Raw genomic sequence first — 43,159 nt, 5'->3', positions numbered from 1 at the left:
ATAACACACCGCCTCCCCCGTGGGGTTTTGGTCGTCTTCCCCCTAATTCCCCTTCTAATTTGGGTTGTAAAGGGGGGTGTGGGGGTATTCTCCCGATGTGATTGCCCTTCAACCACCGAGCGGCCAGACATGACCACCATCACAGCAATCACCGCCACCCCGGCACGCGCATACAAACTGGTCGGCGCCGGCCGCCGGCAGTTGATCGGCCTGCTCTATGTCGCGCCGGCCGTTGCCCTGGTCGTGGTCTTCTTCATCGTGCCGCTTTGCATGACCGCCTGGATGTCGCTGCACAACTGGCCATTGATGGGCGCGCACAGCTTTGTCGGGCTCGACAATTACTGGGCGATCCTGCGCGACACCCGCTTCTGGAACGCGCTGCGGTTCACCGGCTACTACACGGTGGTGGTGACGATCGCGATCTTCGCCGTCGCCTTTCCGCTGGCGCTGTTCATCGAAAGGCCGCGGCAGCTGACCGGCTTCTACCGCACGTCCTTCTTCATGCCGGCGGTCATCGGTTTTGCCTCGGCGAGCCTTTTGTGGTCATGGCTGCTCAACGTCGATTCCGGCCTGTTCAGCCCGGCCGCTTTCGAGCTTGGCCTGACCGAAAAGAAATTCAATCTGCTGGCGACCTTCCAGCCGGCCTTCTGGTCGATCATCGCCATGGTGGTGTGGAAGGTGGCGGGCTTCACCATGATCATCCTGATGACCGGCCTGCAGTCGATCCCGCCGGATCTGCAGGAGGCGGCGATGATCGACGGGGCAGGGCCATTCGCGCGGTTTCGCGCCATCACCCTGCCGCTGATGCGCCGCACGCTGGCGCTGGCGCTGATCCTGTCGGTGGCCGGCTCGATCCTTGCCTTCGACCAGTTCTACATCATCCTGCGCGGCGGCCCGCGCAACCAGACGCTGACCGCCGTCTACTGGATCTTCAACCAGTCCTTCGTGTCGTTCAAGCTCGGCTACGGCGCGGCGCTTTCGATGGTCCTGCTGGTCATCCTGGTGGCGCTCAGCCTCATCCAGCTGCGGCTGCTGCGCCAGCCAGAGGGGGTCGACTGATGGCGCAGGCCCGCAGCCGCAAACGCCGGATAGGTATGCAGTTCGCAGAGCATGCGACCGGCATCATCGCATCCATTCTGTTCCTGGCACCGATCGCCTGGACGGTGCTTTCGGCCTTCAAGCCGGCGCAGGAGGCGCGCCAGCCGCCGCTGCCGCCCTGGCCGACGACGGGCTTTTCGCTAGAGAATTACGCCACGCTCAACACCTTCGGCGATGGCCTCTGGCTGCCGGCGCAAAACAGCATCTATGTCTCGGTCATGACGGTGGTGCTGTCGGTGATCGTCAGCGTGCTCGCCGGCTACGGTTTCTCGCGCTTCCGCTTTCCGCTGAAGAACCTGCTCTTCGTCGTCATCCTGTCGACGATCATGATCCCGTTCCAGTCGATCCTGACGCCGATCTTCCTGGTGCTGACAAAAATCGGCCTGCACAACACGCTGACCGGGCTGGTCTGCGTCTACGTCACGCTGCAGCTGCCGTTCTCAATCTTCATGATGCGCAACGCCTTCGACGCGGTGCCGCGCGAGATCGAGGAGGCCGCGCGCATGGACGGCGCCAACAATGTCACCATGCTGCTTAGGGTCATGCTGCCGCTGGTCTGGCCGGGCATCGTCACCATCGCGCTGTTTGCCTTCCTTGGCGCCTGGAACGAGTTTCTGGCGGCCCTCGTGCTGATGACCGACCAGTCCAAATTCACGCTGCCGATCATGATGACCGCACTGCAGTCCGGCCGCTTCGGCGCCATCGACTGGGGCGCCGTGCAGGCCGGCGTCACCGTGATGATGGTGCCGTGCCTGGTGCTCTTCCTGCTGCTGCAGCGCTTCTACATCCGCGGCCTGATGGCAGGGGCCGTCAAGTGACCAATCGAACCGAACCGGAGTAAATTGATGACCGCATCGCCATCCGCCAGTCAGGGCGCCAAGCCAAAACTCGCCTTCCGTCCGCTGCCGGTGCCGCAGGTCGACGTGCGCGGCTTCTGGGGCGACCGCGTCGATGCCGTCGCGAGCAAAACCGCCGGCATCCTCTACGATCGCTGCGTCGAGGCGCGCATGCTCGAGCAGATCGATCCGGACCGGCCGTCGCCCGGCGTCGTCATTCCATTCCATTCACCGTCGCCGGACGAGGCAGCCACCGCCGGCAACGAATTCACCGGATCGACGGTGACGACCCAGATGTTCTGGGACTCCGACTGGGGCAAGACCATCGAGACCGCCGCCTATTCGCTCTACCGCCGCCGCAACGAGGAGCTGGAGAAGAAGATCGACGCCGTCATCGACATGTATGGCAAGCTGCAGCAGCCCGACGGCTATCTGTCGAGCTGGTACCAGCGCATCCAGCCGGGCCTGCGCTGGACCAATCTGCGCGATTGCCACGAGCTCTATTGCGCCGGCCACCTGATCGAAGGCGCGGTCGCCTATTACCAGGCCACAGGCAAACGCAAGCTGCTCGATATCATGTGCCGCTACGCCGACCATATCGCAGAAACATTCGGTCCCGAGCCCGGCAAGAAGAAGGGCTATTGCGGCCACGAGGAGATCGAGCTGGCGCTGGTCAAGCTGGCGCGGGTGACGGGCGAGCGCAAATACATGGAGCTTGCCAAATACTTCATCGATCAGCGCGGCCAGCAGCCGCATTATTTCGACGAGGAGGCGCGCGCCCGCGGCGCCGACCCGAAGGCCTATCACTTCAAGACCTACGAATACAACCAGTCGCACAAGCCCGTTCGCGAGCAGGACAAGGTCGTCGGCCATGCGGTGCGGGCGATGTACCTCTATTCGGGCATGGCCGACATCGCCACCGAATATGGCGACGACACGCTGCGGGTGGCGCTCGACCGGCTGTGGGACGATCTCATGACCAAGAACCTTTACGTGACTGGCGGTCTCGGGCCATCGTCGCACAACGAGGGTTTTACCGCCGATTACGACCTGCCCAACGACACCGCCTATGCCGAGACCTGTGCTTCGGTCGGCCTGGTGTTCTGGGCAAGCCGCATGCTCGGCATGGGCCCAAATGCGCGCTACGCCGACATCATGGAGCGGGCGCTCTACAACGGCTCGATCTCGGGCCTGTCGCTCGACGGCTCGCTGTTCTTCTACGAAAATCCGCTCGAAAGCCGCGGCGCCCACCACCGCTGGAAATGGCACCGCTGCCCGTGCTGCCCGCCCAATGTCGGGCGCATGGTCGCCTCGATCGGCAGCTATTTCTATGGCCTGTCGGACACAGCACTTGCCGTCCACCTCTATGGAAACGGCACGGCTCGTTTCGATATCGCCGGGGCGCAGATAGAGCTCACCCAGACCAGCAATTATCCCTGGGACGGCGCGGTCTCGATCTCCGTCGAACCGGAAGCGCCGACCGAGTTCACCTTGCACCTGCGGCTGCCGGCCTGGTGCCGCAAGGCAACGCTCAAGGTCAACGGCGCCGATATCGATCTGGATGCTGTCACCAGTGACGGCTATGCCGCGATCCGCCGCGAATGGCGCAAGGGCGACCGCGTCGAGCTCGATCTCGAAATGGCCGTCGACCGCCTCTACGCCAACCCGCAGGTGCGGCAGGATATCGGCCGCGTCGCACTGGCGCGCGGACCGCTGATCTATTGCATCGAAGAGACCGACAATTCCAGCCAGCTGCACCGCATCGCTCTACCGCGAACGGCCGACATCGAGACACACAAGCAGCCGAACCTTTTGGGCGGCGTCGTCACGCTTTCCGCGATTGCCAAAAAGGAGACTTTCGAAAACTGGGAAGAGGGGCTCTACCGCACCGAACCGCCGGCGGTCGAGGAAGCGAAAGTCACCGCCGTGCCGTACTTCGCCTGGGACAACCGCGATCCCGGCGAGATGCTGGTCTGGCTCAGGGACGAATAAAGCCCGACGGCGGCGCCCGGCCGATCTCCTCGGCCACAAGTTCCTGCAGCTGCCAGAGATTGCGGTCGCGGATGCCGCAGGCGTCGAGATGGCGAATGGTCTCGAACAGATATTCGGCGCCCGAACCCCAATGGCCGACGGCCGTGGCCAGGGTCGCCGCTATCGCTCGCTTTTCGAGCTTGCCGGCATAGCGCGGATTGGCGGGATCGACAACGAAACCAAGCGCTTGGCCCATGCCGTCGCCCGTCCTGACCTGCAGCCAGCGCGGCACGTTGACGGCCGGCAGGATGGTCATCTCGCGGCGCAGCAGCGCTTCGAGATTGGCCGCCACTGGCTCGGCGATCTCGAACACCATCCCCTGGCATTGGCCGCCGCGGTCGAGCGCCATCATCAGGCCGGGCTGCTCCACCGTGCCCCTGAAGCGCTGCACCGTAAAACAGAACGAACGGTGCCAGCCCGTCGCTACGGCCCGTTCGCCACCCCTGACCTCGCCGGCCGGCTTCCATAGCAGCGAACCATAGGCGAACAGCTTCACCGGCCCGGCCGGCGCGCCGGCCAGCACCTCGTCGCGAATGCGCGCGTAATCGACATCGGTCATGTAGACCATGCCCGGCGTCGGCCCGGCGTCCTCGACCGCCCGCAAGGTGCGGGCGACCAGCGCCTCGGTCAGCGCCATCGGTGACTTGCGCGGCGCCGACTGACGCCGCGATGCGGCGGAAATGACCTTGCTCATCCTCACACTCTCAGCTTTGCCGCCATGTTGCCGAAGGCTGGAGGATTCTCAAGGGCCGAGTACGCGGGCGCGGCATCAGGGTTCAAAACTGTCGTGTACAACAGCTTGACGGAATCGCACAAAATACGCGGCGGACTTTTGCGCGTCGAATTCCAGCCACGGCACCGCATCGCTCTGCCGCGAACGGCTGAGATCGAGGCACACAAGCAGCGAACCGTCTGGGCGGCGGCGTCACGCTTTCGGCGATTGCCAAAAGGAGACTTTCGAAAACTGGAAAGGGGCTCTACCGCACCGAACCGCCGGCGGTCGAGGAAGTGAAAGTCGGCGCCGTGCCGCATTTCGCCTGGCACAACCGCGACCCCGGCGAGATGCTGGTCTGGCTCAGAAGCGCCGGATAGCGGTATCGCCAATTTGAGCCGCGTGAACGCCTTGAATTCGCCGGGGCGCGCGTCATCTAGCTTTGAGTGGCGCCTGCCATTTGAACGGGTGGAGGCAGATTTTGGCGCTCGAAGCTGTCGCGCGTCCGAACGCCGGTGGCCGCTTTGTTGCGGTAGCCGTCGTCGCGGTGCCGTTGGCTTTCGTCGTCAGTGGGCTGGCCATTCGCTATGCCGCATTTGCTTCGGTTTCGGCAGAACCCGGCTTCGCGGCCTATGCCCAGGCGCTCTGCCGCTGGGATTGCGCGTGGTATGTCGGCATTTCCGAACACGGCTATGAGCGCTTTCCCATTCCAGGCCAGAGCAATGTCGGACGCTGGGGCTTTTTCCCGCTCTATCCGATGCTGGTGGCGGCAATCCGGTCTGTTTTCCGCTTTCCGACGATACTCGTCGCGTCGATCACATCGATTGCGTGCAGCTATGCCGCCTGTCTGGTGGCGTGGCCACTGCTCGAGAAGAACATGCGCGCTTATGTTCTGTATTGCGCCTTCCTGCTCAGCGGCCCGTTCTCCTATCACTTCACGACTTTCCTGACCGAACCTCTTTTCGTACTCCTGACTTCGTGCGTTTTTCTGGCGTTCAAACGCTCCAGCTATCTGGCTGCGGGACTGTCATCGGCTCTCCTGTCGGCAACCAGGCTCGTCGGGGTGCTCGTTGTATTCGCGACCGTCATTCAGATGTTCACGGATTACCGCGCAAAGGGCGGATCGACGCTGTCGTTCCCGCGTTGGCTGCTTGGCCGACCGGATCTGCTGGTCGCCATCTTCATCTCGCCAGCCGGCCTATTCGCCTACATCCTGTTTCTCTATCTGACCGTCGGCGACGGCTTTGCCTTCCTGCACGTGCAGCGCGCGTTTGGACGGGTGCCGGGCAATCCGCTCGCCTTTATATGGGACGGGTTTTCGGCCGTTCCGACAACTGGATGGCTGCCCACGGCGCCGCAATGGAGCGCGCTCGCCGCACTCATCGGACTGGCGCTATCGGCGGTTCTGGCGGTTCGCAGGCAATATGGCGCCGCGTTGTTCTGCGCCTGCTGCATCATCCTGCCGCTGATCACGAACCTGGCCTCGATGGTCAGATACGTCGTTGGGCTTGCACCTCTGACAATATTGCTGGCCATGCTGTCGTCGGCGTCGAAGCTGACTTTTCTTGCGGCTCTGGCTCTCTTCCTGGGCGCCTGTTATTTCATGACCGTGGCATGGATCGGAGGCTATCTTGCCCTGGTCTGACATTTCGGGCCGGTATCTGCGCGGGGCCAGGCTTGCCAGCTACGCGCTGGCGGCGGTTCTGGCGGGAACGGAAATCGTCATTCTTGCGCTTGCTCTCAATCCGAATGTCAACGCCGATTATCGCGCCTATTACATTGACCGGACGACGACCTGCCTCAATCGCGATGCGGTCGGCAGCTATACCCTAGGCGAGACGGTGTCGTTCCGGTCCGACGGAGCCAAAAAGGCAGCCGGCATGAGGGTCTGCGGCTGGTCGGGACCCGTTGCCGACGGCACCCATTCCCTAGGCGAGACCTCGCGGCTTCGGCTGAAGATACCGCCGCTCCACGACAGTGTGACGGCCACGCTGCAAATGGCCGCCGCCATTCGCCCGCCGCAGGTCACGCAGCGGATTATTATTTCGGTGAATGGCGTTCGGGTGCATGCGGTGACGCTGTCCGGCAAAGAGCCGCGAACGGTCTCGTTCGTCATTCCAACGGCGGCCCTCGCCGAGGCCAGGATACTCGATGTCGCCTTCGACTACCTCGACGGCATTCCGCCAAGTTCGGCCGCCAGCAACATCTACAAGCGCGCCATCAAATTGTTGTCGTTCCGGCTCGATCCTGTTGAGCCGGGTTAGGGCGGGCGATCACGTTGCTGGCCGGGTCTTCGCTGCGCAAAAACCCACCGGTCGAGCATGAGAAGATTGACCGCTGGAACAAGCAAGCATGTAACCAGAATGGCGATGATCGGCGGCAGGCCGAGTTTGGCCGTCAAAACCGCCGGCGCCGCGTAGGCAACGGCGAAGCCTGTCGCCGTCAGCAAGAAAAAACGCGGAGCTTCCGATCGATGCGATCCGCTCGACGCGAAAGTCACGAACTTATGCGCGAGATAAGAAAACAGGGCGGCTGCGGTGTAAGCCGCGAGCGAGGCACCGACCGGCGAGAGGCCGAACCGTTGCCATTTTACCAAAGCGGTGGCCATCACTGCATAAAGGATCGTTGCGGCGATGCCGACCGACCCGAAGCGCGCCAGCACCCTCAGCCCGGCGTCGCCGGTTGAACGGCGCTCAGACACGCGCACTACACGCATACTGCGCTCCAAGCGGCAAAGGCGCGAATACCCGCTCGACCCTTCTGGCCAAGGGCCTTGCCGATGGCAGCAGCAGGAAATGCTCGGAGCGGATGTCCCGGAAGCCTGTTTCCTGAAAAACGGACCTCGCTTTGGCGGCGTTGAGCAGAACCGCGTCGTGATCGAACGGACACCGGAACACAGCAAGGCGCGTCAGTGGATTGTAAGGATTGTGCTCGATAATGCAGGCGACGCCGCCCGGCCGTACGACGCGCCGCATTTCCAGGAAGAAATCGAGCCAGGAGGAGGGCGGAACGTGATGGACGACGCAACTGGCGAAAGCCAGATCGAACGTGCCGTCCTCGTAAGGCAGCCCTTGAGTGCTGCAGGTCCTGTAGGCCACACGCGGATTGTGTTGGCTGGCGTGCAAAATCGATTCTTGCGAGACATCGCAACCATCGACGCTGTCGAAAGCACCGTCGAGGTAGGGGTGGAGCGAACCGACGCCGCAGCCGACATCCAGCGCCCTTACAGCCGACCCACCCTGCCGAAGCTTTCGCTCGAAGACCAGACGCCGCAGCAGATCCGCCTTGGCGACAAGGAAGAAGTCGTGGCTGAGTCCGGAAAACCGGATGGACCCTTCGACCGCCTCGCCATAGTTGGATTTATAGCTGTCGAAGAGTTCGGCCATTGGCGGGGACTCCACTCCTGGGTTTGTGAAACGATCGGCGGCGCTCACCGGAGGCGGCACGCATCGACTCGTCGAAGCCGGTGAGCCGATCGATGACATAAAGCGGGCGGCGTTTCACCTCGGCGTGGATGCTGCCGACGTAGAGTCCGACCACGCCGGTCATGAAAAGGTTGATCCCGCACAGGAGCGACACGATCACCACCGTGGATGTCCACCCGGCAATGATCCCGGTTTCAAAAAACCAGGCAAAGATGGCGTAGGCGCCAAAGACCCCCGCAAGCGCGGAAATGACCAACCCGCCCCAGAGCGCCAGGCGCAACGGCTTCTCGGAGAAACTGACGATGCCGTGAACCGCAAGGTGCAGCATCTTCCAGAACGGGTATTTGGTCTGGCCCAGGGTTCGTGCGTGGCGCTCAAATGGCACGGCCGTCTGCTTGAACCCCATCCAGCCGAACATGCCCCTGACGAAGCGGTCATGTTCGGGCATACGCTTGAAGGTTTCCAGCGCCTTGCGGCCGACCAGGCGGAAGTCGCCGACGTCGCGCGGAATATCGACCGACGTCATTTTCTCCAGCAGGCGATAGAAAAGACTTGCCGTAAAGCGCTTGAACCAGGATTCGCCCTCGCGCTTGACCCGGCGGGCGTAGACGATCTCGAAACCTTCCTTCCACTTAGCCACCAGATCGAGAACGACTTCCGGCGGATCCTGCAGGTCCGCATCCATGACGATGACGGCATCGCCCGCAGCGGCGTCCATGCCGGCGGTAATCGCCACCTGGTGGCCGAAATTGCGGGACAATTCGATCAGCCGAAAGCGCGGCTCGGCGGCGACCACCTTTTGAAGGTATTCGACGCTTCCATCGCGGCTTCCGTCATCGACGAAGATGGCCTCCGTTTCGCCGTCCAGCCGGCCGATAAGCGAACTGATCCGCTCGATCAGCCGAGGCAGCACCTGTTCTTCATTGTATACGGGCAGGACCAGCGAGTAGCGCGGCGGTGACCTGTTCACCGTTATTCCCGGGCCTTGGACCACAGACTCTCGCATGCGGTTGAAAATGGAACGCAAGCTACAAAGTTCCAAAGGCAATTAAGAAACTGCTAATTTATCTAGTTCTTAAGGGGATACCGGTCCTCGAGGAGGACTGAAGGGTGTCGTGGTGACGTCGGACGTCCGCATCGAAGCGTGAAATTGTCGGTAGGCTGCCGGCGCGATCGGCCTGGCGAGAAGCAGTCGCTGAGGCATAACCCGTTGACCGCATTGCCTGCTCCCGGACTTGCCTGTTGAAGCAGCGCTACGGGTGACCTGAGCGGGCAGGCCGACCGATTCGACGCATGTCAGACATGGCTCATGGAACATGGTCGCCGAGCCCGGCCGAGTATCGCGCTTGTAGGCCGCTGAGCGTCCTGTGCGGCAACCTATCGTACCGGCCGGGCCTTAGCTGGCCCGGCCGGTACGATACAACACTTGCCGGCCTGACGAGGGCCGCCGTCAAGCAGCCGGCCGGATGTTTTGGTTCACCCGGAAGAGGTTGTTCGGGTCGTATTTCTTCTTCAGCGAGGCCAGGCGCTCGTAGTTATCGCCATAAGCCGCCTTGAGCCTTCCCTCACCCTCGTCATCCATCATGAAGTTCAGGTAGGCGCCACCCAGATCGAACGGATGCACGGCCTCCCAGTAGGCCTTGGTCCAGCGCGTCACCGGCCCCGCTTTCTGTGGGTCCGGATCGATCCCGGCGATGACCATCGACCAGGTCGCATCACGGTAATTCCAGGGTGTCTCGTCTTTGCCGACGCGATGGACAGCGCCGTCGATCGGATAGAGGTGCATGAGCGATAGCTCGCTCGGCGTCTTCGCCGCCTGCTCGAGATGGGCGTCGATCGCCTCGTCGGACAGCGTCTTGACGAAATCGCCCCGCCAGTACCACTGCATCCCCTTCGGGTAGAGCCCATCGAACATGCTCTGCACCGCGGGATAGGGCATCATTCCCATCCAGTTGAACCAGGGCGCGGGCAGCGCATCGAGTAGCGGAGCAAGCGCCTCTCTGCCCTTTTCCTCCGGGCCGTTGTAGCAACACATCAGCAGACACATCCGCTTTCCCCAAAACTCTTCCGGGAACGGTGCGCTCGACAGGATCGTCTTGAGCCCGAGGAAGATCCCGAGTTCCTCGGGCGCGCGCGGCAGGAACTCGCGATAATGCTGCATGATGGTGCGGGCCTGGCGCTGATCCCATGCGATCGGCCCCGCAAAGACCATGCTGACCTGGTGGAGCTTGAACACAAAGCTGGTGACGACGCCGAAATTGCCGCCGCCGCCGCGAAGCGCCCAGAACAGGCTAGGGTTCCGCTCCTTGCTGGCGGTGACGAAGCTTCCGTCGGCAAGCACGACATCGGCCTCGACCAGATTGTCGATGGTCAGGCCATATTTGCGCGTCAGATAGCCATGGCCGCCGCTCAGCGTCAGTCCGGCGACCCCGGTGGTCGAGATGATGCCCGCCGGTACGGCCAGGCCAAAGGCATGGGTTGCGTGGTCGAGGTCGCCCTGAGTGCAGCCCGGGCCTACCCGCGCCGTACGGGCGTCCGGATCGACGCGCACGCCGTTCATCGCCGACAGGTCGATCACCAGACCGTCGTCGCAGCTCCCCAATCCTGGTCCGTTATGGCCGCCGCCACGCACTGCAACCAGCAAATTGTTGTCGCGGCCGAAATTCACCGCTGTGATCACGTCGGCCACGTCCACACAGCGGGCGATGATCAGCGGCCGCTTGTCGATCATGCCGTTGTAGAGCTTGCGGGCCTCATCATAGCGGGCGTCGCCGGTCCGGATGACTTCGCCCCGCAGGCTTGCTGCGAATTTGGTGATGTCTTCATCGTGCATGACATTCCTCCCTGTTATTGGACCTGTCGGCCGGTCGATGAAACGCTAATCCCGTCCGCTGTTCCCGCAAATGTCACATCGTCCATTTCTGTTGCCCGATCGTTCAGAGTAGGATTAGACCGGATGGGTAGTTGCTCGGGCGGCTGTATTGCCGGATAGTTCGAGATGCCTGGCCGAAAAACTCGTTGTCAAAGGGAGTAGCCGATCGTTTCCGGAGGTGTAGTGCATGGATGTCCTTTCCGATGTGCTCCGAGCCGTTCGCCTCACCGGTGCGATCTATTTCGACGTCGACGCCAGCTCTCCCTGGGTCGGCGAGTCGCCGGGCACGGCCGACATTGCCGCCGCCATCATGCCGGAGGCAGAGCACATCATTTCTTTTCATGCCGTGATGTCGGGCTCGTGCTGGGCCGCGCTGGCAGACGATTCGGTGCCCCCGGTGCTCGTGAACGCCGGTGATGTGGTTGTCTTCCCCGGTGGTGTTCCGAATGTCTTGAGCTCTTCTCTCGGGGCGCGAGGCGAACCCAATATGGCGATGTATTATCGGCCGATAGACGAGAGCCTGCCGTTCGCGGTGATCCATGGTGGCGGCGGAGACGAGCGGACCCGGTTCATTTGCGGATATCTTGGCTGCGATGCACGTCCCTTTAATCCTCTCCTCGCCGCATTGCCGGCCATCCTGTGTGCCCGCAAGCCCGCCGATGCAAGCAGCTGGGTTATCGACCTGTTTCGACTGGCGCTGGCGGAAGGTGGCAGTGGGCGGGCGGGCGGTGAAACGATCCTCGCCAAGCTGAGCGAGCTGATGTTTGTCGAGATCATCCGCCGCCATCTCGAGACCCTCCCCGGCGATTCGCGCGGCTGGCTGTCAGGCCTGCGGGATCCACATGTCGGCGAGGCGCTCCGGCTCATCCACGCTCGCCCCAGGGAGGAATGGACATTGGACCGGCTCGCCCGCGAAGTAGGGCTCTCGCGCACGGCGTTTGCGAGCCGCTTTACCCACTATGTCGAGGTCTCGCCGATGCACTATCTTGCTCGCTGGCGTCTGCAACTGGCGGGACGTTTGCTCGAACGGCCCGAAATGAGCATCGCGCAAGCGGGTGCCGAGGTCGGCTACGAGTCGGAAGCCGCGTTCAATCGCGCCTTCAAAAAGTTCGTCGGCATTCCACCTGGCACCTGGCGAAAGGGACGGTCGGCGTTGCTCGAGGCCCAGAGATTGCCCGCTGGCGTCGTGCAATAGGAAAGAACTGGCGGAGCGTTGACGCTTCGGTCTGCGTGCCGCGTCCCAATGCTCGAAAGCCCCTGGCGCAAGGCGCTGGACGATGACCGGCCGCCTTGAACTTTCGGCGTGGCGTTTCAGGCTTCGCGCCTCAATCCTTCGCGCGCTCGACATACGCGCCATCCGCCGTCATCACCACCACGCGGGTGCCGGCGCTGATGTGTGGTGGCACCAGGGTACGCACGCCGTTGGACAGCGTTGCCGGCTTGTAGGACGAGGACGCGGTCTGGCCCTTGGTCACCGGCTCGGTCTCGACCACCTCGAAAGTGGCGCGCTGCGGCAGCACCAGCGAGATGGCGATGCTGTTGTATTGCGAGATCTGCACCGGCATGCCTTCCACCAGATAAGGCGCCATGTCGCCGACCACGCTCTCCGGCACCGCCACCTGGTCGTAGCTCTCCGGGTTCATGAAATGAAAGCCTTCGCCGTCCTGGTAGAGGAAAGTGTGCTCGCGCTCCTCGACATAGGCGCGCTCGACCTGCTCGGTGGTGCGGTAACGCTCGGAAACTTTAACCCCGTCGGAGATACGCCGCATGTCGAGCTGGGTGACCGGCGTACCCTTGCCAGGATGAATGTTTTCGGCAAAGAGGATCACATAAAGCTTGCCGTCCTTTTCGACGACGTTGCCTTTGCGTAAGGAGCTGGCGATGACCTTCACGGGTTTCCATCCTGATAAAATTTGTTGGCGCAAATCGGCTGGAGAGGCCGTTGGGTGCGGCCTAGCGCATCTTGGCCGCAATCGCCAGCCCTCTGTGCAATTCGCCTGAAGCCGATGACCGCCGCTTCGCCATGGTGGACGCCGCATGTCCATGCCGACCGCCGGCCGCGGCTGATCCTGCGCAACGCCATTGCCGTCGGCATGCGCGACTGGTTCGCCCGCCGTGACTTCGTGGAGGTGGAGACATCGGCCCTGCAGATCTCGCCCGGCAATGAAGCGCATCTGTCGGCCTTTGCCACCGAGGCGATCGGGCCGGACGGGCAGCGCCAGCCGCTCTACCTCCACACTTCGCCGGAATTCGCCTGCAAGAAGCTGCTTGCCGCCGGCGAGGAGCGCATCTTCAGCCTCGCTGCTGTGTGGCGCAACCGTGAGCGCGGCCCCTTGCACCATCCGGAGTTCACCATGCTCGAATGGTACCGCGTCGGCGAGACCTATGAGAGCCTGATGCGCGATTGCGCCGAGCTCGTCGCGCTGGCGGCCGAACGGGCGGGCGCAAAGCGTTTTAGCTTCCGCGGCCGCGAGGTCGACCCGTTCGCCGAGCCGGAACGGTTGAGCATCGCCGAAGCCTTCATGCGGCATGCCGGCATCGATCTGCTGGCGACGATTGCAGCCGATGGCACCACCGACCGCGCGGGATTGCATGCCGCCCTGGTCCAGGCCGGATTGCGGACCGCGCCCGACGACAATTGGGCCGACCTGTTCAGCCGGGTGATGGTCGAAAAAATCGAACCGGTGCTGGGGCAGGGGCGCGCCACCATTCTTTTCGGATATCCGATCTCGGAGGCGGCATTGGCCAGGCCGAGCGCCGACGATCCGCGCACCGCCGAGCGTTTCGAGCTATATTGCTGCGGCGTCGAGCTCGCCAACGCCTTTGGCGAGTTGACCGATCCGGCCGAGCAGCGCCAGCGCTTTGCCGCCGAAATGGACGAAAAGCAGCGTGTCTATGGCGAACGCTACCCGATCGACGAGGATTTCCTCGCCGCGCTCGCGATCATGCCGCAAGCGAGCGGCGCGGCGCTCGGCTTCGACCGGCTGGTGATGCTCGCCACCGGCGCGCTCAGGATCGACGACGTGATCTGGACGCCGGTGGCCGCTTCCTGAGGGATTGTCGATCTCGCCGTTGCCGCTCACCCGCCTGACACCGCTTTGCGCCTTCTCCCATTGCAGAAGCCGCACCGGGACAATAGATGGTGCAGCAGCGGCTGCCCTTCAGCCGGCCGGAAATAACAGGATTATGCGCATGACCGATACGCTCGACGCAGCGAAACTGACCGATCGCGTCGCGGCCCTGGTCGAGGCTGCCAAACGGGCCGGGGCCGATGCCGCCGATGCGGTTGCCGTGCGCGGCCGCTCGACCGGTGTGTCGGTGCGGCTTGGCAAGGTCGAAGGCACAGAGGCGTCCGAGAGCGAGGACGTCTCGTTGCGCGTCTTCGTCGGCAGACGCGTGGCGAGCGTTTCGGCAACGGCGGCATCCGACCCCAATATGCTGGCTGAGCGCGCCGTCGCCATGGCCAAAGTGTCGCCCGAAGATCCCTATCAGGGTCTCGCCGATCCGGCCTTGCTGGTCAAAAAGCCGCGCGATCTCGATCTGTTCGACGCCACCGAGGTATCGGCGGACCAGTTGAAGGAAGCAGCCCTTGCCGCCGAGGCGGCGGCGCTTGCCGTCAAGGGCGTCACCAATTCGGCCGGCAGCGGCGCCAGCGCCGGGCTCGGCGGCCTTGTGCTCGCCACTTCGCATGGGTTTGTCGGCCATTATGTCGCGTCGCGCTTTTCGCGCTCGACCAGCGTGATCGCCGGCGAGGGCACCGGCATGGAGCGCGATTACGAATTCTCCTCGCGCCAGCATTTTTCCGATCTCGACGCGCCGGAAGACATCGGCCGCAAGGCCGGTGAGCGCGCCGTACGCCGCATTGGCGCGCGCAAGGCGGCGACCGGGCCGGTCGACGTGGTGTTCGATCCGCGCGTCGCGCGCGGCATTGCCGGCCATCTCGCCGGTGCCATCAATGGCGCCGCGGTGGCGCGCAAGACCAGCTTTCTGCGCGACATGATGGGCAAGAAGGTGGCTTCGGCCGCAATCACCGTCACCGACGAGCCGCTCCGGCGCCGCGGCCAGGCCTCGCGCCCCTTCGACGGCGAAGGCGTCGAGGGCGAGAAATTGTTCATGGTCGACAAGGGCGTGCTCAACCACTGGTTCCTGTCGACCTCGGCGGCGCGGGAACTCGGCCTCGTCACCAATGGGCGCGGCTCGCGCAGCGGCTCGTCGGTCACGCCATCGTCGACCAATCTCGCCATCGAGCCGGGGGAAAGCACGCCGGAAGAGCTGATCAAGTCGCTCAAGACCGGCTTCTACGTCACCGAAGTGTTCGGCCAAGGCGTCGACATGGTGACGGGCGAATATAGCCGCGGCGCTTCAGGGTTCTGGATCGAAAACGGTGAACTGGCCTATCCCGTTGCCGAGGTGACCATCGCCTCCAATTTGAAGACGATGTTCCTCAACATGGTTCCGGCGAGCGATCTCGACCGCAATTTCGGCACTGCCGCACCCACGCTTTTGATCGAAGGAATGACCCTTGCCGGAGCTTGACCCGGCCGTCTCGGCCGGCGCTACTGAAGACCTGGAGCTGTTGCGCGACGCTGCCCGCGAGGCGGGGCTCATCGCCATGCAGTACTTCAACAACAATCCGCAGGTGTGGATGAAGGGCGGCACCTCGCCGGTCAGCGAAGCCGATCACGCCGCCGACAAATATCTGCGCGAGACCTTGCTGGCGGCCCGGCCGGACTATGGCTGGTTGTCGGAGGAAACCGTCGACGACCCGGTAAGGCTTGTCGCGCGCCGCACCTTCGTCGTCGATCCGATCGACGGCACGCGCGGCTTCCTCGAAGGCCTGCCCACATGGTGCGTCAGCGTCGCGGTGGTCGAGAACGGCCGCACGCTTGCCGGCGTGCTCGACTGCCCGGCGAAGGGCGAAATCTATTGGGCGCTGCCGGGCGAGGGCGCATTCCTGAATGGCAAGCGCATCGGCGTGCGTCCGCCGTCGGAAACGGCCGAAATCGCCGGACCGAAGGCGATGATCGACCTGATGTCGGCGAAATGGCACAAACGGCTGAAGCGCGTGCCCTATATTCCTTCGCTCGCCTACAGGTTGGCGATGATCGCCGGCGGCCAGCTCGATGCCACCTTCGTCAAGGCCAACGCGCATGACTGGGACATCGCCGCGGCCGACCTCATCCTGCGCGAGGCAGGCGGCGCCGTGCTCGATCGGCACGGCCGCGCGCCGCTCTATGCCGGCGAAGTGATCCGCCACGGCGCGCTTGCCGCCGGCAGCGGCGAACTCCTCGCTGTGCTCGCCGGCGTCATCGCCGGGCTGGACAATTGACCATCATCAATAGTTCCAAAGTCGGCGGCTTTGGTCTAGACCTGTCCCAAACTCACGATATGTGAAGGATCGACATGGCCGCTGAAGACGGAAAGAAACAGCTTTTGCACCTGGTGTTCGGCGGCGAACTCAAGAAGCTGGGCGGCACCGAATTCCGCGACCTCGACGCGCTCGACGTAGTCGGCATCTATCCCGACTATCAATCGGCGCACGCCGTCTGGAAGGCCAAGGCGCAAGCCAGCGTCGACAATGCCCATATGCGTTATTTCGTCGTTCACCTGCACCGCCTGCTCGACCCCGAAAACAAGGCTGCCGGTTGACATCGATGAACCATGAAACGGTCAAGCGATCAGCCCCGCGGTCGGCGGTCAGACGTCGCAAGCCGAAGACGTTCTGGCGCAAGATCCGCGAACCGCTGGCGCAGTCGCGATTCGTCAAGAATGCGCTTGCCGCGCTGTTTGCGTATTTCGTCCGCCTTGTCCGCCTGACCAACCGCATGGTCGACGGATCGGCGAAGTTTTCCGGCGGCGCCTATGCGCAGCTCGAGCCCGGCATCATCGCGCTCTGGCACGGCCAGCATCTGCTGACGCCGGCCTACTATCCCAAGGGACGGCCGCTGGTTGCCATGGTGTCGCGCAGCGCCGATGCCGAGCTCAACGCGCTGATGGTCGAGAAATTCGGCATCGAGGCCGTGCGCGGCTCTGGCGGGCGCGAAAGCGCAAGGCATCTCGACAAGGGCGGCGCCAAGGCGCTCATCGCCCTTAAAAAGTCGCTCGCCACCGGCAAGAATGTCGCCATGATTGCTGATATTCCCCACGGCACGCCGCGCGATGCGGGGCTCGGTGTCGTTCTGCTGGCGCGGCTGTCCGGGCGGCCGATCCTGCCTGCCGCGATAGCCACCAGCCGCCGCAAGGTGATCGAGGGCAGCTGGGACAAGACAACGATCAACCTGCCCTTCGGCCGCTCATCGATCGTCGTCGGCACGCCTGTCTTCGTGCCGGCCAACGCCGACGCCGCTGAAATGGAACGCAAGCGCCAGGAGGTCACGGCCTCGCTCAATGCCGCGACCGCCGACGCCTATCGCCTTGTGGACGGTTCGAAATGAGTATGCGCTGGGCGCGCGCCTTCCTGACGGCATACCGCTTCGCCGGGGCCGCCGCCTATCCGCTGGTCGGACCATATGTCGCCTGGCGCACATCCAGAGGCAAGGAGGATCGCATTCGCCGGCGCGAGCGCTACGGCGTCGCCGGACGCGAGCGCCCCGAAGGCCCGGTGATCTGGATCCATGCAGCCAGCGTCGGCGAGACCATCGCCGTCGTGCCGCTGGTCGAGAGCATTCTCGACTACGGCGTCAACATCGTGCTGACGACGGGCACCGTCACCTCGGCGCAGGTCGCCGAAGAACGGCTGGGCGGCCGCATCATCCACCAATATGTGCCGCTCGACCTCAAGCCGGCGGTCAGCCGCTTCCTCGATCATTGGCAACCGGACCTGGCGATCATCGCCGAATCGGAGATCTGGCCGATGACCATCCTGGAACTCGGCGCCCGCCGCGTGCCGCAGGTTCTGGTCAATGGCAGGCTGTCCGACCGCTCCTTCAAATCCTGGAAGAAGCGCGCCAACATCGCCGAAGCATTGTTCGAAAATCTCGCCCATGTCGTCGCCCAGTCGGATCTCGATGGCGAGCGCTTCCTTTCGCTCGGCGCCCGGCCGGTCACCGTGTCCGGCAATCTCAAGGTCGACACCGCGCCGCCGCCGGCCGACGAACGGGCACTGGCGGCGCTGAAACGCCAGATCGGCGCTCGCCCGACCTGGGCGGCGATTTCGACCCATGACGGCGAAGAGGCGGTCGCGGCCGAAGTTCACGCCATGCTGCACAAGCGGCACCACGGGCTTTTGACGATCATCGTGCCGCGCCATCCCGAACGCGCCGGGCAGCTGGCCGCCCAGATTTCCGGCATGGGCCTGAAGCTGGCGCAGCGCAGCAAGGGCGACAGGATCACCGCCGATACCGATATTCTGCTCGGCGACACGATCGGCGAGATGGGGCTTTATCTGAGGCTGACGGAAATTGCCTTTGTCGGCCGTTCGCTGACTTCCGAGGGCGGCCAGAACCCGCTGGAACCGGCCATGCTGGAGACAGCGGTGCTTGCCGGCCGCAACGTCCAGAATTTTCGCGAGGCCTATCAGCGCCTGCTCGACAGTGGCGGCGCCAAGCTGGTGCGCGACCGCGATATGCTGGCCGGCGCCGTGAATTTCCTTTTGACCAACGAGGTGGCTCGTCACGAAATGATGGCGGCGGGTGCGGCGACGGTCGACGAGATGCGCGGTGCGCTGGCGCACACGCTCAGGTCGCTCGAGCCCTATATCCAGCCGCTGGTTGTCAAGTCGCGCCTGAAGGGCGCGAACGGGCGCTGACGTGACCTCGGAAGCGCCGCCCTTCTGGTGGGAAGAGCCGGACTGGCGGGTCATGGCGCTGTCACCGCTTTCCGCCATCTATGCGCTTATCGCCGGTCGCCGCATGCGGCACGCGCCGCGCGAAAAAGTCGAGGCGCCGGTGCTCTGCATCGGCAACTTCACGGTCGGCGGCACCGGCAAGACGCCAGTGGCGATCGCATTGGCCGAGCAGGCCCGGCGCATGCAGCTCAATCCGGGTTTCCTGTCGCGCGGCCATGGCGGCTCCTTCGCGCAGCCACATATCGTCGATCCGCACCATGACGCCGCCAAGCATGTCGGCGACGAGCCGCTGCTTCTGGCCGAACATGCGCCGGTCGCGGTGACGCCGAACCGGGCCGCCGGCGCCAGGCTTCTGCTGGAGAAGCTCGGCTGCGATTTCCTGATCATGGATGACGGTTTTCAGAGCGCGCGCATCCACATCGATTATGCGCTGGTCGTCGTCGACGCGCGCCATGGCATCGGCAATGGCCGCGTCATCCCCGGCGGACCGCTGCGGGCGAACATCGTCGACCAGATGGTCTTCACCAGCGCCTTGCTGAAGATGGGCGAGGGCACCGCGGCCGACACGGTCGTGCGTCAGGCAGCGCGCGCCGGCAGGCCGATCTTCGAGGCGCACACCGCCCCGAGCAGCACGGTGATGCTGGCCGGCAGGCGGTTCCTGGCGTTCGCCGGCATCGGCCATCCCGACAAGTTTTTCGACACCGTAGCCGAGGCCGGCGGCGAGCTTGCGCTGACCCGACCGTTTCCTGACCATCATTTCTACAGCGCGGACGAGCTTGCCGAATTGGCGGCGACGGCACGTAAAGCCGGGCTTGGCCTCATTACCACTGCCAAGGATGCTGCCCGCCTGCGTCACGGCGCAGCGCCGCCGGAATTCCTCGACCGGCTCGATGTGCTGGAGATCGACACCGTCTTCGAGCTCGACCATGTGCCGCAACGCATCATCGACGAAACGCTGGATGCCTGGCGGCAGCGCAGGCTCAAAGGCTGACCGGCAGCTTGAGACCGAGGCGATCTGGGGACCGGAATTTGCATCTTTTCGCCGGCCGAGCGTATTTTGTTCTTGCTTTGTGCCGGCAGCTATGCTATTAATTTCCATATGGTGATGATTCGCCAACGACCCGCCCTCGAGCCCCGAGGCGGGTTTTTTATTTCAAGATAACCTCTAAGGTTTCGGTGTTGCCGGCCTGACGCCGCGGCAGAGCGGGCGCGCAGGATCGCAACGGGCGGCTTCCATTTGCGCTGGACTACCGTCGGCGGCGCAGTTCCGGATGCGCTTCGATCTCGCGGCGCAATGATGCAGCGGCATTCAGATAGGGTTCCTGCCTGGCGACACTCCAATATTTGAGCTCGTCGAGCGGGATGCTCTCGCCGGTCACCGCACAGCGAACGAAGGCGCCGGGGCTAGTCACCTGGAAATCGCCGTCGAGATAGCGGATGCGGGCTTCCTTGCCGCCGGGGCCTTCGAAACGGTTCATCATGGGGTGGTGCCGAAATTCATGACGATGTCATCGCCACAAATTGCGGCGAGGTCAAGCTTGGTTGGCTTTGCCTGCCTCTGTTTCTGGTGACACTTGCTCGAACAAGCCGGCAAAGCGGATGCCAATGCATGTCGCGCAAAAGTGTGCAGCGGTTTTGCGATAACGACATGCATAAACACAAGAACCTGAAGCGCGTCGCATGAGGCCGGTCGAACGCGACGCGCTTCAGGCATCTCATTCTTCGGCGATGATAAACTCTTCGATCCTCTCCGCTGGCAGCCCGGCCTGGACTGCGATGCGACGAGCAAGTTCGGCTGCCGCGGCGCGCGGCCGCCCCAGCGGCCGGTCGAGCCAGTAGGATATCGGGCTGAGGGCACGGCGCTCGTCTACGGCGACGATGCGGCCCGATTTCAATTGGTCCACCGTCAATGGCGGACGCGCCAGCGCAATGCCGAGCCCGTGCGCGGCGGCGTCGAGCACGAGGTTGTAATCCTCGAAACGGCGGTCGTGCGGCCGCGGCCGATAGTCCATCTCCTGCGCCGCAAACCAGGCGCGCCACGCCGAAGCGTCGGAATCGTTGATCACCGGAAATTCGAGCAGCCGGGCCGGATCGCCGCGGCCGATCTCCCTGGCCAATTCCGGCGAGGCGACCGGGAACACATATTCTTCGAAAAGCTGCACCGAGATCCGGCCCGGAATGCGGCCGCGCCCGCAGCGGATCGACAGGTCGATGCCCTCGTCGGCAAGATCGCCCTGGCGGATGTCGACGTCGAGCACGATGCGCAGCTTGGACGGGTGGTTCTCCAGCGCCGCCATGCGCGGCATCAACCACAGCCCGCTGACCGAGGGGATCGAGGTCAGCCGCACCACCGCCGTGCCGCGCGGCTCGACCCAGCGATCCGAATTGCTGGCGATCAGGGCGAAGGCTTCGGTGGTGCGCAGATGCAGGCGATTGCCCTCGACGGTCAGCGAGACGCCGCGCGCGCCGCGATCGAAGACTTTCAGCCCGAGCCAGTTCTCGAGCTTGGCGATCTGCCTGCTGACGGCGCCATGGGTGATGTTGAGCTTCTCGGCCGCCGCCGAAAAGCTGCCTGCCCGCGCCGCGGCATCGAAGGCGCGCAGGGTTTCAAGCGGCAGCATCGAGTCTGAGCTGTGATCCATAGTCACAGGTGATACTCGATTTGTTCGTTTGTCAATCGACGCGCAATAGCGTTTCTCTACTTCATGGCATTGGATCGCGAGGACACCGAGATGAGCGTCTATACCGGCACGTTGAATACGACACAGCGTATGGATGCCACAGCTGCCATCGCGGTGGCGCTGACGGTGGTCGGCTGGGCTTCGGCCTTTCCGGCGATCCGCGCCGGCCTTGCCGCCTTCGGGCCGCTGGAACTCGGCGCGCTGCGCTTTGCCATCGCCGCGGTTCCGGCGGCGATCTTTCTCGCGGTCAAGCGGCCGGCTCTGCCCAGGCTCGACGAACTCTGGCGCTTTGTCTTCGGTGGTGCCGTCTTCGTCGCGCTCTACACGGTGATGCTCAATTTCGGCGAGCTGACCGTTTCGGCCGGTGCGGCCGGCTTCATCATCAATGTCAGCCCGATCTTCACCGCCATCATGGCCATGGCGCTGCTCGGCGAACGCTTCTCAGGCTTGGCCTGGGCCGGCACATTCCTGTCCTTCGCCGGTATCGGCATCATCGCCATGGGCGAGGGGCAAGGCTTGCATTTCAACAATGGTGCGCTGCTTGTCCTCGGCTCGGCGCTGTGCTCGGCCGTCAACACCATCGTTCAGAAGCCGCTGTTTGGTCGCCACCACCCGCTGACCATCTCGGCCTCGAACATGGTGCTTGGCGCGCTCTGCCTGTCGCCATTCCTGCCGAGCGGTCTGGCGCAGGCGGCTGTCGCCGATACCGCCGGGCTCGGCGCCGTCATCTTTCTCGGCATCGTGCCCAGCCTCATCGCCTACGCTGCCTGGGCAACAGCACTTTCCCGACTGCCCGCGGCGCGTGCCTCGAACTTCCTCTATCTGGTGTCGCCGGTGGCGACGCTGATCGGCTTCTTCTGGCTTGGCGAGGTGCCGACGCTGTTCGGCATCCTCGGCGGCGCACTGGCGCTCGCCGGCGTTATCGTGGTGAATTTGAAGAGATGATTCAGATAATTGAAGCTTTTTCCCGACTCAAACCATGAGCCGTTACTGACGACCATTGCGATGCAGACATGAGCCAGGCCGGCGTCTATGTTGATTGCGTTTGCGAAGCATGGCGAGGGGTCGACATGGGAATGCAGTTTATCTCCGCAATTTTTTTCTTGTTGCTGTTCAGCCAAAATGCCGTCGCGGGTTGGTATCAGATCGAAAACTACGAAGGTTTCATTGGGCCTAACCCAGTCCATCTGTCGCTGCAGAGGAATGACAGTTTCGGCAGCGGGATTACGGTCGAGGGGAGCTATTTCTACGACGCGAAGCAAAGCCCGATAGCAGTGTACGGCAAGATCAACGGCACCAGCGTATCCCTTTGCGAGATTGCGGACGACAAGGAATTCGACCGGGTGCTGGTCATGGGTTCGAAAACGCCCGTCGACACCAGTGGATGCCCATTTTCTCTCGACATTGGTGAAAGCGGCGCAACAGGAACCTGGAGCAAGGGTGCGGACAAACATCCCGTCACGCTCAAGAAAGTTGCGAGCCTGGACGATACCGGCGACGGGAAGATTGACGGAACCGTTGAGATCCCGTTCTGGGCGCAGACCGACACCGACAGGTTTTCAGGCATCTACGCGAAAACCGAAGCCGGAATTTGCATGCGAAAATTGCAAGTCATCGGCAAGCGAAGCAAGAAAGTCTATCAAGAGATCGAGTTCGATGACGACAATTGCGACGCGGGAATGCTGATGACGCCAATCTACATGAATGTTCAAAAACAGACGGAAAAAATCGCCGAGATCATTTCAGTAAACTTTCGTGGCGGCGGCGCTGGCTATACAATGGACTATGTTTTCTCTCTTAAAACTAAGAAATATCATCAATTGGCGAATTGAGCGGGTGCCTCGCTTGGCGTTGCCCAGGTAATGCTTACCGTCGCCCGAACAGCCTCTCGATATCCGCCAGCTTGAGTTCGATGTAGGTCGGGCGGCCGTGGTTGCAGGTGCCGGAGCCGGGCGTCGCCTCCATCTGGCGCAGCAGAGCGTTCATCTCTTCCGGTTTGAGCAGGCGGCCGGAACGTACCGAGCCGTGGCAGGCCATGGTCGCGGCTATCCTGTCCAGCCGCTCCTTCAGCGGGCCGACCGTGTCATTGTCGGCGATCTCGTCGGCGAGGTCGCGCACCAGCTGCTGGACGTTGGTCTCGCCGAGCATCGACGGCGTCTCGCGCACCGCAACGGCGCCTGGGCCGAAGCGCTCGATGCCGAGGCCGAAGCGGGCCAGCGTCTCGGAGTGCATGGCAAGCCGCTCGGCGTCTTCCTCCGGCAGGTCGACAATCTCGGGCAGCAGCAGCATCTGCGACGGCACCGCGCGTGAGTGGAGGGCGTTCTTCAAGGCCTCGTAAACCAGTCGCTCATGCGCCGCATGCTGGTCGACGATGACAAGCGAATCCCTGGTCTGGGCGACGATATAGTTCTCATGCACTTGCGCGCGCGCCGCGCCCAATGCCGTGCCGAGCAGCGTCTCTGCCGCCTGATCCTGTCCGGCGCGCGCGTCGGCACTGTGCAGTGGGCCGGCGTCGAAGGCCGCCTGCTCGTCCTCGCCGAAGCCGCCATTTGCAGAGCCCATATCGAGCGGCCGCTGCGGCGAACGGGCAGGGTCGAAACCCGCAAAGCCCGACGCCCGATAGGCGGCCTCGTAACTGCGGTGACCGTTGGCCGGGCCGCCATGCGCATAGGATGCCGCGCCCGGCCGGAACGCTGCCATCATGCCGGCGGCACCGGTGGTGGCGGCGCGGATCCCGGCATGGGCCAGTGCTTCGCGGATGGCGCCGACGATCAGGCCGCGCACCAGCCCCGGATCGCGGAAGCGCACGTCGGCCTTGGCCGGATGGACGTTGACGTCGACGATCGCCGGATCGAGCGTCAGGAACAGCACGGTGACGGCATGGCGGTCGCGCGGCAGCACGTCGGCGAAGGCGCCGCGAATGGCGCCGGCGATCAATTTGTCACGCACCGGGCGGCCGTTGACATAGGCATATTGCTGCAGGGCGTTGGCGCGGGTGAAGGAGGGCACCGAGACATGGCCGGCGAGGTGCACGCCGTCCCGCACCGCGTCGATGGCGATCGCATTGTCGGGAAAGTCGGCGCCCATCACCTGTGCCACCCGGCGCAGCCGGCCTTCCGGGCTGTCCTCGGTCGCCGGCAGCTCCAGCGTCGAGCGGTCCGGGCCGGCCAGCGTGAAGCGCACGGCGGGAAAGGCGATGGCGATGCGCTTGACCACGTCGCCGATGGCCGAGCCTTCGGCGCGCTCACCCTTCATGAATTTGAGCCGCGCCGGCGTGGCGAAGAACAGGTCGCGCACCTCGACCGTGGTGCCGCGATTGGCCGCCGCCGGCCTGACGGCGGAGACGCGGCCGCCGGCGATGCCGATCTCGGCGGCGTTTTCACTGGACGCTGTGCGCGAGCGGATCGACAGCCGCGCCACCGAGCCGATCGACGGCAAGGCCTCGCCGCGAAAGCCGAGCGAGCGGATGTCGTGAATATTGTCGGCGAGCTTCGAGGTGCAATGGCGCGCGATCGCCAGCGCCAGTTCCTTTTCCGGAATGCCCGAGCCGTCGTCGCTGACGCGGATCAGGTTCAGCCCGCCACCAGCGGTGACGATCTCGACACGCGTGGCGCCGGCATCGAGCGCGTTCTCGACCAGTTCCTTGACCACGCTTGCCGGACGCTCGATGACTTCGCCGGCGGCGATCTGGTTGATCATCGTTTCGGAAAGCTGGCGAATGGGCATGGCAGCACTATAGGCGGATTCGTGGCCGATGCGGGAGGGGGAGAATAGCGTTGATTGTTGCAAGGCAGGGAGACTGCTCCGTTGCGCTCCGTCCCACCCCCCTCTGGCCTGCCGGCCATCTCCCCCGCAAGGGGGGAGATCGGATGTCGCCTCGGCCTCCGCCAGTCTCCAATGTCTCAAAGGTTGGCGGGACGCATGAACCGCCAATCTCCCCCCTTGCGGGGGAGATGCCGGCAGGCCAGAGGGGGGTGCTGTCCCGCCACGATGTAGAGATAGGAATATTGTTGAAGTGAATGGGCTTGGCCCCCAATTGACTTAGTGGATTTAGTCGGGCGAAGGCCAAAATCTGAAGCGAATGGCCGTTGGAGGCGACATTTGGACGTCATCCTAGATTACTTAATGGTAAACTTCGCTCGATGGATACAGCGTCGAAAGAGTCGTATTGCAAGAGTAATTTTGTTCACTATTTGGACGATTATTTCGATATCGCTAACAGTTGTTCTGGTTTACCTCCTGTATATTCGAAATCTTACCATATAGATTATTGTTCAATCGTCGGGTCGTTCTCGAGGAAATCCACGCAGCTGACCGCGACCGTGCACTTCAAGTCATGAGTTTGGGCAGCGCTGCCGCCAGTGCGTCGACGGCAAGGCGGACTTTCATCGGCAGATGTGGCGTCTGCAGCCACAGCGCATGGGCGTCATAGAGAAACCTCGGCTGTTCCGGCAATAGCGGGACAAGTACGCCCGCCTGAATGCGCTGGCGAACCAGCCAGTATGGCAGCCAGGCGAGCCCCATGCCGGCGGCCGCGGCATCGGCGATGGCATCGAGATCGTCGAGCCGCAATCTGCCAGCGAGCCTGACCTCCGTCGCAGGCTGGCCATTGCGTGGAAACAGCCACGGCTGAACGGCACGCCCGGAACGGCGGTAGATGATCGCGTGATGGCTGCCGAGGTCATCTATCGCCTGCGGCTGGCCGTGCCTGTCGAGATAGGATGGCGACGCGCAGACGACCATGTGCTGGCGCGCGACGCGCCGCGCCATCACCCCGGCCTGGTCCTCCAGATCGCCCGTTCGGATGGCAAGGTCGCAGCCGTCCTCGGCGAGGTCGGCGAGGGCGTCGCTGAACGACAGGTCAAGTTCCAGCGCCGGATATTGCTGCGCAAGCCCGAACAGGATCGGGGCAACGCAGCGCCGGCCGAAATGCACCGGCATGAGGACGCGCAGCTTTCCGCGCGGTTCGGCAAGCTGGTCGGCGGCGAGTGCATCCGCGGCCTCCGCTTCGGCAAGCACCAGCCGGCAGCGTTCATAATAGGCGCGCCCGAAATCCGTCAGGCTTTGGCGGCGCGTGGTCCGGTTGATGAGGCGCACGCCCAGGCGCTCCTCGAGAAACCGGACATGCTTGCCGACCATCGGCCCGGACAGATCAAGAGCCGCCGCCGCGGCCGCGAACGAGCCCAGGTCGACGGCTTTGACGAACACGGCCATGCTGGTAAGGCGATCCATATTCAAAACCCACAGTTTCCACTGATCTACTCAAGCGGCTATTTATCCGCCTGATTGCCGCTGGCATAGCACATTCAGTGCAAATATTTTGGAGTTGTGACCGATGGCGCGTGTCGTTCGTTTTTATGAGCTGGGTGGTCCCGAGGTTCTGCGCATCGAGAATGTCGACATGCCTGCGCCGGGACGAGGCGAGATCCAGATCCGTGTCAAGGCGTTGGGTCTGAACCGGGCCGAGGCGTTGCTGCGTTCAGGCAGATATATCCAAACCGCGCCGTTGCCTTCCGGTCTTGGGCTTGAGGCCGCTGGCCTCGTCGAAACGGTCGGCGAAGGCGTGGACGGGTTTGCGCCGGGCGATGCCGTCAGCATCGTGCCGCCAGTGTCGATGGCCCGCTGGCCTGCCTATGGTGAGATTGCCACATATCCCGCCGAGCTCGTCGTCAAGCATCCACCATCGCTGAGCTGGGAAGAGGCCGCCGCTGCGTGGATGCAATATCTCACCGCCTACGGTGCGCTGATCGACATTGCCAAACTCGGCAGGGAAGACTTTGTCGTTATCACTGCCGCGTCGAGCAGCGTCGGACTGGCGGCGATCCAGATTGCCAACCTGGTTGGCGCGACGCCGATCGCGGTCACACGGACATCTGCCAAGAAGCGGGCTTTGCTTGAGTTCGGCGCGGCCCCCGTCATCGCCTCGGCAGAGGAGGATCTGGAAGCCAGGTTGAAGGAAATCGCCGGTCCGGAGCGCATCCGCGTGGTGTTCGACGCGGTCGGCGGGCCGATCTTCGAGCCTCTGACGGCAGCGATGGCACGGGGCGGCATTCTCATCGAATATGGCGGCTTGAGTCTCGACCCGACACCTTTTCCGCTACCTGCAGTGCTGGCCAAGACGCTGACGCTGCGCGGCTATCTCGTCCACGAGATCGTGCGCGATCCGGCCAGGCTGCAGGCCGCCAAGACATTCATCCTTGATGGACTGAAATCGGGTTCGCTGAAGCCCGCAATCGCTAGAACCTTTCCGTTTGATCAGATCGTCGAGGCGCATCGTTATCTCGAGTCGAACGAACAATTCGGCAAGATCGTCGTGACGGTTTGACCGGGCATTGTGGGATAGCCTCACGCTTGCGCCGCCAGCCAGTCCCGCACCTTGCGGGCGTTGTCGCTGAGCTCGCGGTTCCTCGACCAGATGACATGAAAGCCCTTGCCGGTCGTCATTGTGTGGCCGGTGACGCGCACCAGCAGCCCTGATGCCAGCAGCCGCTCGGCGAGATGATCCCAGCCGAGCGCGATGCCTTGCCCTTCCATGACTGCCTGGATCACCAGCGCATAGTCGTTGATGCGCAAGCCACGCCCGGCATCGGCGATGTCGACACCGGCCGAGGCGAACCATTCGTCCCAGCTGGCGGCCTCGCGAAACGGCTCTTCGAGATGAATGAGACGATGCGATGGAAGGTCCTTCACGTTCGCCGGCAGCCCGAACCGGGCCACATAACTAACGCCGGCGACGGGGAATATCACTTCATCGGCCAGCGGCAGCGAATGATAATCCGGCCATTCCTTGGGCTCGCCGCCGCGGACGCCGAGCGGAATGTCTTCGGCGATGATGTCGAGATCGCGGTCCGCGGTCTGGATGCGCAGGTCGATGCCCGGCAGTTCGTCGCGAAACTGCTGCAGGCGCGGCATCATCCAGAACGAGGCGAATGCGGTCGAGGCGGCGAGCGTCACGTGAGCGCCGACGGCGATCTGGCGCAGATCTTCCGCCGACTTGCGGATGTGCGACAGGCCGAGCGAGACGTCGGCGTGAAAGCGATCGCCGGCCTCGGTAAGGCTGACTTGCCGGTGGCGGCGCTGGAAGAGTTTGGCGCCGAGCTGCTCCTCGAGCCCACGGATCGCATAGGAGACGGCAGCCTGCGTCATGCCGAGCTCCCGCCCGGCGGCGGTAAAGCTCGACAGCCGGCCGGCGGCCTCGAAAACGATCAGGCTGCCGGCCGAGGGCAGCAGATGGCGCATGCTTCGCATAAGCTGAGCTTATACAAGAGATCAGGATTTTCCAGCGTCACAGCTGCATTTTGTCTGGCTAGATTGATCGAGACAGGAAGATGGAGCCTCCATGAACGCACCGGCCGTTGAAGTGAGCGAACATACCAATCGTCGCGCGGGTGGCCGCCTCGGGCGCAAGGCGCTGCGGGGAGCTCCCGTAGCGTCATTTCCGACCCTGGTTCGCAAGATTCCGGTGTATCAGATGGTCCCGGACGAGGCGGTGGAGCTCATCCACCAGGAGTCGCTCAGCATCCTCGAAGAGGTGGGATGCGAGTTCCGCGACGACGAGGCTATCGCAATGTGGAAGGCGGCGGGCGCCGATGTCTCCGAGACAAGGGTCCGGATCGACCGCGCCCTGCTGATGGACCTCGTCTCGAAGGTCCCGTCGGAGTTCACGCTCAATGCGAGGAATCCCCAGCGTTCCGTACGTGTGGGTGGAAACAACTCCATCTTCGTGCCGATGTACGGGGCGCCTTATGTGCGCGACCTCGACAACAACAGGCGCTACGGCACACTCGCCGACCTCAACAATTTCCACAAGCTGGCCTACATGGCGCCGGCGCTGCATTCGTCGAGCTCGATCATCTGCGAGCCGATGGAAATCGCGGTGCCGAAGCGTCACCTCCACATCATCCATTCAGCGCTGAAGCACTCCGACAAGCCGTTCATGGGCATCGTGACCTCCAAAGATCGAGCCGAAGACACGATGGCGATGGCAGGCATCGTGTTCGGCGAGGACTATGTCCGCGACAACCCGGTCCTGGTGGCGATCACCAACTGCAATTCGCCGCTGGTCTGGGATGCCACCATGCTGGACGCGATGAAAGTCTATGCGCGCCACAACCAGCCGCTGATCCTCGCGCCCTTCGCCCTTTGCGGCGCCTCGACTTCGGCCTCTGCAGTCGGTGCGGTCGCGCAGGTCAATGCCGAAGCGCTGGCGGGCGTCGCGTTCACACAGCTCTTGCGTCCGGGTTCGCCGCAGATCTACGGACAGTTCATGGTGACGGTCGACATGAAGACCGGCGCTCCCATGGGCGGCACGCCGGAGGCGGCCCAGATGATGTATCTCATGGGCGCGCTGGCGCGGAAGTATCGGCTGCCGTGGCGCACGTCCGGTTTCCATGTCGGCTCGAAGCTGAACGACGCCCAGGCGGGCTACGAGGCGAACATGCTGATGCATGCCGCCATCCTTGCCGGCGCCAACTACATCTGGCACTCCGCCGGTTGGCTCGAGGCCGGCCTGACCTGCGGCTATTCGAAATTTGCGACCGACTGCGAGCAGCTTGTCGGCTGGTACAAATATGCTGGCGGGCTGCCGTTCGACGATTTCAAGGAGGCTATGGCGGCTATCCGCGAGGTCGGACCGCAGGGCCATTTCCTCGGCACCCAGCACACGCTCGAGCATTTCGAGTCCGCCTTCTTCATACCGAGCATCATGGACTTCAATTCGTTCGAACAGTGGAAGGCGGAAGGAGCAAAGGACCACGACACCCGCGGTCGCGAGAAAGCGCGCAACATGCTCGCCGATTATGAGGAGCCGAAGCTCGATGAGGGCATCGCCGATGGTCTCAAAGATTTGATTGCGCGGCGCGAGGAGAAACTACCGGACAGCGTTAGTTGATAACGGGCGAAGACCCGATGGGAACCATAACGGAGGAAAAAATGACACTCTTCAGAAGCAATGGTGATCGCGTACCGAGCGCCATCGAAGCGATGGCCAGCGAGGCGCGTGCAGGTCGTGTGGATCGGCGCGAGTTTCTGGCTCTGGCAAGCGCTTTCGGCGCATCGACGGCCCTTGCCTACGGCATGATCGGTCTTGCCATGCCAGAACGGGCTTTGGCTGAAGAGCCCAAGAAAGGCGGCACGCTGCATGTTTCGATGTCGGTGAAGGCACAAAAGGATCCGCGCACCTATGACTGGGTGGAACTTGCGAACATTTCACGCTGCTGGCTCGAGCCGCTTGTCCGCTACACCCGCCAGTTCACATTCGAGCCGGTTCTGCTCGAAAGCTGGGAGGTCAATGACGACGCCACCGAATACGTTCTGCATGTGCGCAAGGGCATCACCTGGAACAACGGCGATGCTTTCGGCGCCGATGATGTGGCCTACAATCTGACGCGCTGGTGCGAAAAGGCTGCAGCCGGCAATTCCATGGCCGCGCGCGTCGGTGCACTGATCGACGCAAAAACCGGCAAGGCCAGGGATGGCGCGATCACCAAGGTCGACGACAACACGGTCAAGCTGAAGCTGAACGAGCCGGACATCTCGCTGATCCCGAACTTCACCGACTATCCGGCGCTGGTGGTCCATCGCAACTTCGACGCCGACGGTGCCAATCCGATCGAGAAGCCGATTGGCACCGGGCCGTTCGAACTGGTGTCTTATGCGGTCGGCCAGAAAGCGGTCGTCAAGCGTCGTGAGACTGGCAAGTGGTGGGGCGGTGAAGCGCTTCTCGACGGCGTCGAATTCATCGACTACGGAACCGATTTCAACGCGTCGATAAATGCATTCGACTCCGGCGAAATCGATCTCAACTTCGAGACGCCCGCCGACTTTATAGACATCCTCGACAAGATGGGGCTGGTAAAATCGGAGGTCGCGACAGCGACCACGCTCGTTGCCCGGACCAACGTCACGCACAAGCCCTACGACGACAAGCGCGTCCGCAACGCCCTGCAAATGGCCGTCGACAACCAGGCGGTGCTCGAACTTGGCTATGCCGGGCGAGGGACTGTTGGTGAAAACCATCACGTCAGCCCGATTCATCCGGAATACTTCGCGCTGCCCAAGAAGACACGTGACGCCGCGGGCGCCAAGAAGCTGATGGCCGAGGCCAAGCAGGCCGACTTCGAGCATGAACTGATCACCGTCGAGGACGATTGGCAAAAGAATACCGGCGACGCTATTGCCGGCCAGTTGCGCGATGCCGGGATCAAGGTGAAGCGCACCGTGCTGCCGGGTTCGACCTTCTGGAACGACTGGACGAAATACCCCTATTCGATGACCATCTGGTACATGCGCCCGCTTGGCGTCCAGGTGCTGGCGCTCGGCTATCGCACCGGCGAGGCGTGGAACGAAACCGGCTACTCGAACCCTGATTTCGATGCCAAGCTCAAGCAGGCTCTGTCGCTTATCGACGTCGAGAAGCGCCGCGAGGTCATGAAGGACATCGAGCAGATCCTCCAGGATTCGGGCGTCATCATTCAGCCGTTTTGGCAGAAGCTGTTCAGCCACATGAACGAGAAGGTGAAGAACTACGGTGTCCACCAAACCTTCGAGATGGATCTCCAGAACGTCTGGCTGAACGCCTGAGTTGCCAGCAGAGGACGCGTTGCAGGATTTCATGGACCGCAAGAAAGCCGACAGGCAAGATGCGTGGTACTGATAGCTTCCGTCAGTGAACAATCGGGGACACGCATGAAACTGCCACTTTTTGTTGCCGCGCTTTCGATGGCCTTGCCGGCGGCCGCGTTTGCCGGCCCTGCTGCCAACGCCGTGAAGTTCTTCTATGTCCCGTCGGTCAAATTCGAGGCCGATGCGCAATATCGCGACCGCTTCACCGCGCCGGTGACGAAACTGTTCGAACTGAACGACAACGCGGCAAAGAACCATCCGGATGAAGTTCCCTGCATCGACTTCGCCCCTGGTCTCGATGCGCAGGACTATGACGAGAAGACCGTGGCCAAGACGCTGACGCTGGCCGAAACGCTGGATGGCGACAGCGCCGAGGTGACGGCGACGTTCAACCTTTTCCCGGAAGGCGATGATTCCAAACGCGAAATGGTCTGGTCACTCAGGAAGATCGATGGCCAGTGGAAGGTCGCCGACATCACCTCGAAGACCAGCGGCTGGACACTCAGTGCGCTCGAATGTCTGGCCGGGCAGACCCCGGAGTGATGCCGTGCTCCGCTGCCGTCCCTGGGTTCTGGCGACTGCGTGCCTGCTAGCCGGATTGAGCAGCGCCGCCGCTCAGGGCCTGTTGGGCGCGCCGCCCGCAGACGCGCCGGCCGACAACGCGGCACCTCCGCCGGCAGAGTCGCCGGCAGAAAACGCACCGGCCGCACCCGTGCAGCCGGGCTCGCCGACGGCGGTGGTGAAGCCGTTCTACGAGCATGCCGGGCTCGAGGTCGATCCGGCTCAGCGGGGCCATTTCACCGATCCGGCAAAGTCGGTGCTGGACAAGAGCGACGCGCTGCGGAAGTCGGGGCAGGGCGAGTGCCTCGATCCCAACATGGCGCTCGACAATGCCGAATACGACGAGGCGGAGATCGACAAGAGCCTGAAGACCATCGAAGCGGTCAAGGGCGACCAGGCCAAGGTCGTTGTCGCTTTCGTCGCCTCCGGCAATCCGCACCGGCTGGAATGGAAGCTCAAAAAGGTCGACGGCGACTGGAAGATATCGGACCTGCTCTCGGTGACAGGCGAATGGGCGCTCAGCCAATACCAGTGTGAGTGAGAACGGAACCGATGAAGATCAGCAACATCCGCGTCACCCACGTCAACGTCCCGCTCGATGCTCCGTTCTGGTGGACGGCTGGTCTCTACGGCGGCGCCTCGAAATCGATCATCGAGGTCGAGACGGACGAAGGCGTGGTCGGACTGGGCGAGGCGCCATGGTGGCATTTCGGCGAGGTGATCAAGGCCGAGATCGCGCCGGCGCTGATTGGCGCCGATCCGCTCGACATCGCCGACTGCGAGGCGCGCTGTGTGCCGCCCTGGCAGATCACCGCCAACACCGGCGAGAACGCAGCCACGGTGGCGTTCGGCGCCATCGAACTGGCGCTCTGGGATATAAGAGGCAAGGTCTTCGGCATGCCGCTCTATAAGCTGCTCGGCGGCGCGGTGCGCAAGGACATTCCGTTTTCGGAATATTTCGCCTTTCGCCCCGCTCAAGGCGGAGCCGGCGGCGAGATGACCGCCGAAGCGATCGTCGACTATTGTCTCGGCATGCGAGAACAGCACGGCTCGACGATCTTCGAGGGCAAGCTGATCATGGGCGATCCCGAGCTCGAGATCAGGACAGTGCGCATGCTGCGCGAGGCGCTTGGCGATAAGGCGCAGATCAAACTCGATTCCAACATGCAGTGGTCGCTGACCACAGCGCGCTGGGTACTGCGCGAGATCGAGCCGTTCAACATCCGCAATTACGAGGATCCGGTCGCGACCTTCGAGGAGATGGCAGCGCTGCGCCAGCATTCGCGCATTCCGTTCTCCACGCACATCCCGGATCTCAGACGGGCAGTCGCGCTCGGTGCGCCGGATTACTTCGTCTGCAATTTCGCAGCACTCGGCGGATTGTCGAAAACTCTGAAATTCATCGCCGCCTGTGAGGCGATGGGCAAGGGGTTCTGGTGCTATTCGAACGATCTCGGCATCATGACATCGGCTTATCTGCACGTGGTGGCGGCGACACCGTGGATCACCGAAGCATCGCAGTCGCTGTTTCGCTGGCAGATCGGCGATGTCATCAAGGACGGTCCTTTCCGCCAGACGGGCAATACGGTGCGCGTGCCGGAGGGTGACGGGCTGGGCGTCGAACTCGATCCGGCTGCGATGAAACGCTGGGCGGGCCACTTCGCCGAACACGGGCCGATGGGCCATTTCAGCGACCCGAACAATCCCGGCCGCTACCGGCTGCTCCCGCTCAACTGATGCAACGTATTTTCCTCAGAAACTCAGGCTCACCCGCGCCCGCGATAGGGGGCGACGCCGGTGTCGGGCAGCCACACACCTTCCGGCGGGGCGCCCGTCTGCCAGAACACGTCGATCGGAATGCCGCCGCGCGGATACCAGTAGCCGCCGATGCGCAACCACAATGGCTTGGTCGCGGCGATGATGCGGCGGCCGATCATGACGGTGCATTCTTCGTGGAAGGCGCCATGGTTGCGAAACGAGGTCATGAACAGCTTGAGCGACTTCGATTCCACCAGCAGCGCATCGGGTGCGTAGTCGATGACGATATGGGCGAAGTCCGGCTGGCCGGTGACCGGGCAGAGCGAAGTGAATTCCGGGCAGGTGAAGCGAACGATGGCCGGCGGGCCGTCGCCGCGCGAAAACGGCACGGTTTCCAGGACTGCCGCTTCAGGGCTCTGTGGCGCCTCGACGTTGGTGCCGAGCTGGGTGAGGTTTTTCGTATCGGTCATGAGCAGGTTCCTTGCTGCATGTCGCCCAAAACTGCGCAGCGATTTTGGGATAGCGACATGCGTAAAAACAAAAATTTGCCGCTCATTAGCACAATTTGAAACAGCAGGAAGACGATGACTAGCAACGACCCGCTCCTCCAGCCCTATCAGCTCAAGCATCTGACGCTGAAGAACCGGGTGATGTCGACCAGCCATGAGCCGGCCTATTCTGAGGACGGCATGCCAAAGGAGCGGTACCGGCTCTACCATGCCGAAAAGGCCAAGGGCGGCATGGCGCTGACCATGACCGCCGGCTCGGCGATCGTCTCGCGCGACAGCCCGGCCGCCTTCGGCAATCTGCATGTCTATGACGACCGCATCGTGCCGTGGCTCGCCGAGCTTACCGATGCCTGCCACGAGCATGACTGCAAGGTGATGATCCAGATCACCCATCTCGGCCGCCGCACCGGCTGGAACAAGGCCGACTGGCTGCCGGTGCTGTCGGCTTCGCCGGTGCGCGAACCGGCGCATCGCGCCTTTCCCAAGATTATCGAGGACTGGGATATCGAGCGCATCGTCGCCGACTACGCGGCGGCCGCCCAGCGCTGCCAGGCTGCCGGCCTCGACGGCATCGAATTCGAGGCCTACGGCCACCTGATGGACGGCTTCTGGTCGCCGGCCACCAACCAGCGCGACGACGATTTCGGCGGCTCGCTCGACAACCGGCTGCGCTTCACCGGAATGGTGCTCGATGCGGTGCGTGCCGCGGTCGGCGAAAAGTTCGTCGTCGGCATCCGCATGGTCGCCGACGAGGATTTCGAGAAAGGCCTGTCGAAACAGGAAGGCGTCGAAATCGCCAGGCGGCTGGCCGGCTCCGGCAAGGTCGATTTCCTCAACATCATCCGTGGCTCGATCGAGACTGATGCCGCGCTGACAAAAGTCATTCCGGTGACCGGCATGCGGTCGTCGCCGCATCTCGACTTCGCCGGCGAGGTGAGGGCGGCGACGAAATTCCCGACCTTCCATGCTGCGCGGATTTCCGACGTCGCCACCGCGCGTTACGCCATCGCCACCGGCAAGCTCGACATGGTCGGCATGACGCGCGCCCACATTGCCGACCCGCACATCGTCAGGAAGGTGATGGAGGGCCGCGAGCACGAGATCCGCCCTTGCGTCGGTGCAACCTACTGCCTCGACCGCATCTATGAGGGCGGTGAGGCGCTGTGCATCCACAATGCGGCAACGGGCCGCGAGGCGTCGATACCGCACATTATTCCGAAAACCGCGGGACCGAAGCGAAAGGTGGTCGTGGTCGGCGCCGGCGCCGGCGGGCTGGAGGCAGCGCGGGTCGCCGCCGAGCGCGGGCACCAGGTAGCGGTGCTGGAAGCATCGAGCCAGGCCGGCGGCCAGGTGCGGCTGGCAACGCAGAATCCCCGCCGCAAGGAATTGATCGGCATCATCGACTGGCGTCTGGCCGAGCTGGACCGGCTCGGCGTCGAGATCCGCTACGACACCTGGGCGGAGAAGGACGACGTGCTGGCGCTGTCGCCGGACGTGGTGGTGATCGCCACCGGCGGCCTGCCGCAGAACCCGCCTCTGACTGCGGGCGACGATCTCGTCACCTCGAGCTGGGACATCATGGCCGGCAGCGTCAAGCCGGCCGAGAACGTGCTGCTCTATGACGACAATGGCGGCCATCAGGGCATGGGTGCTGCCGAACTGATCGCCAACAGCGGCGCCAGGCTGGAGCTGGTTTCACCAGAGCGCTTCTTCGCGCCGGAAATGGGCGGCATGAACCATGTGCCTTACATGCGCGCCTTCCAGGAAAAGGGTGTCACGGTGACCATCAACACACGGCTGCGTTCGGTGCGGCGCGAGGGCAACCAGCTGATCGCCGAGCTCGCCTCCGACTTCGCTGATGGCTGGCGCGGAGAGCGCCGCGTCGACCAGGTGGTGGTCGAGCACGGCACGCTGCCGCTCGACGATCTCTATCTGGCGCTGAAGCCGCTGTCGAAGAACGCCGGCGCGATCGACTACGAAAAGCTGGTCAATGGCGGCGACATCTTTCCCGTGCGCAATCCTCACGCCGGTTTCGTGCTCTTCCGCATCGGCGATGCAGTAGCCTCGCGCAACATCCACGCCGCCATCTATGACGGCATCAGGTTCGGCTTGCGAATCTGAGGAATATTTTGGATTGATTGGTGGCGCGCAGCCGAACCTCCGTACGGAGAGCCACCACGGTACTTCGGCTCGTTCTGCGCGCCGCGCACGCCGCCGGCTTGCGGCCGGACACCGTACGATCTTGCGATTGCGGCAGGCCGCTCAAAACATCCTGGCGGTAGCCATGCAGAACACGGTGATGACCAGCAGCCCGCCGGCGATGCGTTCGCCTTTTGTCATCTTCGCGCGCAACTGGGTTTGCTTCGCCGCATCAGCACCGGCCAACTGCCTGCTGGCGGAACCCACCAGTGCGCCCTGGACCCCGGCGGCAATCAAGGCAGTCAAGATGCCCAGCGCCAGGACCTTCTCCATCGAGCCGAAGGAGCCGTTGTGGAAGAAATACCAGAGCAGCAAACCCGTGAGGAAAACCACGCCGGCCGCGCCCATTTGCGGCCGGAAGAAACGTTCCGCCCGGATCTCCGGTTCGCGGGCAACCGCGATCGTGGTGCCGGCCCAGAACACACCCGCCATGACGTGAAGGCCGAGGACGATGATGTAGACATATTGCATGACCGCATTTCCTCTCTTGCCCACCGCTAACCATATGGATAGATATCAAATGATTAGATGTCAACGCATAAGCTCGAGCCGGTTCCATAGGCTTTGCCCTTGTTCTAGTGTCGGACCATGACGCCCTTTGACCGCCCGCCGATCGGGATGAATCTCGCCCGCACCGCCAAGCTGGTGGCGCAGGCTTTCGACGCTGCCCTGGTCGAGGCGGGGGGCACGCTGCCGGTCTGGGTGACTTTGCTGTCGGTCAAGTCGCGGGAGCTGGCCAACCAACGCGAGCTCGCCGGCATGATCGGTATTCGGGGCGCAACACTGACCCATCATCTCAACGCCATGGAGACGCAAGGCCTGCTGATACGGCGCCGCGATCCCGAAAATCGCCGGGTTCACCAGGTGGAGCTGACCCAAGCCGGAGAAGCGCTGTTCCTGAAATTGCGCACCGCCGCGTTAGCCTTCGACAAACGGCTGCGGAAGGGATTATCCGACGACAGGCTGGCGGAGTTTGCACAGGTGCTGGCTGCGCTGCGGGCCAATGTCGAGAGCTAAGAAATTTAGGCTAGGAAACGCCATGCGCGAAATTTCGCTGAAGGATGCCAGGACTATACTCTCGGCGCTGCTCGATCAGGTCGTCGCGGGAGAACCGGCGGTCATCACGCGCCGCGGCAGCAAGCAGGCGGTCATTTTGTCATTTCAGAACTACGAAAAACTGGCGCGTGTGCCCAGCTTTGGACAATTGCCTGGCAGCATTTCCCGGTGATGAGGATGACCTACCGCCTCGGCTCATCAGGTCGGTTTGCAAGGCCGAACCATGACGGATCTACGCCCGGCTGCCCTGCAGCACCGTCAGCCTGGCCTTCTTGGGCGCCCGGGCCACCAGCCATTCGCGCACGCTGTCCGGTGGCATCGGGAACGCGATGGAATAGCCTTGCACCTGGTCGCAGCCGATCGCCATCAGCGAATCGAGCTCGGCTTCGGTTTCGGCGCCCTCGGCGACGATCGAGATGCCGAGACCGCGGGCGAGCTCGGTGAGGGCACGCACGATCTTGGTGTTGCCGCTGTTCTCGTTGATGTTCTGGACGAAACGGCGATCGATCTTCAGCCGGTCGATCTCGTTTGGATTGACATGGCTGAGCGATGCGTAGCCGGTACCGAAATCATCGAGCTCAAGATGGATGCCGGCGGCACGGATGTGCCGCAGCTTTGCCGCGATACCGGTCTTCTCGTCGTCGAGAATGACGGATTCGACGATCTCCAGCGATAGTTTGTGCGCGGGCAGGCCAGCCCTCTCCAGCGTACCGAACAGGAAGACTTCGAAATCTGTCTCGCGCAGCTCCGAGCCGGACACATTGACGGCGATCCGTCCGAAGGCGATGCCTGCGCGGTTCCATTCGGCTGCTTCGTCGATCGCCTTGGCAATAACGATGCGGCCGATCTCGGGCATCAAGCCGCATTTTTCTGCGATCGGAATGAACTCGCCCGGCGCGATCATGCCGCGCTCGGCATGCCTCCAGCGAACCAAAGCCTCGATGCCACTGATAGCGCCATCCGACAGCGACACCTGCGGCTGGAAATAGACTTCGAACGCCTTCTCAGAGATGGCGATCCTGATGTCGAGTTCGAGCTGCTTGCGATTATCAAGTTCGCGCCTCAGCTCATCGGAGAAGAACGACAAACTGCCGCCGCCCTGCCTCTTGGCTGAATAGAGTGCCAGATCGGCATGGACGAGCAGGTCCTGCGCATTGTCGGCGTCGACGGGGTAGACCGCAATCCCGGCACTTACGCCTGGATGGATCGTCGTGCCTTGGAAGATGACCGGCTCATTGAGTTTGGCCAGCATGCGTCTGGCGACGATATCGATGTCCGCGGTGCTGCCGGCGTCGTTGAGGACGACAACGAATTCGTCGCCTCCGAGACGCACGTTGAGATCCGACGTCCGGCAGGAATCGCGCATGCGCTGCGCGGCCACCACCAGCACATAATCGCCAGCGGCGTGGCCGAGCGTGTCGTTGATCTGCTTGAACCGGTCGAGGTCGAACTGCACTACGGCGACCCGCTCACGCCTTCGCTGCGCACCACTGATGAACGTATCGAAATGGTCGGTCAGGAAGGTACGGTTGTGCAGGCCGGTCAGCCCGTCATGCACGGCAATGAAGGCCATGGAATTGCGTGCATCGACCAGCTCGCGCGTCCGGCGCAAGATGGCATTCGACATCGGCCGGAAAATGAAAAGTGCCACCAGCAGGATGACGCCGATGGTCGAATAGAACAATGTGCGATGAAGATCGAGGAGCCTTTCGGAGCGCTGGTCCGCGTAGGCGCTGATGCGCTGGCCGAGTGCTGCGTAGCCCGACAATGTTGCGTTGGCAACGGAAGCGTCCAGATTAACGCGCTCCTCTCCGCCCTTGTAGCCGCCGCTGCCGGTCGTGTTGAGCCGCGATTCGAATGAAGAGATCAGACGCTCGCCGTTGGCGATAAGCCCGACCGAGAAATAGTCGAGATGGTACGGCTTGGCGAAAAGCACGCTCTCGATCGATTTCGGATCGAATCTTGCCGGCGACACCGGATCGGCGGCGGTCCGCTCGAGCAGCAGATCGTAGTTCTTCTCGAACTCCACTGTCGCTTGCTTGAGCGCGCTAACCAGGGCGTGCTGTTGATCGCGCGAGGCGCTGCCTGTTGCGCCGGCAAGGAAGACGATGCGCTGCGACAGGGCTTTTTGTGTGCTGACGATATCGAGCAGCGCCTGATTGTGCCGTTGGGTCGCCATCACCTGTTGCAGCAGGATGAAGGACGCCACTACCATGGCGGCTATGATCAGCAGAGCCAGCCAGTAGCCGGACTTGATCAGGAGTATAAGCCTGCCCGAAACGGCGTGCACCGGCTGCTGCGACATTTTCCGAGTCGGCCCTCTCGCCAACGAATTCTTGTGCGACAACCTTTGGCTTCAAAGTGTTAACAGCTTTGGGGCGGCAACAGGCCGGCGGCGGCGACCGTGGCGGGAAACCCGCAAAGTGGTTATTGCAATCTTTCGCAGCGCCTCTGCATTTGAACATCGTGGCCTCTGCCGTGCCATTGCCGCCACCGAAGCGGTCGCTTTTGCGATGGATTTTTCGTCCGCGCGGCGCGACAGTCCTCATCGATCTCAACAGGGCCTGATCATGACCGAAGCATTCCTTTCCCACATCGACAGCGAGCTTGAAGGACTGAAATCGGCAGGTCTCTACAAATCCGAGCGGGTGATAACCTCGACCCAATCGGCCGAGATCGAGGTGGGCGGCGAGAAGGTGCTGAATTTCTGCGCCAATAATTATCTCGGCCTCGCCGACAGCGCCGAACTGCGGGAAGCAGCCAAGCAGGCGCTCGACCGTTACGGCTACGGCATGGCGTCGGTGCGCTTCATCTGCGGCACGCAGGAAGAACACAAGCAGCTCGAGGCGACCATTTCTGATTTCCTCGGCATGGAGGACACTATCCTCTACGGCTCCTGCTTCGACGCTAATGGCGGCCTGTTCGAGACGCTGCTCGGCGAGGAGGATGCGGTCATCTCCGATGCGCTGAACCACGCCTCGATCATCGACGGCGTGCGGCTGTCGAAGGCAAAGCGCTTCCGCTACGCCAACAACGACATGGCCGATCTGGAGGCGCGGTTGAAAGACGCGAGCGACTGCCGGTTCCGGCTGATCGCCACCGACGGCGTGTTCTCGATGGATGGCATCATCGCCAATCTGAAGGGCGTCTGCGACCTCGCCGACAAATACGATGCGATGGTGATGGTCGACGACAGCCATGCAGTTGGTTTCGTCGGCAGGAATGGCCGTGGCTCGGCCGAACATTGTGGCGTCGAGGGCAGGGTGGACATCATCACCGGTACGCTCGGCAAGGCATTGGGCGGAGCGTCGGGCGGCTACACGTCGGGCAGGAAGCCGGTGGTCGACTGGCTGCGCCAGCGCTCGCGGCCCTATCTTTTTTCCAACACGCTGATGCCGGCGATCGCCGGCGCCTCGATAAAGGTCTTCGAACTGATCAAAGTCGGGGATGGATTGCGGAAGAGGCTCTACGACAATGCCGGGCATTTCCGGTCCGAGATGGGCAAGCTCGGCTTCACCCTGGCCGGCGCTGACCACCCGATCATCCCCGTGATGCTTGGCGATGCGACGCTGGCGCAGGAGATGGCGGCGCGGATGCTGAAGCGCGGCATCTATGTCATCGGCTTCTCGTTCCCGGTGGTGCCGAAGGGCCAGGCGCGCATCCGCACGCAGATGTCGGCCGCCCATTCCAGCGCAGACATCGATCGCGCGGTTGAGGCGTTCGCCGCAGTCGGTCGGGAACTCGGCGTGATTTCCTGAACGGCCGGAACCGAAAAGCGATTCCGGATCAAGAGGTTCAAGCGACTAAGGTTCTGGGGAACAAAAGAATGTCGAACATGATGAAGGCGCTGGTCAAGGCCAAGGCCGAGCCGGGCATCTGGATGGAAGAAGTGCCGGTGCCGGAGATCGGCCCCAACGACGTGCTGATCAAGATCAGGAAGACGGCGATCTGCGGCACCGACGTCCACATCTATAATTGGGACCAGTGGGCGCAAAAGACCGTGCCGGTGCCGATGGTTACCGGCCACGAATTTGTCGGAACCGTCGCCGATTTCGGTGCGGCGGTGACCGAGTACAAACTCGGCCAGCGCGTTTCCGGCGAAGGCCATATCGTTTGCGGCCATTGCCGCAACTGCCGGGCGGGCAGGGGGCATTTGTGCCGCAACACGCTCGGCGTCGGCGTCAACCGGCCGGGCGCCTTTGGCGAATACCTGGCGATCCCGCAGCACAATGTGGTGCCGATCCCCGACGACGTGCCCGACGAGATCGCGGCGATCTTCGATCCCTTAGGCAATGCTGTTCACACCGCATTGTCCTTTGATCTCGTCGGCGAGGACGTGCTGGTCACCGGCGCCGGGCCTATCGGCATCATGGGTGCACTGGTGGCGCAGTGCGTCGGCGCGCGAAAAGTGGTCATCACCGATATCAACCCGGTGCGCCTGGCACTGGCGAAAAAGCTTGGCGTTCAGCATGTCGTCGATGCATCGAAGGAAAAGCTGCGCGACGTGATGCCGGCGCTTGGCATGACCGAGGGCTTTGACGTCGGCCTCGAAATGTCGGGCGCAGCCCCTGCCTTCCGCGACATGATCGACACCATGAACAATGGCGGCAAGATCGCCATTCTCGGCATCGCGCCGACCGGCTTCGAAATCGACTGGAACAAGGTCATCTTCAAGATGCTGCATCTGAAGGGCATCTACGGCCGCGAGATGTTCGAGACCTGGTACAAGATGATTGCGCTGGTGCAGGGTCCTCTCGATGTCAGCGGCCTGATCACCCACCGCATCGGCATCGACGACTATGTTTCCGGCTTCGAAGCGATGAAGAGCGGCAATTCCGGCAAGGTGGTGATGGACTGGTAGGCGATCAGAAATGTTGGCGGGACAGCACCCCCCTCTGGCCTGCCGGCCATCTCCCCCTGTAAGGCAGGGCTATCGCATATGAGTGATGGCATTGATGAGATAGTCGTCGTTCCAGGCGCATTTCTTGATGCGATGGCTGATGGGAACTTTG

The 43,159-nt window shown here is 63.0% G+C and carries 41 protein-coding genes; 27 read left to right on the top strand and 14 right to left on the bottom strand.

The features are described 5' to 3' along the window. The first annotated feature begins 129 nt into the window (after nt 1-129). From NKI22_RS29880 to NKI22_RS29870, 3 genes are read left to right on the top strand one after another with little or no spacing between them, the layout of a single operon-like run. Nucleotides 130-1,059, top strand: a complete 930-nt coding sequence (locus tag NKI22_RS29880) for a carbohydrate ABC transporter permease (RefSeq protein ID WP_352937571.1) — start codon at nt 130-132, stop codon at nt 1,057-1,059. Continuing rightward, nucleotides 1,059-1,916 (top strand): carbohydrate ABC transporter permease, encoded by an 858-nt coding sequence (locus NKI22_RS29875; RefSeq protein ID WP_352481296.1) that lies wholly within the window; start codon nt 1,059-1,061, stop codon nt 1,914-1,916. The genes NKI22_RS29880 and NKI22_RS29875 overlap by 1 nt, the downstream gene beginning before the upstream one ends. A gap of 27 nt (nt 1,917-1,943) precedes the next feature. Further along, nucleotides 1,944-3,926 carry a glycoside hydrolase family 127 protein gene (locus NKI22_RS29870; protein WP_352937573.1) on the top strand — a complete coding sequence of 661 codons (1,983 nt, stop codon included), beginning with the start codon at nt 1,944-1,946 and terminating at the stop codon, nt 3,924-3,926. On the opposite strand, the gene NKI22_RS29865 is transcribed toward NKI22_RS29870, so the two are convergent. After that, nucleotides 3,913-4,659, bottom strand: a complete 747-nt coding sequence (locus NKI22_RS29865; protein ID WP_352937575.1) for a gamma-glutamylcyclotransferase — start codon at nt 4,657-4,659, stop codon at nt 3,913-3,915. The two genes, NKI22_RS29870 and NKI22_RS29865, sit on opposite strands and share 14 nt — an antisense overlap. A gap of 314 nt (nt 4,660-4,973) precedes the next feature. On the opposite strand from NKI22_RS29865, the gene NKI22_RS29860 reads away from it, so the two are divergent. The 3 genes from NKI22_RS29860 to NKI22_RS29850 all read left to right on the top strand — a co-directional run bounded on the left by NKI22_RS29860 (nt 4,974) and on the right by NKI22_RS29850 (nt 6,941). Next, nucleotides 4,974-5,057, top strand: coding sequence for a hypothetical protein (locus NKI22_RS29860; RefSeq protein ID WP_352481318.1), 84 nt, complete (start codon nt 4,974-4,976; stop codon nt 5,055-5,057). Between the two features lie 101 nt (nt 5,058-5,158). Continuing rightward, nucleotides 5,159-6,322, top strand: coding sequence for a putative hexosyltransferase (locus tag NKI22_RS29855; protein ID WP_352496161.1), 1,164 nt, complete (start codon nt 5,159-5,161; stop codon nt 6,320-6,322). Then, entirely contained in the window at nt 6,309-6,941 is a 633-nt protein-coding gene (locus tag NKI22_RS29850) for a hypothetical protein (protein ID WP_023717155.1), read from the top strand. The genes NKI22_RS29855 and NKI22_RS29850 overlap by 14 nt, the downstream gene beginning before the upstream one ends. On the opposite strand, the gene NKI22_RS29845 is transcribed toward NKI22_RS29850, so the two are convergent. The 4 genes from NKI22_RS29845 to NKI22_RS29830 form a co-directional block, all read right to left on the bottom strand. Next, nucleotides 6,938-7,393 (bottom strand): GtrA family protein, encoded by a 456-nt coding sequence (locus NKI22_RS29845; RefSeq protein ID WP_352481293.1) that lies wholly within the window; start codon nt 7,391-7,393, stop codon nt 6,938-6,940. The genes NKI22_RS29850 and NKI22_RS29845 overlap by 4 nt on opposite strands. Then, nucleotides 7,371-8,063 (bottom strand): class I SAM-dependent methyltransferase, encoded by a 693-nt coding sequence (locus NKI22_RS29840; RefSeq protein ID WP_023717157.1) that lies wholly within the window; start codon nt 8,061-8,063, stop codon nt 7,371-7,373. The genes NKI22_RS29845 and NKI22_RS29840 overlap by 23 nt, the downstream gene beginning before the upstream one ends. Then, complete coding sequence (locus NKI22_RS29835) at nt 8,038-9,108, bottom strand: glycosyltransferase family 2 protein (RefSeq protein WP_352818355.1); 1,071 nt, start codon at nt 9,106-9,108, stop codon at nt 8,038-8,040. Before NKI22_RS29835 ends, NKI22_RS29840 begins: the two co-directional genes overlap by 26 nt. A 444-nt stretch (nt 9,109-9,552) precedes the next feature. Next, complete coding sequence (locus NKI22_RS29830) at nt 9,553-10,935, bottom strand: FAD-binding oxidoreductase (RefSeq protein ID WP_352481291.1); 1,383 nt, start codon at nt 10,933-10,935, stop codon at nt 9,553-9,555. Between the two features lie 226 nt (nt 10,936-11,161). On the opposite strand from NKI22_RS29830, the gene NKI22_RS29825 reads away from it, so the two are divergent. Beyond that, nucleotides 11,162-12,169 (top strand): AraC family transcriptional regulator, encoded by a 1,008-nt coding sequence (locus tag NKI22_RS29825; protein ID WP_352852576.1) that lies wholly within the window; start codon nt 11,162-11,164, stop codon nt 12,167-12,169. 130 nt (nt 12,170-12,299) lie between these two features. Here the strand turns inward: NKI22_RS29825 and efp are convergent, their stop codons facing one another. Beyond that, nucleotides 12,300-12,866, bottom strand: a complete 567-nt coding sequence (gene efp, locus NKI22_RS29820; RefSeq protein WP_023717161.1) for an elongation factor P — start codon at nt 12,864-12,866, stop codon at nt 12,300-12,302. Nucleotides 12,867-12,980: 114 nt separating this feature from the next. Here efp and epmA point away from each other — a divergent pair, with 114 nt between their 5' ends. The 7 genes from epmA to lpxK all read left to right on the top strand — a co-directional run bounded on the left by epmA (nt 12,981) and on the right by lpxK (nt 19,751). Next, nucleotides 12,981-14,027: an EF-P lysine aminoacylase EpmA gene (gene epmA / locus NKI22_RS29815; RefSeq protein ID WP_352818334.1), complete on the top strand. Its 1,047-nt coding sequence runs from the start codon at nt 12,981-12,983 to the stop codon at nt 14,025-14,027. A gap of 139 nt (nt 14,028-14,166) precedes the next feature. Further along, on the top strand, nt 14,167-15,510 hold the full coding sequence (locus tag NKI22_RS29810) for a TldD/PmbA family protein (protein ID WP_352818332.1): 1,344 nt from the start codon (nt 14,167-14,169) through the stop codon (nt 15,508-15,510). After that, nucleotides 15,497-16,303: a 3'(2'),5'-bisphosphate nucleotidase CysQ gene (locus NKI22_RS29805; protein WP_352818329.1), complete on the top strand. Its 807-nt coding sequence runs from the start codon at nt 15,497-15,499 to the stop codon at nt 16,301-16,303. The genes NKI22_RS29810 and NKI22_RS29805 overlap by 14 nt, the downstream gene beginning before the upstream one ends. A 74-nt stretch (nt 16,304-16,377) precedes the next feature. Next, a complete protein-coding gene (locus NKI22_RS29800; RefSeq protein WP_023717165.1) occupies nt 16,378-16,623 on the top strand; it encodes a DUF4170 domain-containing protein in 246 nt (81 codons plus the stop codon). A gap of 5 nt (nt 16,624-16,628) precedes the next feature. Next, complete coding sequence (locus NKI22_RS29795) at nt 16,629-17,408, top strand: lysophospholipid acyltransferase family protein (RefSeq protein ID WP_352818326.1); 780 nt, start codon at nt 16,629-16,631, stop codon at nt 17,406-17,408. After that, nucleotides 17,405-18,721 (top strand): lipid IV(A) 3-deoxy-D-manno-octulosonic acid transferase, encoded by a 1,317-nt coding sequence (waaA, locus tag NKI22_RS29790; RefSeq protein WP_023717167.1) that lies wholly within the window; start codon nt 17,405-17,407, stop codon nt 18,719-18,721. The genes NKI22_RS29795 and waaA overlap by 4 nt, the downstream gene beginning before the upstream one ends. A 1-nt stretch (nt 18,722) precedes the next feature. Then, nucleotides 18,723-19,751 carry a tetraacyldisaccharide 4'-kinase gene (lpxK, locus tag NKI22_RS29785; RefSeq protein ID WP_352818323.1) on the top strand — a complete coding sequence of 343 codons (1,029 nt, stop codon included), beginning with the start codon at nt 18,723-18,725 and terminating at the stop codon, nt 19,749-19,751. 256 nt (nt 19,752-20,007) lie between these two features. On the opposite strand, the gene NKI22_RS29780 is transcribed toward lpxK, so the two are convergent. Together NKI22_RS29780 and NKI22_RS29775 are read right to left on the bottom strand one after the other, a co-directional pair. Continuing rightward, complete coding sequence (locus NKI22_RS29780; RefSeq protein ID WP_031193470.1) at nt 20,008-20,241, bottom strand: DUF2093 domain-containing protein; 234 nt, start codon at nt 20,239-20,241, stop codon at nt 20,008-20,010. 234 nt (nt 20,242-20,475) lie between these two features. Next, nucleotides 20,476-21,381 carry a LysR family transcriptional regulator gene (locus NKI22_RS29775; protein ID WP_352481286.1) on the bottom strand — a complete coding sequence of 302 codons (906 nt, stop codon included), beginning with the start codon at nt 21,379-21,381 and terminating at the stop codon, nt 20,476-20,478. Between the two features lie 111 nt (nt 21,382-21,492). Between NKI22_RS29775 and NKI22_RS29770 the strand changes: the two genes are divergently transcribed. Continuing rightward, nucleotides 21,493-22,386, top strand: a complete 894-nt coding sequence (locus NKI22_RS29770; RefSeq protein ID WP_352818320.1) for a DMT family transporter — start codon at nt 21,493-21,495, stop codon at nt 22,384-22,386. Nucleotides 22,387-22,454: 68 nt separating this feature from the next. Further along, nucleotides 22,455-23,273 carry a hypothetical protein gene (locus NKI22_RS29765; RefSeq protein ID WP_023717171.1) on the top strand — a complete coding sequence of 273 codons (819 nt, stop codon included), beginning with the start codon at nt 22,455-22,457 and terminating at the stop codon, nt 23,271-23,273. A gap of 34 nt (nt 23,274-23,307) precedes the next feature. Here NKI22_RS29765 and mutL read toward each other — a convergent pair whose 3' ends face one another. Together mutL and NKI22_RS29755 are read right to left on the bottom strand one after the other, a co-directional pair. Continuing rightward, nucleotides 23,308-25,167, bottom strand: coding sequence for a DNA mismatch repair endonuclease MutL (gene mutL / locus NKI22_RS29760; protein ID WP_352818352.1), 1,860 nt, complete (start codon nt 25,165-25,167; stop codon nt 23,308-23,310). Nucleotides 25,168-25,770: 603 nt separating this feature from the next. After that, nucleotides 25,771-26,673 (bottom strand): LysR family transcriptional regulator, encoded by a 903-nt coding sequence (locus NKI22_RS29755; protein ID WP_352818317.1) that lies wholly within the window; start codon nt 26,671-26,673, stop codon nt 25,771-25,773. 103 nt (nt 26,674-26,776) lie between these two features. Here NKI22_RS29755 and NKI22_RS29750 point away from each other — a divergent pair, with 103 nt between their 5' ends. Next, nucleotides 26,777-27,766 carry a zinc-dependent alcohol dehydrogenase family protein gene (locus NKI22_RS29750; protein ID WP_352818314.1) on the top strand — a complete coding sequence of 330 codons (990 nt, stop codon included), beginning with the start codon at nt 26,777-26,779 and terminating at the stop codon, nt 27,764-27,766. A 20-nt stretch (nt 27,767-27,786) separates the two neighbouring features. On the opposite strand, the gene NKI22_RS29745 is transcribed toward NKI22_RS29750, so the two are convergent. Next, complete coding sequence (locus NKI22_RS29745; protein ID WP_352959491.1) at nt 27,787-28,689, bottom strand: LysR substrate-binding domain-containing protein; 903 nt, start codon at nt 28,687-28,689, stop codon at nt 27,787-27,789. 91 nt (nt 28,690-28,780) lie between these two features. Here NKI22_RS29745 and NKI22_RS29740 point away from each other — a divergent pair, with 91 nt between their 5' ends. From NKI22_RS29740 to NKI22_RS29720, 5 genes are all read left to right on the top strand, one after another. Beyond that, entirely contained in the window at nt 28,781-30,331 is a 1,551-nt protein-coding gene (locus NKI22_RS29740; RefSeq protein ID WP_352465444.1) for a trimethylamine methyltransferase family protein, read from the top strand. Between the two features lie 41 nt (nt 30,332-30,372). Further along, nucleotides 30,373-32,022 (top strand): ABC transporter substrate-binding protein, encoded by a 1,650-nt coding sequence (locus tag NKI22_RS29735; RefSeq protein WP_352818309.1) that lies wholly within the window; start codon nt 30,373-30,375, stop codon nt 32,020-32,022. Between the two features lie 105 nt (nt 32,023-32,127). Continuing rightward, entirely contained in the window at nt 32,128-32,607 is a 480-nt protein-coding gene (locus tag NKI22_RS29730; RefSeq protein ID WP_352588476.1) for a DUF3828 domain-containing protein, read from the top strand. Between the two features lie 4 nt (nt 32,608-32,611). Beyond that, nucleotides 32,612-33,166, top strand: a complete 555-nt coding sequence (locus NKI22_RS29725; protein ID WP_352588473.1) for a hypothetical protein — start codon at nt 32,612-32,614, stop codon at nt 33,164-33,166. Nucleotides 33,167-33,177: 11 nt separating this feature from the next. Further along, nucleotides 33,178-34,362, top strand: a complete 1,185-nt coding sequence (locus tag NKI22_RS29720) for a mandelate racemase/muconate lactonizing enzyme family protein (RefSeq protein ID WP_352818305.1) — start codon at nt 33,178-33,180, stop codon at nt 34,360-34,362. 29 nt (nt 34,363-34,391) lie between these two features. Here the strand turns inward: NKI22_RS29720 and queF are convergent, their stop codons facing one another. Then, nucleotides 34,392-34,853, bottom strand: coding sequence for a preQ(1) synthase (gene queF / locus NKI22_RS29715; protein WP_023674394.1), 462 nt, complete (start codon nt 34,851-34,853; stop codon nt 34,392-34,394). A gap of 114 nt (nt 34,854-34,967) precedes the next feature. Between queF and NKI22_RS29710 the strand changes: the two genes are divergently transcribed. Beyond that, nucleotides 34,968-37,013, top strand: coding sequence for an oxidoreductase (locus NKI22_RS29710; RefSeq protein WP_352818302.1), 2,046 nt, complete (start codon nt 34,968-34,970; stop codon nt 37,011-37,013). A gap of 141 nt (nt 37,014-37,154) precedes the next feature. Here NKI22_RS29710 and NKI22_RS29705 read toward each other — a convergent pair whose 3' ends face one another. Beyond that, the gene (locus NKI22_RS29705) at nt 37,155-37,562 is read right to left on the bottom strand and encodes a hypothetical protein (RefSeq protein ID WP_023674396.1); all 408 of its coding nucleotides are present in this window, start codon (nt 37,560-37,562) and stop codon (nt 37,155-37,157) included. 117 nt (nt 37,563-37,679) lie between these two features. Here NKI22_RS29705 and NKI22_RS29700 point away from each other — a divergent pair, with 117 nt between their 5' ends. Further along, nucleotides 37,680-38,108 carry a MarR family winged helix-turn-helix transcriptional regulator gene (locus tag NKI22_RS29700; protein WP_352640009.1) on the top strand — a complete coding sequence of 143 codons (429 nt, stop codon included), beginning with the start codon at nt 37,680-37,682 and terminating at the stop codon, nt 38,106-38,108. A gap of 22 nt (nt 38,109-38,130) precedes the next feature. Further along, nucleotides 38,131-38,319, top strand: coding sequence for a type II toxin-antitoxin system Phd/YefM family antitoxin (locus NKI22_RS29695; protein ID WP_352640010.1), 189 nt, complete (start codon nt 38,131-38,133; stop codon nt 38,317-38,319). Nucleotides 38,320-38,379: 60 nt separating this feature from the next. Here the strand turns inward: NKI22_RS29695 and NKI22_RS29690 are convergent, their stop codons facing one another. Further along, the gene (locus NKI22_RS29690; RefSeq protein WP_352818301.1) at nt 38,380-40,452 is read right to left on the bottom strand and encodes a putative bifunctional diguanylate cyclase/phosphodiesterase; all 2,073 of its coding nucleotides are present in this window, start codon (nt 40,450-40,452) and stop codon (nt 38,380-38,382) included. 265 nt (nt 40,453-40,717) lie between these two features. Between NKI22_RS29690 and NKI22_RS29685 the strand changes: the two genes are divergently transcribed. Beyond that, on the top strand, nt 40,718-41,905 hold the full coding sequence (locus NKI22_RS29685) for a glycine C-acetyltransferase (RefSeq protein WP_352481279.1): 1,188 nt from the start codon (nt 40,718-40,720) through the stop codon (nt 41,903-41,905). 68 nt (nt 41,906-41,973) lie between these two features. Then, a complete protein-coding gene (gene tdh / locus NKI22_RS29680) occupies nt 41,974-43,008 on the top strand; it encodes an L-threonine 3-dehydrogenase (protein ID WP_023717188.1) in 1,035 nt (344 codons plus the stop codon). Nucleotides 43,009-43,159: the final 151 nt, after the last annotated feature.

It is taken from the genome of Mesorhizobium sp. M0778 (assembly GCF_040320105.1).
Classification (GTDB): domain Bacteria; phylum Pseudomonadota; class Alphaproteobacteria; order Rhizobiales; family Rhizobiaceae; genus Mesorhizobium.
Note: the sequence above shows the minus strand (reverse complement) of the source record. Positions and strands in the feature narration are given on the sequence as shown.

What these genes read in the sequence shown, in the direction of transcription:
- epmA (WP_352818334.1), top strand. Translation starts at nt 12,981, where the DNA reads ATGACCGCCGCTTCGCCATGGTGGACGCCGCATGTCCATGCCGACCGC.
- NKI22_RS29870 (WP_352937573.1), top strand. Translation starts at nt 1,944, where the DNA reads ATGACCGCATCGCCATCCGCCAGTCAGGGCGCCAAGCCAAAACTCGCC.
- NKI22_RS29875 (WP_352481296.1), top strand. Translation starts at nt 1,059, where the DNA reads ATGGCGCAGGCCCGCAGCCGCAAACGCCGGATAGGTATGCAGTTCGCA.
- NKI22_RS29750 (WP_352818314.1), top strand. Translation starts at nt 26,777, where the DNA reads ATGGCGCGTGTCGTTCGTTTTTATGAGCTGGGTGGTCCCGAGGTTCTG.
- NKI22_RS29880 (WP_352937571.1), top strand. Translation starts at nt 130, where the DNA reads ATGACCACCATCACAGCAATCACCGCCACCCCGGCACGCGCATACAAA.
- NKI22_RS29705 (WP_023674396.1), bottom strand. Translation starts at nt 37,562, where the DNA reads ATGCAATATGTCTACATCATCGTCCTCGGCCTTCACGTCATGGCGGGT.
- NKI22_RS29865 (WP_352937575.1), bottom strand. Translation starts at nt 4,659, where the DNA reads ATGAGCAAGGTCATTTCCGCCGCATCGCGGCGTCAGTCGGCGCCGCGC.
- NKI22_RS29775 (WP_352481286.1), bottom strand. Translation starts at nt 21,381, where the DNA reads ATGCTGCCGCTTGAAACCCTGCGCGCCTTCGATGCCGCGGCGCGGGCA.
- NKI22_RS29735 (WP_352818309.1), top strand. Translation starts at nt 30,373, where the DNA reads ATGACACTCTTCAGAAGCAATGGTGATCGCGTACCGAGCGCCATCGAA.
- NKI22_RS29765 (WP_023717171.1), top strand. Translation starts at nt 22,455, where the DNA reads ATGAGCCAGGCCGGCGTCTATGTTGATTGCGTTTGCGAAGCATGGCGA.
- waaA (WP_023717167.1), top strand. Translation starts at nt 17,405, where the DNA reads ATGAGTATGCGCTGGGCGCGCGCCTTCCTGACGGCATACCGCTTCGCC.
- tdh (WP_023717188.1), top strand. Translation starts at nt 41,974, where the DNA reads ATGTCGAACATGATGAAGGCGCTGGTCAAGGCCAAGGCCGAGCCGGGC.
- NKI22_RS29780 (WP_031193470.1), bottom strand. Translation starts at nt 20,241, where the DNA reads ATGATGAACCGTTTCGAAGGCCCCGGCGGCAAGGAAGCCCGCATCCGC.
- NKI22_RS29710 (WP_352818302.1), top strand. Translation starts at nt 34,968, where the DNA reads ATGACTAGCAACGACCCGCTCCTCCAGCCCTATCAGCTCAAGCATCTG.
- queF (WP_023674394.1), bottom strand. Translation starts at nt 34,853, where the DNA reads ATGACCGATACGAAAAACCTCACCCAGCTCGGCACCAACGTCGAGGCG.
- NKI22_RS29730 (WP_352588476.1), top strand. Translation starts at nt 32,128, where the DNA reads ATGAAACTGCCACTTTTTGTTGCCGCGCTTTCGATGGCCTTGCCGGCG.
- NKI22_RS29795 (WP_352818326.1), top strand. Translation starts at nt 16,629, where the DNA reads ATGAACCATGAAACGGTCAAGCGATCAGCCCCGCGGTCGGCGGTCAGA.
- NKI22_RS29755 (WP_352818317.1), bottom strand. Translation starts at nt 26,673, where the DNA reads ATGGATCGCCTTACCAGCATGGCCGTGTTCGTCAAAGCCGTCGACCTG.
- NKI22_RS29745 (WP_352959491.1), bottom strand. Translation starts at nt 28,689, where the DNA reads ATGCGAAGCATGCGCCATCTGCTGCCCTCGGCCGGCAGCCTGATCGTT.
- NKI22_RS29840 (WP_023717157.1), bottom strand. Translation starts at nt 8,063, where the DNA reads ATGGCCGAACTCTTCGACAGCTATAAATCCAACTATGGCGAGGCGGTC.
- NKI22_RS29800 (WP_023717165.1), top strand. Translation starts at nt 16,378, where the DNA reads ATGGCCGCTGAAGACGGAAAGAAACAGCTTTTGCACCTGGTGTTCGGC.
- NKI22_RS29690 (WP_352818301.1), bottom strand. Translation starts at nt 40,452, where the DNA reads ATGTCGCAGCAGCCGGTGCACGCCGTTTCGGGCAGGCTTATACTCCTG.
- NKI22_RS29700 (WP_352640009.1), top strand. Translation starts at nt 37,680, where the DNA reads ATGACGCCCTTTGACCGCCCGCCGATCGGGATGAATCTCGCCCGCACC.
- NKI22_RS29720 (WP_352818305.1), top strand. Translation starts at nt 33,178, where the DNA reads ATGAAGATCAGCAACATCCGCGTCACCCACGTCAACGTCCCGCTCGAT.
- NKI22_RS29740 (WP_352465444.1), top strand. Translation starts at nt 28,781, where the DNA reads ATGAACGCACCGGCCGTTGAAGTGAGCGAACATACCAATCGTCGCGCG.
- mutL (WP_352818352.1), bottom strand. Translation starts at nt 25,167, where the DNA reads ATGCCCATTCGCCAGCTTTCCGAAACGATGATCAACCAGATCGCCGCC.
- NKI22_RS29695 (WP_352640010.1), top strand. Translation starts at nt 38,131, where the DNA reads ATGCGCGAAATTTCGCTGAAGGATGCCAGGACTATACTCTCGGCGCTG.
- NKI22_RS29825 (WP_352852576.1), top strand. Translation starts at nt 11,162, where the DNA reads ATGGATGTCCTTTCCGATGTGCTCCGAGCCGTTCGCCTCACCGGTGCG.
- NKI22_RS29810 (WP_352818332.1), top strand. Translation starts at nt 14,167, where the DNA reads ATGACCGATACGCTCGACGCAGCGAAACTGACCGATCGCGTCGCGGCC.
- NKI22_RS29770 (WP_352818320.1), top strand. Translation starts at nt 21,493, where the DNA reads ATGAGCGTCTATACCGGCACGTTGAATACGACACAGCGTATGGATGCC.
- NKI22_RS29835 (WP_352818355.1), bottom strand. Translation starts at nt 9,108, where the DNA reads ATGCGAGAGTCTGTGGTCCAAGGCCCGGGAATAACGGTGAACAGGTCA.
- NKI22_RS29845 (WP_352481293.1), bottom strand. Translation starts at nt 7,393, where the DNA reads ATGCGTGTAGTGCGCGTGTCTGAGCGCCGTTCAACCGGCGACGCCGGG.
- NKI22_RS29685 (WP_352481279.1), top strand. Translation starts at nt 40,718, where the DNA reads ATGACCGAAGCATTCCTTTCCCACATCGACAGCGAGCTTGAAGGACTG.
- NKI22_RS29830 (WP_352481291.1), bottom strand. Translation starts at nt 10,935, where the DNA reads ATGCACGATGAAGACATCACCAAATTCGCAGCAAGCCTGCGGGGCGAA.